Origin of the sequence: Pedobacter sp. HMWF019 (assembly GCF_003061025.1) — a bacterium.
GTDB lineage: Bacteria > Bacteroidota > Bacteroidia > Sphingobacteriales > Sphingobacteriaceae > Pedobacter.
Genome location: NZ_QAIL01000043.1, coordinates 1 through 46,801, shown reverse-complemented (window position 1 = coordinate 46,801; position 46,801 = coordinate 1). Strand labels below are relative to the sequence as shown.

Genomic DNA, 46,801 nt, shown 5'->3' with positions numbered 1-46,801 from the left:
GTATTAATAATTGTACCAGTTTATGAAAAAAAATTAAGGTATTATATTTGTTAAGCTACAGATAAAATATCAAGTTTAATTTAATGGACGTTCAATCATTCTTCATCAGGTACTTACTTTTTCCAATTATTTTTATTGTATCGACTGCGCTGCTCTCTATTGTCAATAAGAAGAATCAGTTTTTAAACAACAAAAAATTAATTGTTATTGTCCTGCTCACAGGCATTATACTAGCCTTACCCGGCCTGCTCGGCTTTCTAAGTTTCGACTTTATGCCATGGGGCTATATTATATGTCAAATCTATTATGTAGGTATAGGGTCTTTAGCGGTGTATCTGCTAACTAAATATTATCCTGAAGAATTACTGAGCAGAAAATTGTTCATTGTGATATCCATTCTGGTCAGCAGCTTACTCAGTTTTTACTTGTTCCAGCTTGCCTTCAACTGGCTGAGTGATATTAATTTTGGTGTGTGGGCCGCCACAAGCATTGCTACATTTATTGTTCCTTTGTTATTTTGGTGGGCATATGTAGCGCTCATCAGTATTCCAACAGAAATTTACAAGGTTTGGAAGTATCCGTCCAGTCCAATGAATATTGACATGGACCACCTGGACTTTGACCGCATGCTGGTGCTTGAACTTGAACTCTACAAAAACAGTAATGACCCGGAACCCCTTAAAGTTAAGGCCAAAGCACCGGAGAATATGGTTTTTGGTGCCTGGTTTTATAAATTCATTGAAGATTATAATATTAAATTCCCGAAAAATCCGGTGAGATATATCAGTGAAGACCATGAGGCCTATACCTGGATTTTCTTTATTAAAACTTCATTCTTCAAAAAGAACATATTCATAGACCCTGATCTCGACATTATTAAGAATGGTATTTCAGAGAAAATGACCATCTATGCTAAAAGGGTATCAGAAAATGCCTCCAGACCCGAAAAAATTGGAGACGAAGCCATTTTTATATAATTAAGAATCTATATATCTACTACTATGATTTCACCATTAAAATATAAACCGGTCAATTGGGTAGACGGCATGAAACTGTCCAGCAGTCATTTTGTAGCAACAGACCAGTTCAACCAGGATTTTGTAAGGGATGCTAACTCTGTATTTTTAACAGGTTTTAATTTTGGGCTGCTTGCACCATTTGTAGGACAGCAGAGTTCACATAACATTGAAATTCTGGAACGTGCTACCAATCATATTGAGGTGAAAGTACGGCATTGCAATGCCATTACGGCCGAAGGCTGCAGGATAGACATCTTTAACCAGCCAGAACTGGAAAAACAGCTCTCCTATAGTCATTATTTTAGTGCAGAAAATTCAGATTATTCAAAAACAGTACAGTACAATGTTTTATTGCTTGTCAACCCATTTGAGAGGGTTCCTTCAGGCAATCCAGATCCTCAGGACGCCCCTCCAAGGTACCCGGATATCGCAAAAGGATACAGTATTGTTATTTTGCCGGCATCAGAAATGGCGCCTAAAAACCTGGACAGCTACCATCTGACCATTGGACAACTTACACTCGAAAATGGACGGGTATCTATTAACACCAATTATATTCCCCCAAGCAGCAGTATGGTCAGTCACCCTACTCTGATTCGCTATTATGAACTGTTCAGCAGTCTGATTAATGAATTGCAATTGTCTGCTTTTAAAATTGTAGATAAAACAACAGGAAAGGAGGCCATTACCCCACTCGGTAAAAACATCCGTCTGTTGTCTGAAAAGCTCCTGGATTATATTGCCCAGATTTTCTTCAGCTACAGAAATCTTGGTTATCAGCAATCTCCAATCTATATTGCCGGCTATTTCTCCAATCTTGCTCATGCTTTCTTTACCGGGATCAAATTGATTGAATCTAAGGAAAGGGAAGAAATGCTGAAGTATTTCTATGAATGGAGAGATGTTACCCCAGGAAACTTTGAAGAATTACTGGCGCGCACGATTGAATTAGTGTATGATCATCAGAACATCTACTCCTCTATGTCTATGATTGAAGAGTTTTTAAAAGTTATGGTAGCTTTATGGAATAAACTGAGCATGCTGGAATACATTGGACAGCGCAAAGAAAATATCGTTGTTGCCGAGCAACAAGTAGTGCAGCAGGTGCAAACCAAGAGAAGCTGGACCTTACTAGATTAAATTCCGCTTCCTTCCCAAGCCAAATGTATTGCCGCGTGCTGAGCTTAATGTGGATATCACATTCAGTTCAGCACGCGGCAATACATTTTTGTATGCAAAATTTTTGATACCTTCCACACATTATTAAGTTTAATTGCACTTTTTTGAAATAACACTAAAAAATTAATAATTTATTAACACCAAAAGCTGCACTTTCGTCTCCCCGATTACTTACGATAAAACGGAAAAGACGATGATTAAAAAACTTCTACTACTAAGTACAGCAGCAATTCTATTTTCTGCCTGTTCTAAAAAAGCAATTGACGTGGCACCAACCGACCCGGTTGTTGAAGCCCCCAAACCTTATTCTATCTCAGAGGATTTTGAAAATGCCTCCAAAACAGCTTATGCCGCCGCCGATGTAAGCATGCCTACAGGAACCTGGAACTTAGATAATGCCCTTATTGGAACACTGGATGCAGACCTAAAAAATGGCAAAAAGAGTATCCGTATGAAAACAGGTAAGATTACTATGAAAGGTGATATCAGCGGACTAAAAATGCTTTATATCAGCCATGGGAAATATGGTAACGATCCCGTTTCTACCTGGAAGCTTTTTATTTCTGCTGATGGGGGGACTACTTTTACTCAGTTAGGAAACGATATGGTGGAAAACAACACGAAATTAGTTGTCGATTCCTTTAAGGTAACCCTGACCGGAAAAGTACGTTTCGAGATCAGAAATACAGGTTCCACAGATGCGGCACGTATTAACCTGGACGACATCACTTTCAAAGGCACAGGAGATCCTGGAATTGTTGCCGGTGGATCAGATACAGATCCTACAGAGCCATCAACTCCTGGAAACCCATCCGCAACAAGGGGTGTAACTGCTGGTGCTGACGCTCAACCTTCAACAGGTGACGATAGTAATATCTTGTTCGGAAACCCTTCCAATGCATCAGCAACTACTCCTGATAATTTCCTCCTTGACCAAAAATATTATACGGAATCTTACAGCAGTACCCGTTCAACACCAAATTGGGTAAGCTGGCATATTGATGCAAGCAGCATCACAGGCGTAGCCAAAAGACAAGATAACTTTGCTGGCTTTAATGGCCTTACTGCGGATATGTATGTTGTCCAAAGCAATAGCTATTCTGGCTCTGGGTTTGATCGTGGACACAACTGCCCTTCAGCAGACAGGACAAGTTCTACAGATGCCAACAGTGCGACCTTCTTGATGACCAATATGATTCCACAGGCTCCGCAAAACAATCAGCAAACCTGGGCTAACCTCGAAAATTATTTACGCACACAGGTAGTGAGTGGAAACGAGGTATACATCATCATGGGAAGTTATGGTACAGGTGGGGCTGGCAGCAATGGAAGCGCAAGTACCATCAACAATGGAAAAGTTACTGTCCCTTCAAATGTGTGGAAAGTGGCTGTAATTATTCCAGCAGGAAATGGAGATTTAAACCGTGTTTCTGGCAGTACAAGAGTTATCGCCGTAAACACACCAAATATCAACGCTATTGATAGCGATTGGAAAAAATATATTGTGACAGTTAGAGATATCGAAAAAGCAACGGGCTACAATCTGTTAAACAATCTTCCACAAAACATACAAGATGCCATAGAGACCAAAAAGGACTCCGGCAATTAATAGAATACGTCTCTTTTAAGGTAATTTTTTTGTACTGGCCTCCCCGAAAAGGAGGCCTTTTTTTTGTACCCCCCTTGTAAATATATTCCTTAAGTTTGCCTAATTCTAATCCATAGAACATTTGACAATGACTTATCAAGAAAAACTAACTGCAATACGTCAACAGATGAAGGCCGATGATGTTCAGGCCTATATTATTCCTTCGGCAGACCCTCATATGAGCGAATACTTGCCAAAACACTATAAATGTATTCCTTTTACCTCTGGCTTTCTAGGCTCTGCCGGCACATTAGTGATCACCGCTGATTTTGCCGGTTTGTGGACAGACGGGCGATATTTCGAACAAGCTGCTGAGCAATTGGAAGGCAGCGGTTTTGAACTGGTGAAACAAAAAGTACAACACGCACCAGAATATATTCAATGGCTTGGCGAAACTTTACCAAAAGGTGCCACTGTCGCATCAGATGAAAGGCTACTCTCTATCTTGTTAGGGGATCTTTTAAACCAAACACTTGCTATAAAAGGCATATCCATTGTTCATAAAGATTACCTGAATCCCATCTGGGAAGGTCGCCCTGACCTTCCGGCAGAACCTGCTTTTTTAATCGAAGAGCAACACATCGGCCAATCCGTAGCTTCAAAACTGACAGAGGTTAGATCTGCACTACAAAAGCAGCAAGCCGATTTCCACCTGATTTCTTCTTTGGATGATCTGGCCTGGTTATTCAATATCCGGGGAAAAGATGTAAGCTATAACCCAGTTGTGCTGAGCTTTGCGCTCATCAGTGAAAAAGAAGCTTTCTTGTTTATAGATCAGCATAAACTCAGTACTGCAGAAAAAGAACAATTACAGAGAAGTGGCGTTCAATTGCTGGCCTATACAGACATTGAAAAGCACTTATCCGATTTACCTGAAAACAGCAGTATCTTTATTGATCCAAAAAGAAATTGTTACGCCTTTACTAAGGTTATCCCTTCAAGTGTAAAGATCATTAAAGAGACCAATCCTTCCACTCTTCTTAAAGCCATTAAGAACGAAACAGAACTGGCCAATACCAGGACCGCTATGGTTAAAGATGGCGTAGCCATTACCCGTTTTCTGAAGTGGCTGACAGAGAATATCGGAAAAACAAAAATCACTGAACTTTCGGCAGCAGCAAAACTACGTGACTTCCGGGAAGAACAGGAAGGTTTTGTTGGCGATAGTTTTACCACCATCAGTGCTTACAGAGCGCACGGTGCTTTGCCTCACTATTCTGCAACTCCCGAAAGCGATGCAGAACTTAAACCCGAAAGTTTATATCTGGTAGATTCAGGTGGCCAGTACTTTTATGGAACGACCGACATTACCCGTACCATTTCTTTGGGAGAAAGCACCGAAGAAGAGAAAAAGGACTATACACTGGTCCTTAAGGGAATGATCGACGGCTGCAAATCGCGCTTTCCTAAGGGAACCTGTGGCTACCAGATCGATGCAATTACCCGTAAACCTATTTGGGAACATGGGATCAATTACGGCCATGGAACTGGTCATGGTGTGGGCTATTTCTTAAATGTACATGAAGGGCCTCAAGTCTTTAACCCAACGAATAACCCAGTAGCCATCGCGCCAGGCATGATTACGTCTATTGAACCAGGTATATACCGCCCTGGAAAACATGGCATTCGGATAGAAAATCTGGTGAACACCATTACTGATATAAGCAATGAATTTAATGAGTTTTACGCTTTTGAAGCCTTAACTATTGCCCCAATCAGCACAGCTATTGTTCAAAAAGATTTACTGGAGCAAACCCAGATCAACTGGCTGAATGAATACAATGCATTAGTATTCGAGAAAATAAGCCCTTTCTTAAACGAAGAAGAAAAAAGCTGGCTTGAAAAAGAAACCCGGAAGATCTAAGCAGGTAAGCTGATCTTACCCATTACCACTGAAGGCAGTCCAGGGCGGTTTCCAAAATCAAGCCGCCCTCCTGTTACACACTCGTTGGCCAAAAGACCAAATAAAACAGCCTCTTTTGCGTCCGGGTCTACTTCCAGCGCTTTGGTGTCCTTCAATTTTTTATTCAATTTCAGACTCAGTTTCTCTGCCAGCAAAGGATTGTGCATTCCACCCCCACTCAGGTAAATTTCGAAATCTTTTCTCCCTGCCATGGAATGCTCTATTGCGTCCACAATTCCTATAGCTGTAAATTCGCAAAGTGTTGCGAGAACATCTGTATTGGAAATGCCTTCCTGCCCGGATTGATGGATCGCATTTTTTAGATAATCCAGATTGAACAGTTCCGGACCGGTTGTTTTTGGAAAAGCCAATCCAAAGAAATCATTGTTCAGCAACTCCTTTAATAAAGCCTCATTCAATCTCCCTGCAGAAGCCAGAGCTGCATCTTCATCATATTGCTTACCCGGATAATGCACTTGTACGAACTGGTCCATCAGGGTATTTCCCGGGCCCACATCTGTAGAAAAAACAAGATCAGGCCGACGGCCTGAAGGCAGATAAGTAAAGTTGGCAATGCCTCCTATATTGAGCAGGATCCGATTCTCGTCTACACTTGAAAAGATCAGATAATCTCCATAAACAGCCAGCGGAGCACCTTCTCCCCCGGCGGCGATATGTTTTTGCCTGAAGTCACTCAAGGTAATGATTCCTGTTTTCACAGCAATATGATCTCCGTCGCCAATTTGTAGTGTTGCATTCGGATAATTTTCTTGCTGATGCTTAGAAAAAGGGGCATGATAAATGGTTTGTCCATGGCTGGCAATCAGATCTACTTCTGCAGCCGGAAAATTCCAGTCTCTGAGACAGTCTAAAATCAACTGAGCATGAAAGGTGCCGATATAGGCATTTAACAAGGTCACTTTTTCCAGATCTACCAGCGCCTTAAAAGAAATTGATTTCAGTTCCTCCTTAAAATCAGGAAGATAACTAATGGTTTTAAAATACAGAAGTTCTGTTTTGGTCGAAATGCCTGATCCTGTAAAACGACATAAAGCAACATCCAATCCGTCGAGAGAAGTCCCCGACATTAATCCAATGATTATTCTGGATGGTGCAGCAGAAAGTTCTGCCAATTTTTGTAGGTCTTTGTTCATAAGAATAATAGGTTATTCAACTCAAAATACAGCTTTATACAGCTTATCCGGATAGTCAAGTTTGGTACTTTTTCTATTTCCGTTGTACGTAATATGCATAATATTACTCTGATCATCAAAAAGATCATACATAAATGTATTCAGGATCTCCAGATCTTTTAACCCTTTAACAGGAACAGATTCAATATATAGAACAATTGCTTCATTATCTTTTTCAAATCCAAGATAATTCAACCCGATCAGCTTGCTACCGGTTTTCAACTGCAGGTGCTGGGTAGCATACTTTTTAACCAAACCATCCATTTCCACGTGTTTAGCCACAGAAGAAAGATCTGTATGAACCTTAAACACCTTGTTTAAAGCACTTTCCAAATCATCTGTAAACAATCTGCAGCTAATTTCGACGGTTGCTCCTTTAGTGGTATAATTCAACTCCATACTACTTAAATGCAAAGGATGTTTTTTTTCCAGTGGCTTTAAAGGCAAAAATCCCAGGATTAGGTAACAAATTAATAGCGTTTGGTTCAATATTATAGTCATAGGGCTTATCCTGTTTTCAGAATACAAAAAAACAGTTTAAATTTAAATTCGCATAAGTTTTACAAATGAAATCTACAAAAGCTTTATTCTCCATCTCCATGGCACTGGTTTGTTCTTCCGCCGTGTTCGCACAGAACATCAGGAATAATCCAGAAAGCAACCATGGCAATAAATTTGAACAATTAGGCACCATTTTGACCACACCGAATGAACAAAGAACGGCTAGCGGTGCCCCTGGCGTAAAATACTGGCAGCAAAAAGCAGATTATGACATCAAATGCAATCTTGATGAGAAAGAACTTAAGTTAAACGGCAGTGAAACCATCACCTATTCCAACAATTCGCCCGATGTATTGACCTATATCTGGCTGCAATTAGATGAGAATGAGCACAACAACCTCAATAACTCAGGATATCAAAACAGCAGCATGATGCCGCAAAGTACCACCACGCAGGCATTGGATAAATTTCAATACGATGGGAGCGACAATGGTTATGGAGTCAAGATCAGTAAGATTACGGATGCACAAGGAAAGGCTTTAAAATACACCATCAATAAGACCATGATGCGTGTAGAAATGCCAGCTCCTCTTGCTTCAGGTCAAAAATTTGTATTCAATGTAGACTGGAGTTATAAAATCGGTAACCGGATAGCCATGGGTGGCCGTGGTGGCTATGAGTACTTTCCTGAAGATGGAAATCATTTGTTTACCATGACCCAATGGTATCCCCGTTTATGCGTATACAGCGATTTTCAGGGCTGGCAAAATCACCAGTTTACCGGGCGAGGCGAATTTGCACTAACCTTTGGGAATTTTAAAGTACAAATTACGGCTCCTGCAGATCATATCCTTGGTGGTACCGGAGAATGCGTAAACTACGAAAAGGTATTATCACCGGCCCAGTTGTCTCGCTATAAACAATCTAAAACAGCTACTGAACCTATTGAGATCGTTACCCTTGAAGAAGCAAAACAAGCTGAAAAAAATAAAAGTACCCAAACCAAGACCTGGGTTTTTGAGGCAAAAGATGTGCGGGATTTTGCCTGGACTTCTTCCAGAAAATTCATCTGGGATGCCATGGCACAGCCTATAGAGGGAAAATCTGTGATGTGTATGAGTTTTTATGGCAAAGAAGCTTATGGTCTGTACCGCAAGTTTTCTACAAAAGCAGTAGCCCATACCATAAAAACTTATTCCCATTTTACCATCCCGTACCCATATCCGGTTGCTCAAAGCATAGAGGCAGCCAATGGTATGGAGTACCCAATGATCTGTTTCAATTATGGTCGTACTGAGAAGGACGGTACCTATACAGAAACGTCCAAAAATGGAATGCTGGGCGTTATCATACATGAGGTTGGCCATAATTTCTTTCCAATGATTGTGAATAGCGATGAACGTCAATGGACCTGGATGGACGAGGGTTTAAACTCCTTCGTGGAGTACCTTACAGAAGAACTTTGGGACAATAAGTTTCCAACCAAGAAAGGACCTGCTTACACGATTGTAGACTACATGAAATTACCAAAGAACGAACTGGAGCCGGTAATGACCAATTCCGAGAATATTGTTCGCTTCGGTCCCAATGCTTATTCAAAACCAGCAACGGCACTAAATATTCTAAGAGAAACGATCATGGGCAGAGAACTATTTGACTACGCTTTCAAAGAATACGCCAGACGATGGGCCTTTAAACACCCAACACCCGCAGACTTTTTCAGAACGATGGAAGATGCCAGCGGCGAGGACCTGGATTGGTTCTGGAGAGGCTGGTTCTATGGCACGGATGCTTGCGACATCTCCTTAGATTCCGTGAAATTTGCAAAAGCAGACGTCAATGCCACCATTCCCCCGCCAACCTCTTCTATGATCAAATTAGAACGGCCACTTGTCAATGCATTTGAAGATATTTCTAAAATCAGGAACAAGGAAGATAAATCCATCAGCTTCTCTACAGACAGGGATCTCAAAACAAGGGACTTTTACTGGAAATATGACAGAGGATTGGAGAAATATGACGATACGGAACGGAAACAGGTCAACACACCAGCCCTGGAACAATTAAACAATACAGACAAGTCTAAATATGCAGGAAAATTCTTCTATGAATTATCCTTTAGTAATAAAGGAGGTTTGGTGATGCCCGTTATTGTTGAATTCACCTACACCGATGGCACAAAAAGAATAGACAGAATTCCTGCACAGATTTGGCGCTTGAACGAAAACAATGCCTCCAAATTCTATGCGGAAGATAAAGAGGTTAAGGCCATAAAGCTCGATCCTATGCGGGAGACAGCAGACATTGACGAAAGTAACAATACCTGGGGCGGCCAGACGCAAGCCACTAAATTTCAACTGTTCAAACAAAAAGCGAATGCAGCGGCGGCCCGTGGGCAATCTACTGGGTTGAACCCGATGCAGGCCGCAGAAAAAAAATAAGGCGACCCTAGTTTCTACTCAGGCTCATCTCCATTTCGAGATGAGCCTTTTTAGTATCCTCTCTCTTCATCTTCACCGTCAAATGGGTAAAGAACTCCAGATAAGAATTCAGCAAAGGAAAAACATTATCTTTATGCAATTGGTTTATATTCGCCTCCGCAGAAAAGAAATAAGGTGTATTTCTTATCCCTTCCTTTAATTTGCTGTCTTTATTAGTGCTTAATTGCACTATCTGATCGTTGCTTTTATCGAATACCTGATACAAAGGGAACAATGATTTATTGAGCCTCTCCCCTTCAATAGCCTTTTGCTTTTTTAAGTAATTCAACAAACCATCTGTTTTTGCACTAAACGTCATCCGCATATCCGGGACCCTGATCTCCTTAAGTTCTTTTTGCTCCGTCTTTTCAAAATCGTCGTTATAGGCATAGGTAATCAGCGTATCTGTCTGTTTTATAGACTTATGCAGCACCAGATCTGCATATCCCTTATAATACTTCTTTAAACTGTCTGCCGAAAGTTCAATCCCACCAATCGTCCACAATTTATCCAGATGAAAATCCCCTGGTTTGGCATTCAACCATATTTTCACCAGTGCATCAGAATCAGTATCCAGGGCGGTACTCACATAAGGTTGTCCGGAAACATCAAGCCCCCCTAAAGGAACAGAACCTTCTAATGAAATGGCATTATCCTTCACTTTTCCGGATCCGGAAAATGCATCAAAAATATAAGCAAGGTGAGCTTTTATCTTCAGTAGGCTAACCAACCTCTGATCTCTTTCATCCAATAGATTTTTCTTATTTAATACATCCAGAAGAATAGATTTTGTCTGTTCCGCTTTTAAAGAATAGGAAAGAGTCATTTCCTGTTCATTATAAGCCACAGCTAATTTTCCATCTTCACTCGTACCGAAGACCTGTCCACCTGTTATATTTTCGAAAGCATGGATCTTTAGCGCCTTTTTAAGGTATAATTTAAGTGCTACAGTATCTGAGAGCTGTAATGAACAAAAAAAAGTTCCTGGAGCCTTAGAATGTACATTATAGATAAAAAGACGAGAAGGAATGGAAAATCCCTTCGGCAGGGTTGCCTCTTCCTTGTCCCAGGTAAGCACTTTTGGTGGGTTTCTCCAAAAATTTAAGGCATTACTCTCCAATATACCGTCCAGATCAATCTTTAAGATGAGCGCCGCCTGATTATGAATACGATTCTTAGAGGACTGGTACTTTCTATATTGCAAGAAGCCAAATATGATGATCAGCAGCAGCAAAACAACTGCTGCTAATCTGGTCCATATTTTTTTCATGAACTATTTTTTTGCTTCCTCTATTAAAGAGAAAAGATATTTCAAAGCATTCTGCTGACTGGACGGGATATCCATACTGATCTCTCCTGAAATTGCATTTCCTTCAATAGGGTCAGATTTCATATAAATATCTCCAATTGAAGTTAAGATTTTATTGGCCTTTTCTACTTTCGCTGTATTACCGAATTCTTCCGCAGGAATCTTCCCCGCAAGTTTCTTTGAACTGAAATAGGCAGCATAATTCGCATTGTTTAGCATCTTTTTATGTCGGGAGGATATTTTACCGACATAATGATCTCCTGCGATCTGTGCCATTTCATTTGCATTGGTTCCCAAAAAGATCATGTCATTTTTAAGCGTAAAAAAAAGTGCCAACGGACTCTTAGGGATAGACATTTCATAATAGCCCTGATCATTTTTTACAAAATTCTTTTTTACACCATAAGCGATCAGTTTATTGATCAGCCTATGGTCCTCCGAAGAGAACATCAGCAAGAAATCGGGCAAAGTCTCTTTCTTGGTTTTTGTCACCTCTTTAGTTTCAAAATTCTCCTCGTTATACTCATAAGACTTATAGGAAACTTCTTTTTGACTAAGACCGTTAAAAATAAACAGTCCGTCCCCCTTAACCACCTTACTCACCGCTTCTTCATCCAGCAAAAGAGAAAAAAGATCGCTGGCCATTTCGATCTCATCTCCATAGGTCGAGCCATAAAACCTAGAAATGATCTTTGGATAAGCCTCCAGATAAGCTTTAGTATCGGCTGCATAGGCCATATATCCAATAAGTTTATCTTCGTTTACATATTGGAGAAACTTTTTGTTCAGTTTTCTCTTATTCACCTTTTTAAAGACATCAGCCATGTCCTGATCAAAATGCATTGCAGTGCCGATCTTTATATTTTTTTCTTCCAGATAAAGTTTTGCCACAACACTTCCGTATCCCTTAAACATACTTTTACCATCAAAGTAACGGTTAGAGGGCATATACCCTCCAATTAATCTATCTAATCCGGCAATCCATACAGAGATTTCGGCATGCTGGTCTGTGCTGTTTACATAGTCCTTATTGTCCAGAATAGAGCCTGACTCTCCTTTAGTTATAAAATCATCTGCTTTTTGCTGCACACATCTAGCAATGACTGCTTTTTTTTTCGCTAACTGCTCGGAATAACTATTGTCTATTTCATAGGCCGGAGCTGCAGCCACGCTATCGGCCATTGCTACAGCTTCAGTAGGGTCTGTTTCCTCCTCTTTTATCTGAACCGGTTTTTTCCTTGCTGGTCTGGCTTTATGCTTTTTCGAATGTACTTTACCTTTTTTCTTTGCTCCAGATGTTTTTGTTTTGGTTGCTTTGGTTTTCCTCACTGCAGGTTCCTGTATTTCCCTGGTGTCATAAGCTGCTGCAACCGCAACCGTATCAACAATAGTGCTGTCAGCTGCCACCATAGCTGTATCAGTAATCCCTATGGAAGTTTGTGCGGCAGGGTAAAGATAAGTTGTCTTTCCCTCTCCTTTGACAAAATAGAGGATGTTTTCATTCCAGCGCGTTAGCTCTGTAGAATCCTGGTTATAATAGGTTCTCCAGCTTCCCGCAGTATTGAATTTTAATCCCGAACTGGTATAAAGTTCATCCAGCTTCCCGGCATTCTTTACCGGGGCCAGCAAGCAGTGGTAACTTACACTGTCATTGCCCTGATTGTAATAGTAAAAATCGGCCGATAAATTAAAACCAAGCTCTTCTACCTGGTTCACTTTATTTTTTGCAGATCTCGAAACTTTGTCCAGGATCTTTTTGCCAAGAAAGGTCTGATTAAATTCATTCGTAGACATTAACTCCAGCATATTCTTCCCTTTAAGGGTAGCTACCACGAGCGCATCTGAAGGTATTTTACGTTGCAGATCTTGTGCTTTGAGTCCGGTTACAAGAAAAATAACGCTGAGCGTCAACGTTAATTTAGTAAGAAAATTCATGATAATAAAGTTTTAAATAGGTAGGTGAGATTTATTTTGACAGCGTAATTTTATTGGAGATATTGGTTTTACCATTGATCAGCCCAAGCATTCCCGTTCGAACCATCACCGCCTTTTTACTTGCGGAGACTTTTGCCAGGGGGTTTGTACAAACAGAAACCGGCAACTCAAAACGATAGATACTCGTGTAGGTGGCCTCTTTAAATACATTTTTCACTTGAGGTTTTAGCTTATTATATTGAATAAGTGCTTCTTTATTGTGAGCATAATTTCGTTCAAAAACGTGAGTTACCGGGCTAAAACTATAAGAAGAACTGCTTATGGCGTTTACTTTTAGTTTTTTGAGTACATTCTGGCTGATGTTATTGATATTGGATATATTGTTAAAAGAGAAACTCACGCTCGCAACGAAATTCTCCAGGTCCAGTTTCCGGCTTACATTAGTAATTCCTTTTGAATTTTTCAGATAAGCAACCACTTCATCCATTTCTTTTTGGATCTTTTGTTTGGAAGGAACTTTGTAGCCATTCACACTATCCAAAAGCAGGATCGAAGCGACCTTGGTTTTACTCTGGCTGAGGTTTACAGTAAGGTTAACTGTACCCGTCCCATTATCAGACAGATTAATTTCTTCTACAATCTGGAAGCAAGAACTGCAACAGCAGGCCACAAGGATCAGAAACAGGTACAGATACCCCTTCATTTATCAGTTATTTGACCACTTTTAATAAATAAGCACCATAACCACTCTTCACTAATGGTTCTGCTACTTTGTTCAACTGCTCTTTATCGATAAAGCCCATACGGTAGGCTACTTCTTCAATACAACCAATCTTCAAGCCTTGGCGTTCTTCTATCACCTGTACAAATTGTCCGGCCTGCATTAAGGAAGCAAAGGTTCCTGTATCCAACCAGGCTGTTCCCCTGCTCAGTACACCTACTTTCAATTTACCTTGTTCCAGGTAAACCTTATTAACGTCTGTAATCTCGTACTCGCCACGGGGAGAAGGTTTAATGTTTCTGGCAATTTCAACCACGCTGTTGTCGTAGAAATACAATCCCGGAACAGCATAGTCAGATTTAGGAGCAACAGGTTTCTCTTCAATGGAAACTGCATTGTTTTGCTCGTCAAATTCTACTACCCCATAGCGTTCCGGATCGGCTACCCTATAGGCAAACACCACCCCTCCATCCGGATTTGCACTTCCCTGAAGCAGTTTAGCCATTCCGTCACCATAAAAGATATTGTCGCCAAGAACCAGGGCTACTTTATCCTGTCCGATAAAATCTGCACCAATGACAAATGCCTGGGCAAGGCCATTTGGTTCGGCCTGAACTGCGTAAGAAAACTTACAGCCTAAACGACTGCCATCCCCCAATAGTTTTTCGAAATTTGGAAGGTCATGTGGGGTAGAAATGATCAGGATCTCTCTGATCCCGGCCAGCATTAAAGTAGACAAAGGATAATAGATCATTGGCTTATCATAAACCGGCATCATTTGTTTACTCATTACTAAGGTTAAAGGGTGCAACCTTGTGCCACTTCCACCTGCTAAAATTATTCCTTTCAAAATTCGGAGTCCGTTAGTTTTATCTGATTTAATTATTTATCTGCAATTATAAGCTATTTTCCAATTCCGCATACCACTCCTCACCATATTTACGGATCAGCGGCCCTTTTAAAAACTGGTAAACCGGAACTTTCAATTCACGGCCGAAGGTACAGGCATCTTTACAAATACTCCACCTATCATAATTCAGTACGTCGAACTCTGGATAATGAGTAATTCGAATAGGGTACAAATGACACGAAATAGGCTTTTGCCAATCTACAATCCCTTGTTCATAGCCCTTCTCTATAGCACATTTGGTAATGCCATTTTCAAAAGTAACGTAAGCACATTCCTTGTTACCATCCACACATGGTGTAGTCAGGTCTCCATCCTGATCTACCACAGAGGTACCATATTCCTCTATTGCAGCAATTCCTTTGGGTGCCAGCAAATGTTTGATCTTCGGATAAATTTCTTCCAGGACTGCTTTTTCCGCTTGTTCAAGTGGTGCCCCTGAATCTCCTTCCACGCAACAAATCCCCTTACATTTATTCAGGTTACACACAAAGTTTTCGCTGATCACATCCTCATGGATAAGCGTATTTTGAACTTCTATCATCTTATTCATCAATTTTAGCCAACGGGTATTTTAGACCGGTAGCTGATTTTAATTCCATAGTCACCGCACCAACAAGTATCTCCACCTGAGCTTTTACCGGGACACGGTTCCCGTCATCAGTAATCCAGAGGTAAAGCCTGCTGTCTTTCCTGAAAATCCTCCCAGGTTGTATAGAAGGGCTGAATTTAAGACATCTGATCTTACCCAGTTTCGTCTTTATCACTTCCTTTCCTATATATTCAATTTTCAACTGGCTAATCCCATCCTGCAGAAAATAGTTCAACGCAAACTGGTCACCCGATTTTATATTAGCAATATCCAGACTTCTCGCAAAATAGTACGCAGAGACCAGATCGAAAGTCTGATTTGTAGGCCCGGTAAATGTACCCCGGTTAGAGACTACCTGCCTGTTTTGCTGCGTAAACCTTGCTTTATCTGCTCTTTTATAACCGCCTTCCCGGATATTTTCCTGATAAAAATAAGGGGTTAAAGTTTCCTTATCAATATAGGAATCATAATGATCCCTGATCTTATAAAAGATATCAAAGGTTCCTGAAGTTTCCCCGTCCACCGATAATTTATAAACAGACTTGTTGTCAAACTTCATGTCCGTATTCAAAACTTTAAGCGTCCCCTCGGCCGCTGTAATAAAGCCATATCTCAATTTGTACTGAAGTACCTCTCCAGCTTGGAAAACCGGCTCTTTTTTTAAAGGCAATTCCTGTGCATACACTTGTACTCTGACCAATAAACTTCCTATAAGGAATAAAAAGGCAAATCTCATACAGAATTTATGCAAGAATCCTTCCAAAATCCTTAATCCTTACGCTTATAGATCGGAACAGTGGAACACGGCTCTCCATACATAATGCTTTTCACAACGGGAAGCAGTAGATTGGTCAGCTCTACATATGCTGAAACCGGAACTTCAATATCCGCACAACCTTTAACAACAACCCGCTCTCCGGCTAAAGAATTCAGATCTATATTGGCCAGTGATTTCGCAAACAACACCGATTCCAGGACATCTAAGCTCCCAAATACCACTTCATTAGCGTAAGGCCTCATTTTACTGGCCAGCAGCATGTACGCCCATGTAGGCACAATAGCATCAGCCGAGCAAATAACCGCTATATTTTTATCCTGATATTGAGACCAGTCATGATTCTTTATGAACTCGCGAAAATCCTTTTCCCGCAGCATCAATCCATGAAAGAGATTCTCTTTAATATCATAGACTACACGCTCAGCCTTATTGTAATATTCTTCCAGGTTGATCGTAATTAACCCACTGGCACTAACTTTATTAACAAAATTCTCCTGAATATCCATGGTATCTAAAAATGAAAAAACCGGAAGCGATATACTTCCGGTTACAAAATTACGTAAAATAAGATTAATAGAATTTCACCCTATTGTCTTTTATCTTGCTTTTATCCTGTAGTGCCTGGAATGCTGCACCTAATGCACGCTGTCCAACACCCAGTAACATAGTTTCTTTTTGTTTATACGTATTAGCCAATGGGGCAGGATTACTAAATGCACTTACTGTAAAGGCATAAACACCATGATCTCCTGCAACAGGGCTGGAAATTTTATTTACAGCAGAACCGAATACAGTACCAATCAGTTTATTTTCCTGGCCTACGCCCGGAAGTACTGGATTACCGAAAACAATATTCTCAACCGGTACCACTGGTTTAGCCACCTTTTGTGCAACCTGATCTAAACTGCCCGCACCTTTCAATGCATTGTTCAATTTTTCAGTTAACATTTTACCTTTTACAGCGGTACGTACCAGAGGCTCGATATCTTTTTTAACATCTTCCAAAGACAACTGACCTTTAGGTTTGATAGCTGTTAAACGGGCTACAACAAATGCATTCTCCATTTGGTAAACCTGTCCAAGAACGTCTCCTTTTTTAGCTGCATATGCATCTTTAATTAAAGGACGTGGGTTATCTAAACCCGGAGCATATCCCTGGCTAGCCGTTACTTTGTCTGCAACACCAACAGTATAACCTTTTTTCTGAGCAAGGGATGCAAAGTCATCACCTTTCACTTCATTCAGGAAGCCTGTTGCTTTTTTATAAGCCGCATCTTTAGTTTTACTGCTTGAAGTTAGATTTTTCTCAATATAAGCCAGTTTAGCCACTTTAGAAGAACCAACTTGTTTCTCTATTCTGATCAGGTGAACACCAAACTGTGAACGAACTACTTTAAGATCGCCCGGTTTACCATTGAAAGCTGCGTTCTCAAATTCAGGAACCATTTGTCCGCGGGCAAATGTACCCAGCTCTCCACCTTTATCTTTAGAACCATCTATGCTGTACTGCGCAGCTAATGCGGCAAAATTACCACCTTTTTCAACTACTGCTTTTAAAGAGTCGGCCAATTTGATCGCTTTATCTACCCCACCAGCTTTAGCAGCATCGATTAAGATGTGGCTTGCTTTAACTGAATCTGGTGAAAAACGGGTATCAATTACCTTAACCAACTTATAGGAGTTACCTGAAAGTTTTGGTCCGTAGAAGCTTCCAGCAGGTAATGCAAATACTGCTGAATCTACAGCAGGATCCAATTTACCTTTAGTGATGTATGTATATGGAACTTTCACATCAGAGTTAATTGCAGAAAAAAGAGAATCATTTTTAGCGGTTTTAAAGTCGCCGGCTAATTTCTCGATCTGAGTTCTAACTGCAGCAGAATCTTCTTTAGTGGGATTCACGCTAAATGATACATATTCGAATGACCTTGTTTCAGCAGGGTTATCGAAACGCGCTTTATTCTCATTGTAGAAATCTGAATAATCAGACTCAGACAATTTTAAAGAGGCATCAGCAATAGAAGCATAATCTAAGCTTACATAGTTAAATTTAGCCAGTTTATTTCTGTTGATGTACTCATCATTTGCTTCCAGTGAAGTTACGTACACTGAATTTTTAATCAGGTTTCCGTATTTCTGCTGTAAAGCCTGTTTTTCAACTTCAGCTTGTAAAAGATCCCATTGCTCTTTAAGCTGAGGATTCTTAGACTGTTGCTTCAAGCTGTTCAAAACCGCAGCTCGGTCTACCTGGCCAGTTTTAGGATTACCAAAATATTGTACGATTAAAGGACTTGGGTTTTTGCCCTGCAAAAGATCAAAAAGTTCATCGCCTGAAACATTCAAGCCCAAACGGCTATACTCTTTTGACAGCAGGATATTAGCCACTTCGCCATTCCAAACGTTTTCAACAGCCATAGCCTGCATCTGGGGATTGGAACTTCCTCCATATTGCTGTTTGAACTGTGCTTCGCTCTGTTCTACTTTTTTACCAAACTCTTCGATGCTGATTTCTTCTCCGTCAACTGATCCCACTACTCTTTGCGAATCAGCCCAGAAAGGCTTGCCTACCTTTATTGCATCGCCCAATAAAAATGCAACAATTGCAAAACCGATGAAGCCAATAAGTATAAAGCCTGCACGATTACGCAAAAATGTCATTAAACCCATAATAATTCTTATTTATAATTTTTTTTAAGAGGGCGCAAGATACAACTTTTGCCAAAAAAAGAAAATATTAAAATGTATTTGAATAAGTATTTAAAAATTAAGGAAATAAGGGCCTGCAAATTTGGTTCCTTACTGGCTCAGATCCCCTTTAAAATAAGTAACACCAGAACCCTGTTCGAAGGTGGTTTGACTGAAATCCTGTGTAGCGGTAAAGTTTTGTGCATCTACAAATGAACCATCCGGTTTCAGGACTATTCCTTTTGGTGAATAGAACATCTTCTTATTCTGGTCCCAGGTCAGTTCTTCGGTCTTAAAAGTCATGTTGTCTGTGACCACCACCACATTTTTTTTGAAAATAGTCAGTTGTTCTGTCTCCTTCATAATGGCATAATCCGAAGTGATACTTCCGGTTTTGGTCTGCAAATCGCCATAAAAATCAATTTTTACCCCTTTAGGCATTTCCTGGTACTGGTTTCCGGTTTTAGGACTTACCTTATCCAAAATGGGGGCAAAACCCTTAGCCTTTACCTTTGCTGAATCACTGTATATAACCTCCACCTTTAAAGAGCGGTCTTTCGTCAGCGCCACTTTTCCGGCTGAAATCGACGCTGCCTTTTTCAAATCGTCATCTGTACACGATAGCAGTAAGACCTGAATTAAGCCAAGTACAAGCAGTCCGTATCGAATACCAGAGCAATTCATTAATCAAATTTAAACTTCCTGAACCATTTTTCGTTCAGGGTAAAGCCTAAGTGGAAATTAACGTAATTCTCCTGAAGCAAGCCATTGCTGGTTGTTCCTCTTCTACCCAGTTCTGTGGTAAAATTGATCTTGTAGATCGCCAGCGTAGTTGCTGCACGGGCCATTGGAAATCCAAAGCCAAAAGTAACAGCCATTTGTTTGATATCCTGATTGTTCAGCTGAATATACGTTTTATCATACTGAAAACCTACCCGGTAATCCACCCGGTTGAAATAACTTCCGATAGAGTTGATGTCCGGGGTAATCTGCGAACCTACAGAGAATCCGTAGGTATCCTGTAAGCCCTGATTTACACCATCTATACTGAACTTAGACCATTTTCCCATACGGTAATCTGCCCCAACCATCCATTTGTTCTTTTTTTGGATAGAAAAGCCAAAATTATGGATTAAAGGCATTTTAAGATTGGTTTTACCATTTTCAGTAGAGATCAATGAGTCGATTGCAGTATTCTCATCTCCGGTGGAAGTTTTTGTATATTGGGTAACAATGTAAGATTTCGTAGAATTAACTGTAGAGGCCGATGAGCCTGAATAACCTAAAATAATAGAGGTTTTGCTATTTAAAGGAATATCGTACTGCATACCATAAGAGAAACTAATTCCGCCCACACTATTTTTATTCTGCATACGTGAATTAATAGAATTGTCTACCTCATCTGTAGGCGTAACCAATTCTGTTGATCTGGACTGCAGTAAGTTTCCAAACAGATATTCCGCATTAACACCAAGGTTCAAATGCCCAAATCTGTAACCATAACCGATATAGGCTTTCGTTAATCCACCTTCTCCGGAATAGATATAATTCACATTCTGGCTCGAAGGATTTGCCCCAGTTCCTGTCAGCGTAGCTGTATTGGTAAACTGATAGCCCAATTCTGAATAAGGCACCACACCAAAACTCATCGCAGAGTGTTTATTAACCGGTATACCAAGAACCAAGTGGCTTAAAGTAGAGTTGAAACTGCTTTCAGAAGTGCTTCCGCTTTTTAAATTCGTCAGGCCAAAGCTCATACCCACATCTACAGTTGTGAGATCAATACCTGGATAAGATGCAGGATTCTGCATATTGACATTGCTGTAGTAATCGCTTGGTTTATATACACCGGTTGAGATTCCACCCATTGCCCTGAACTGCGGCAGCAACATTCCCTTAATATTTCCAACACCAAACTTTGAATAGGGTGATTGCGTGGTAACCTGCGCTTTAACTGTCATGCCGGTCAGCACAACCATAACCGCGGCGATATAACTAATTTTTTTGTACATATTCAAATGCAATGACTTCATTTAATCCTTTTAATACTAAATAAGGCTCGTGTATTATCCTGGAGGCAAAATCACAATTTTTCAACTGTTCCATCAAAAATGATGCATCCCCTCCCGTTATCACTATCCTTACACTATTGTTCTTGTTATACTGATCGCTTATAAAACCCCTCACTTCATTGACCACCCCCTGCAATACACCGTTCAATATAGCATTATTGGTATCTGATCCCAAAGGGATCTCCTTCTGCTCTTTTTCCCATTTCACCAGCGGCAACCTGCCGGTATAATGGTGTAACGCCTGGAACCTCATTTTAAAACCCAAACTAATACTGCCGCCAAAATATTCCGACTGGCTGTTCAGCAGATCATAAGTGATACAAGTCCCTGCGTCTATCATAAAGCAATCCTCTCCCGGATAGAACCGATGTGCAGCAATAACCTTTGCCCATCTGTCCAGACCTAAAGTAGAAATGCTCTTATAATGGTTATTTACCCCTGTATTGATGCGGGTAGAAAACGCGGTATAATTCGTATTCTCTTTCAGAAATGCAACGACTTCAGCATGCGCTTCACCAACACTGGACATGGCCGAATGACTAATTTCAAATTCTTCTGTAATCTCCGCTATCCTGCGCCGATCAAGCTGCTGAACTGATTCAAAGTGGATCAGCTCTCTTTGTTTAAAGACAGCTATTTTACTGTTGGTGTTGCCAATATCTATTACCAGATTATGCATTTATAATTCCAGGAGTTCCCGGTCATACCCTCCAAACTTCATGGCACAAAGCTATTAATCTTTACCAAGTTTCAAGGGATCAATTTGTTAAAAAAAGTTAAACGAACAAAAAGTACTGAATTGTAAGCACAAAAACCAGGAACAGACTTTCATAAAACCAACGCTTAGTGGCATTTGAGAAATAATAAGCCAGTAAGACTGCTCCCGGGGGCACGCACAATAAAAAATGATATAACCTGAAGTCCGGTTTAATGTAAAAACTCAGCGCAGCCAGGATAAACATAAAAAATAACATCTGAAAAGCCTTTCTTGTACTGATAAAACTCCTAAAAAAGTTCTCTCTCAACTGGATCATAGCCAGGATCATCATGATCACAACAGGAACCAGGACCAGATAATCGTTATAATGAATTTTAAAAACAGATGGAAATTTATTGGTTAACGGAAGCCATATTTTATAGAATAACGCAATATCGTCATGCCAGTAATAAAAGACCCCGACAAAAAAGAATATGGTCAAAAAACCCACCAGACCAGAAACCCATTCTCTCCAGTTGAAAGATCTGTACAACAACAGGCTCAGCCACAGCATCAGCAACATTACAATAAACGGAAAATAGATCAACGCACCCACCGCAATGATCATCCCGATATCAAACATGATCATAATTGCATTAGGCGTTTTTCCAATCTTGAGGAATTTATCCATGATCCAGATCAGCAAAAAATTACAGATCAAAGTTGGGCTCAGGACCAGAAAGGGCATAAACAAACTCGCGCTGGTGATGTACAACAAAGCAGGCAGATATCCTGGTTTATTAAGCAATCCATGATTATTGACAATCCGGTTAAACAGAATGGCCTGTACAAAAATCAGAATGGCTGCAAAGAAAATATTTGCTCCGGGTGAGAAGCTGTTTTCGATCGGAATCTGGATGAAAAATTTGGCAAAAGGCTCCAGAAATTCAAAGTTAAGCCTTGGAGGCAAATCTATGAATATCGCCATCCGCATAAAAAAGGTATATGCGAATAAGATAAGCAGGTTTATAGGGTTTAGTGTTCTGAACTGATTAATCATGCCTGTATACTAAGGGCAAAGTAAAGGAAATTATCTGGCAAACTCCTTTACAACTTTATCAATTACTGCAGCCGTTTCATCCGGGAAATAAAATTTATGCTTTTGAGGTTGTTCTACCCAGTCCCTGATCACTGGTAACCAGTTTTTATTACTTCCCCAGATCACTGGCAAACCAAATTGCTTTAAGGCAAATGCATTGCATTGTTGTTCATATTGAAATTTCATAGGTACAACCAACAATTTTTTACCCAAAAACAACGCTTCTGCCGGCCCCTCAAATCCACCTCCGGTAAATAATCCGGAACTACCTGCCAGACTTGTATTGAATTCCTCGTTGTTGACCGGTGCAACCTGAACATTTCCGTCTGTGTATTTAACTTTTGAGTGCTTGGAAAAAACCTGCCAGCATACGCCTGGAATCTGTTTCAGCAGCGGTACAAGAAATTTATCGTCTATCGCCGGAAGATACACCGTATAATGCCCAAGATCCCTGACCACTAAATTCCTGATCTCCGAACGGATCACCGGTGTATATATAAAATCATCATAGCGGTCAAAATGAAAACCCACATAATGTGTGGCCGGCGCATAATATTTCATGACCAGCTGGGCCCAGTCAATACTCTTTGGCTTAGGCACCCTGGGAGACTGAAAAGAAGCCTGGTGGCTTAAACCAACGCTTTCTATTCCCTTAAGCCTGCATGCCCATGCGGTTACCGGTTCAAAGTCATTAATAATTAAGCTATAATCCTTCAAAGGAAGAGACCTCATGTCTTTTACAAAGCGCGGAAGGTTCATGGTCTTCCAGGTCTCAAAGTGGTCAACACCACCCTTTTTACCAAAAATAAAGCTAAAACCATGGAGCTGATATTTAACAGGCTGGCTCAACCTGACATCTGCCTGCGTTCCGCTGATCAGAAGCTCCACATCGCCATGCTGTTGTAACAATGGAACAATCTCTCTGGCACGGCTGATGTGCCCGTTTCCCGTTCCCTGAATCGCATATAATATCTTCATCCGCACCGAATATCTGTAAATTTTAGGCTTTAGACAATTTCTAATTTGATCTTTTGCAATAATACATTGATATCCAGTTTACTATGTAAATCTTCGCTGTCAGAAAGAATTCCTTCTTCCTCTATATCTGTTTCATAATCTTTGGCCTCATATTTAAATATTTTCCAGGCCTTATTGTTGTATTCCAGAGCAGTCAGGTTTTCAATCCAGTCTCCGCTGTTCAAATAAGTTACGCTACCATTTTCAGTTTCAATACCACGCATTTCCGGCTGATGAATATGACCACAAACCACATATTCATAGCCTTTTTCAACAGCCAGCTCCGCTGCTGTCTGTTCAAAACTATTGATAAACTTTACAGCATCTTTAAAGCTTTCTTTAACCTTTTTTGAGAAACTCATTTTCTCTCGCCCGAAAATCTTCAGGCCCCAGTTTACAAAACTATTGATCAGAATCAGGGTGTCATATCCTACGGCACCAAGTTTCGCCAGCCATTTGGAATGCTGCATGGTCACATCAAAAATATCTCCATGAAAGAACCAGGCTTTTTTACCATCTATTTCCAAAACCAGTTTATTTTGCAAATGGAAAGCTCCTAAGTGCATATCTGCAAATTTACGTAAGAGTTCATCATGGTTACCCGTCAGGTAATATACTGGCACCCCTTCCACCACAAATTTCATCAGTTTACGAACCACCTTCATATGTGTTTCCGGCCAGTACCTTTTGCTAAATTGCCAGATATCAATAATGTCGCCATTAAGAATCAACATTTTAGGTTTAATGCTTTTCAGATATTTTAAAAGCTCTTTGGCGTGGCAGCCGTAGGTACCCAGGTGTACGTCCGAAATGACTGCAATTTCTACTTCTCTTTTAGACGTCATCGTCATCCATTTTCAGATCATAAGGACTAAAAAAGAAGGCAACCAGAGCAATAACACATCCTATCACGATCATTTCCTCCATAGATCTTTAGTTTATGAACACAAATATGCAATACGCAGGTTAACAAGTCATTAACAGAATATTATTAAAAAAACAAAAGGTTATTGCCTTACGACAATAACCTTGAATACAAATATCTAAAAAAGCGTTTAAGCGGCTTTCTTTTTTCTGTCTCCGTAAAATGCAAACCCCAGTGCGGCCAGCAATAAAACAGATCCTGCCAGAGAAATCTTTTCCCCTGCATAATAAGAAACAGGCTCAAATTTAAACTCTACTTTATGATTACCCGCAGGAAGTTGTGCTGCACGTAATACGTAATCAGCCCTGAAATAAGGCTTTTTCTCATTATCTATGTACATATTCCAGCCTTTGTCATAGTAAATTTCAGAAAAAACGGCAATCACATCTGAAGGCGCACTGTAGGAATAAACCAAATGGTCCGGATGATAACTATCTAATGTAATCATAGCTGTTGCACCACCACCTGTTACCTTTTTCTCATCGATAAGGCCTTTATATCTGATGTCTACAATCGCTTCCTTTTTTGGATCAAAGCTACCAATGGCCTTCATTTCTTCATCCGCATCTTTGGCAAATTGTACATTTTGTACAATCCATGCATTTCCCGCAGCAGTTTGATTTCTTTGCATTTTATAAGAACCATTTTGCTGATCCTGTGTAATAATATATTTAGTATTCAACATGTCCAGCACATCCTGGTTTACACTTTTTGAAAACTGATTGTCAATCAACTCCTGGAAACGCTTCAATTTAGCTGCATGGTAACCACCAACGGTCTTATGAAACTGAGAGGCACTCGCATCTGAAAAAGTGGAGGTTGTCAGATCCATTACCCTGAAATCCGGATCTTTATCCGCCATAATAAACGTATCCACGTCTCTTGGTTGAAAATGATTGGCCAGGTCTGATTTACTAGCGAAATTATTGTTGTTTAAATAACGACGGTCTACCTGCCACATATCGATCAAAACGGCAAAACCAAGCAGGATCAATGCCAGCTGAAGGTTCATCTTTTTAGTGATGAAGGCCCAGATCAATGCATAAGCAATCGCTATAAAAAGCACCGATCTCAAAGCATCCGCACGGGCAATACCAACACGATCCGCCACCAGAGCATTAGCAACTTTTAGTGCTTCTCCCCTGTTGTTCTGCAGAATCTGCGTAAGGGCTTCCAGCATACGTTGATGATTCTCACTGGTGAAACTGAAAAATACGGTTGGCATAATGGCAACCAACAAAGAAAATCCCCCGGTAATTGCCGCAGCAATCGTTAATTTTTTAAGCAGTGTTTTTTGTTCCAGCTTACTTTCTGTAGCCTCTTTAACAGCAAGAACGGCCAAAATCGGAACCATCAGGCCTACCACAGCCAAAATAGATTCTACAGCTCTGAATTTATTGTATAAAGGAAAATAGTCAAAGAATAAATCGGATATCAATGGAAAATTACTTCCAAAAGAAAGCAGCATAAACAAAATCGTTGTACCCAGGGCCCACCATTTAAAGCGACTTCTTACAACAAGCAGTCCAAAAACAAACAGGAAGCAGATAATTGCCCCGAAATAATACGGACCTGAAGTACCTGGCTTACCGCCCCAATACTGCTGATAACCAATCTGTCCGGCCAGCTGTTGAATGGCCTGCGTTGGATCGCCTCCAGTCAATGACTGTAAAGATTTATAAGCATTGCTTTCCGGTTTTACCAAGGCATCAATACTGGTAGCACCACCGTAAAGATTTGGAATCAAAAATGTAAAACTCTCCCCAACACCCTGGCTCCAGCCGTAGGCATATTCTTTAGAAAGGCCACTCTTTTCCTCTGCCTTATCTGTGGTTAAATTAGATTTCCCCCTGTTGGATTCTTTTCCATATTCATAGGTCGTCCATAAGACACTTGTATTCACCATCAGCGCCAATACAGCACCAATAGCCAAAAAGCTTAAGCCCCGTCCAAATGCAGATAGCTTCTTTTCTTTCCAGGCATGATACAATTCAATAGCCAGGTAAATCACCAATGCAAGCGAGATATAATAGGTCATTTGGATGTGATTGGCCCTGATCTCCAAAGCGAGGAACAGCGCAAACAAGCTTCCACCCACCCAATGCTTTCCACGGAGGGTTAAGAGCACCGAAGCCAGAATCGGTGCAAAGAAAGCAATGGCCAGGGCCTTGTTACTATGCCCTGCAGCGATAATGATAAAATTATAAGAGGTAAAAGCGAAAGCTATTGCCCCTAGTGCCGCAAGATACGGGTTGATCTTTAATACACAAAACAGCAAATACGCCCCCAACAGATACAATAAAACCACATCCACGGGATCTGGCAATATGGTTTTAATCGCAGAAATGACATAAGTTGCACCATTCATTGGGTATTGAACCCAAATCTGATAAGCTGGCATACCACCAAACATCTGGTTGGTCCAAAGAGGTCCTTTACCATCTTTAGCCTTGTAGTCCATAATTTCTTTCTGCATCGCTTTTGCCTGCAGGACATCACTTTGAGCCGGTCCCTTGCCTTGCAAAACAGGGCTGAAATAGGCGAAACAGATAATTACGAAAAATGCAGCGATGGCAACGTGGATGCCATTTCTTTTAAACCAAGTATTCATTAGGGCTATTTAATATTTAAACTAACCCCAAAAATATAAAAATGAAGGAAATAAGCGCTTAAATTAATATTATAATTATTTAACCTCTTCGTAGTCTACAAAATCACCCAGCTTATCTACATTTCCAGGCTTAGGCTTCGGCGGCATATAATCTATGGATATAGAGCCCTCAGGTCTTCTTGGGGCTTGTTGTGCACCATTAGCCTGTTGTTGCATATTGTTAAAAATATTTCTAAGCACCAGTGGGAAAACCAGCTTCAAAAGCATTCTGATTACCCACATCACCAATATCGTTATAAAAAGAAATTTCACTATTCCCATGTTAATTCGTCTTAATGTTTACAAATATGACGGAATTCATTGTTGATTATTACAGTTTCAGCCAGATTATTGCACTTACATTACAATTAATCTTCCTCCACAATATGTGCCACCCGACCTACCTGTCCGTCCTCCAGCCTCACTTTAATGCCCCTGGAATGAAAAGGGGAAGAAGTTAATAAATTTGCAACAATCCCCCTGGTCAAGGCACCACTTCTCTGATCTTTCTTTAAAATAATATCCACCTCTAAACCCGGGTAAATGTCTTTTCTGTTCTTTCCGTCCATTACTTAATCTTTACTATACTCAATTTACTTGCCAAAACGTTCCTCAAATACTTTTTCCATGGCAAACATCTCATCCCTTAATCGGGCGGCCAGCAGGAAGTCCATATCTTTAGCTGCCTTACTCATCTCTTTACGCGTTTTATCTATTGACTTCTGCATTTCTGCTTTGGTCATATACTGAACCACCGGATCTGCCGCAATACTCACTTCATCTACCTCCACATAGGCCTTAGCTCTTGTGGCATTCTCAGAAAAATCAAGCATTGAAGTTTGTTCCATAATGGCTTCTCTACTCTTGCCAACGGTTTTAGGCGTAATTCCATGTTCCAGGTTGTAGGCGATTTGCTTTTCCCTTCTCCGGTTGGTTTCGTCAATCGTCCTTTCCATGGATTCGGTCATATTGTCCGCATACATAATTACCCTTCCTCTATCATTCCGCGCTGCCCGTCCAATGGTCTGTATCAAGGCCCGGTCAGAACGTAAAAAACCTTCTTTATCCGCATCCAATATGGCTACAAAAGACACCTCAGGAAGATCAAGTCCTTCCCTCAGCAGGTTGATCCCGATCAGCACATCGAATTCCCCTAAGCGTAAACCTCTAAGGATCTCTACCCGCTCAAGTGTTTTCACCTCAGAGTGAATATAGCGAACCTTAATGTTCAGCCGATCCATGTATTTGGTCAGCTCTTCTGCCATACGTTTGGTTAAAGTAGTCACCAAAATCCGATCACCCATCTTAATGGTTTTCTCTATTTCTTCCAGCAGATCATCCACCTGATTTACTGCCGGCCGAACTTCAATCAGAGGATCGAGCAAACCCGTAGGCCGGATCACCTGCTCCACATATATACCATCTGACTTCTGCAGTTCATAATCTGCAGGTGTGGCACTCACGTAAACCGTTTGCGGTGCCAGACGCTCAAATTCCTCAAAATTCAAAGGCCGGTTGTCCAAAGCGGAGGGTAAACGAAAACCATATTCCACCAGCGACATTTTCCTTGATCTGTCACCGCCATACATCGCCCTGATCTGAGGTACAGTGACATGACTTTCATCAATCACCATTAAATAATCATCAGGAAAGTAATCCAGCAAACAGAAAGGGCGCATCCCTGGTGAACGACCATCAAAGAAACGTGAATAATTTTCAATACCAGAACAATAGCCCAGCTCTTTCATCATCTCTATATCAAAATTCACCCTTTCTTCCAGTCTTTTTGCTTCCAAAAGCTGCCGGTCTTCGATCAGCTGGTTCTTGCGGATCTCCAGTTCTTCCTGAATGCCCCATATAGATGAATTAAACCTGTCTTTAGGCGTCACAAATAAATTGGCTGGATATATGGCCATATCTTCCAGTTTTTCCAGGGTCTTGCCCGTAACCGGATCGATCACACTCAGCTCTTCAATATCATCCCCGAAAAAAGAAATCCGGTAGGCATTATCCAGATAGGCAGGAAAAATATCCACGGTATCACCCTTTACCCGAAAAGTACCTCGTTTAAAATCATTAATCGTCCTGGCGTACAAAATCTCGACCAGGCTGTGCAGAAAAGAATTACGGGAAATCCTTGTTCCCACGGAGAAACGAAATACAGACCTGGAGAAATCTTCGGGATTTCCCATACCATAAATACAGGAAATAGAGGAAACGACAATCACATCCCTTCTCCCCGACATTAAGGCAGAGGTCGTCCTTAACCTGAGCTTTTCAATCTCTTCGTTGATACTCAGATCTTTCTCTATATAAGTATTGCTACTGGGCATATACGCCTCAGGTTGATAGTAATCATAATAAGAAACAAAATAATTCACCGCATTCTCTGGAAAGAATTGCTTAAACTCTCCATACAACTGTGCGGCCAGTGTCTTGTTATGACTCAGGATCAAGGTTGGTTTCTGCGTCTGCTCAATAAGGTTCGCAACAGTAAAGGTTTTCCCAGAACCTGTTACACCAAGCAGCGTCTGATAGTGCTCCTGATTGTTTACCCCTTCTACCAATTGCCTGATGGCATTGGGCTGATCTCCTGTAGGTTTATAATCTGATACGAGTTTGAATTTCATCAAATCAAAGATAAGAAATTATTTACGAAGGAAATATCCGGGGGGCTTGCTTGCTTTTAAATAAAAATCTTATTTTTATGGTCATCATGAAGCTACTGGCCTATGTACCGATACTAACGCCCCGGATAAGATATATTTTTAATTTTATCTTTAACGATGTCCTGAAAACCCAGGTTGGCTTCAGCTCAAATCTGGCAGAGTTCAAAGCATCCACACTCCCAAAGATCAGTTATGCCGATCAGCCGGTAGGTAACGAACTGTTTTTTAAAAACACAGACCTGCTGCTTGCCCATGCCATTATAAAAACCAGTTTTAAAACCACTGCATTTGGAGACACAATCGTTCCCTTTGCAGTAACCGGCAGTACACTGCCCTTTGATGTGTTTGCTGCCTCATTTTATTTTATCAGCCGTTATGAAGAATATTTACCTTTTCACCCGGACACAGAAGGGCATTATCCACCGGAATACAGTCTTCAAAGTAAGTTAAAACTACTGCAGATCCCGGTGATAGATGCCTGGGCGCTGATCCTGAAGAATATCTTGCTGAAAAAGTACCCTAATCTGTTTTTCGAAAAAAAGACCTACGACTTTATACCTTTAATTTGCATGTATCCTGGTACATCCGGCTCAGACGGATTGTTTAAAACCACGATTAACCTATTTCGAAAGGTGACTGCAGTTTTAAGAAAAGACAAAACTGAAGACAGAAAGGCCAAAGACATCCAGGCCTTTGTAAACACCGTACACGAACCATACAGAATTAAGGCACGCTTCTTTTTCAAACCCAGCCAGGATGAAGATCATGAATGCGACGGACAGATCAATCTCCCGCAAAGCTACCTCCAGCTCCTGAAAGCAGGAACAGTGAATGATTATCGCATGGGCTATAAACATACAACCGGCTTTAGAGCAGGGACCTGTACACCTTTTCCATGGTATGATCTTCAGCTGGAAAAAACCACGCACCTCATTGTACATCCGGTCGCTATTAATGACGGAAGCCTGTCTAACGACAAACACATCAGAATTGCCCCTACCCTCGCTCAATGGAAAAACATTGTAGATACCGTTAAATTACTGGAAGGTAAATTGTACATGACCTGGCACCAGGATACCCTGGTTAATAGTGGAAAAGGCAGAACGGCAAGAAAGCTTTACATAGAAATGTTAAGCAATTTTTTATCTTTGCCTAATGATATTCGACCTCAGTAAAACCAATTCTATAGCAAATGTTTTTATTGCTCAACTTCGGGATGAAAACATACAGAAAGATGCAATGCGCTTTAGAAAGAACCTGGAGAGACTGGGGGAATTCTTTGCTTTTGAAATCAGCAAGACCCTTAGCTACGAGGAAACAAAGACACAAACCCCGCTTGGAATTGCAGAAAGCAAGCAGCTTGTGCAGCAACCAGTGCTGGCCACCATCCTTCGCGCAGGGCTACCCATGCATAAGGGATTACTGAATATCTTCGATATGGCTGACTCGGCCTTTATTACCGCATTCAGGAAAACCCATAAAAGTGGTGATTTTGAGATCCAGATGGAATATATTTCTTCACCAGACCTCACAGACAGAACCGTAATCGTTGCAGACCCAATGCTTGCCACCGGTTTAAGTATGGTTATCTGCTGCAAAGAACTGCTCAACCGATTCAGTATCAAAGAACTTCACATCGTAACTGCCATTGCCAGTGCTGAAGGCATTCGCCATGTCAGAGCCAATCTTCCCCATGCCAAATTATGGGTAGGCGCAATAGACGAAGAGATGACTACAAAAGCATATATCGTTCCCGGACTTGGAGATGCCGGTGACCTGGCCTATGGCCCAAAACTTTAATCATGATCAAACATATCTTTTTTGACCTGGATCATACCATCTGGGATTTCGATAAAAATGCAGAAGAAACACTGAAGGAACTATACCAGACTTACCAGCTTCAGACACTCGGTTTAAATTCTACAGAAGAATTCATCCAGACCTACACGGAAAATAACCACCGGCTCTGGGCGGCTTATCATGTGGGTAAAATCAGCAAGGAAACCCTTAGGTCCGAAAGATTTAGCACTACCTTTATCCAGTTGGGTATACACCCTGACCATATACCGCAGCAATTTGAGGACGATTATGTCCGGATCACTCCAACAAAAACAAATTTATTTGAGGGCTCAGAAAAAGTGCTCTCCTATCTGCAGAAAAAATACAGTCTTCATATCATTTCCAATGGTTTCAAAGAAAGTACTTTAACCAAAATGGAAGTTTCAGCTCTAAATCCTTATTTCAAAAATGTGATTATTTCTGAGGATGTAGGCGTTAACAAGCCAGACAAGGCGATTTTTGAACATGCTTTACAAAGAGCAGAAGCGCTAAAAGAAGAGAGTATTATGATTGGCGACAGTCTCGAAGCCGACATTACCGGCGCCCAAAACTTTGGAATGAAGGCCATTTTCTTTAACCCACAGAAGAAAGAAGCACCAGAGTACGTGGACTGGCAAATCCATCACCTGGAAGAATTACTCCTGCACTTCTAAAATTTTGTTATCGTGGTATGAGATTCGTAATATGGTTTCTACACACAAATGAAACCAAATGAAAAAGATCATCTTATTGTTTGCTGTATTGCTGCAAACCACCGCAATTTTTGCCCAGCAAAGGGCCCAGACCGCAGAACTGTTTCTTGAAATCTCTGACAGGGGAAAATTTACCGTTTACCTCAACGAAGAATATGCCGGCTCTTCCCAAGGCAGGTTCCGCTTCTTTGAAGTCTCAGACCCAAACCCTGTACTCACTATCCTCCAGGAAAACCGGCCCATCTTTAAACAACGCATCCGTTTGCAAACCAATAAAAGAATCATAGCGTCTTATTCTCAAAGACGCGGATTTCAGATCAGCTCAGCACTTGCAGTACTTAACCGTGGCCAATATCTTCTTGACGACTGGGACGGCAATCTGAATGGAACCCCGGGCTACCCAGACGGGGGCTATGCCATGAACCCCGAAGATTTTAAACAATTTATGAATGCTGTGCGGGCAGAACACTTTGACAAAGACAGGATCAGGGTCATAGACCTGGCCCTGAAGAACAATTATTTCAGCACCAAACAAGTTGGAGAGATCATTCGTTCACTGGACTTTGAAGATCAGGGGCTGGACGTCGCAAAAAGAGCCTACCATGTCACTGTAGATAAGAACAACTATTATACTTTAAAAAACAGCTTTAAATTCCTCCATGGACAGGATGGCTTGATGGACTTTTTAAAGAATGCACCCTCAACCCGTTAACATGAATACAGACACCATTTTCTCTTCCCTGCAAAGGATTTCAGATGCTTACAGCGACAAACTGCAAAGCCTCAGTGATGCCCAGTTCCGGACCACGCCTCCCATCGGTGGCTGGTCTTACAGTGAAGTATACGCGCACATTTTTGATGCAAGCTGCTTGTCACTGCAGGCCATGGAAGATTGTCTGAATGGAAAAGGAAAGGATAAGCCTACTGCATTTACCGTAAAGCTTATTCTTTTCTTTGGCGCTTTGCCTCCGGGACGGTTTAAAATCCCTAAACAACTGGAAGGCCGGGTAAAAGTCATCACCAAAGAAGAAGCACAAGACCTGGTCAGTCAATTTGGAAAACAACTGGAAGCAGATTACAAACAAATCCCAAGGGCCAGGGACAATGTTAAGTCCAAACATCCCAGACTAGGTTACCTGAATGCAAAGCAATGGCTCCGGTTTACAGAGATCCATTTGAAGCACCATTTGAAACAATTGCACAGGATCGAGAAAAGCTTCGCCCAATAACTGCAATTTTCACATCTTTGCAAGAATGAAGATTCCCGGACTTAAAGGTTTTGATGAAGCCGCATTTAGCAAATATTTTAAAAACACCAGCTGGCTGATGTTTGGCAAAATACTCAGCATGCTGGTCAGCTTTCTGATTGTACGTTATTTAGGCCCCGTATCCTTTGGAGACCTGAGTTTTGCTGATGCTTTAACCGCAATTGTAGCCGCTGTGGGCACCCTGGGTCTTGACTCCTTTATCATTAGGGAGATCCTGAACGAACCTGAAAAAAGAGATGAGATCCTGGGTACTTCCCTTGGGTTACGTATAGGGGTCAATGTTGTCCTTATTCCACTCAGCATTGGTCTTTACCTGGTTTTCCATCATTTTTCCGCACAACCAGGCAAGCCCTTAACCGCCATTGTGGCCCTGCTATCACTGGCCTCTTTTTTCAAATCGTTTAATGTCATAGATTCTTACTTCCAATCCCAGGTTCAGTCCAAGTATGTGGTGCATGTCCAAAATATTTGCGTGGTCCTTTCTGCACTGGTCAAAATCCTGTTGGTTTGGATCAACGCCCCTCTGATCTGGTTTGCAGCTGCACTGACATTTGACGGGTTCATCCTGGCTGCCGGTTTGGTTCTGATCTACCACCAGCGGGGTTTAAAAATAACAACATGGAATTTCCGTTCCGAGCGCGCATTATCTTTGTTAAAACAATCTTTTCCATTGATTCTCTCTGCGGTTATGGTTTCAATCTATATGAAGATTGACCAGGTCATGCTCAAAAGTGAAGGGAGTGCCGAAGTTGGGATTTACAGCGCCGCTGCAAAAATAAGTGAAGCCTGGTATTTTATCCCTATGGCTATTGTCACCTCTGTTTTTCCCGCCCTGATCAATGCCAGAAAAACAGATCCGGAAAGATACCATAAACGCCTCAATAATCTGTATGACCTCCTGGTCTTCATTAGCCTTCCGGTGGCTATTCTAATCAGTTTTCTTGGAACAGACATCATCCATCTGCTCTACGGGAACCGCTTCACCGGAGCAGGCACCATGTTAAGCATACATATCTGGTCTGGCATATTCGTGTTTTTTGGGATTGCCAGTTCCCAATACCTCATCAATGAAGGGTTTACACTCATCTCCTTTCAGAGAACAGCCGCAGGCGCCATCATCAATATCGCGCTGAACTTTTGGCTGATTCCACGTTACGGGGGGATTGGCGCTTCCATCGCTACACTTATCGCCTGTATCTTTTCTGCTTTTTATATTTTATTTATCCCTAAAACCCGACAGCAGGGCATTATGATGTTAAAATCATTATTTTTGATCTCTGCAATTCAAAAAATAACAAAACATTGAGCAAATTTAAAGCACTAGCTACCCTACTTTCCAAACCCAAACGCCTCTCTGCACTTTTATCCTATGGTCATAAAGGTTACTTGTCCAGTATTGGATGGTTTAAGGCATTTGACTCGAAACAGGCTATAGATGCCCGCGGAGAAGCCATTCCATGGGTAACTTATTCTTTTATAGACTTTATAAAAGGGAGACTGAATAAGGATCAAAAAGTATTTGAATATGGATCAGGAAGTTCAACGCTGTTTTATGCAAAACATACAGGCCGGGTCGTTTCCGTAGAGCATGACGAGAGCTGGTATCATAAAATTGCAGGCACTAAACCCCAAAATGCCGAAATGATCTTTACCAAGCTGGAAAGAGGAGGAGAATACAGTAAAAAAGCCAGACTCCTGGACACAAAGTTCGACATTATTATTGTAGACGGACGCGACAGGGTAAACTGCTGCATAGAAAGTATACAAGCCCTTAGCCCTTCGGGAGTAATTGTCCTGGACGACTCTGAACGTCCGGAATACGAACAAGCCCGGAGCTTTCTGAAAGAGAATCAGTTCAAAGAACTTTCTTTTTCAGGTATCTCGCCAGGACTGTTCTACCTGAAAGCGACCTCTGTTTTTTACCGTACCGAAAACTGTCTGGATATCTAGGAAATGCAACATCTCGCCCCCATAGCCCTGTTTGTTTACAACCGGCCAAAGCATACAGAACGTACACTGAAGTTTTTACAGCAGAATGAGCTTGCTTCAGAAAGCCGTCTGTTTATTTTCTCTGACGGGCCCAAAACTGCTGCTGATCAGGATAAAGTTCAGGAAGTAAGGGATTTTCTCAAAACAGTTGATGGTTTTCGCACTGTGGAGATCATTGAACGTAAAGAAAACATGGGACTGGCCAATTCAGTTATTGCGGGTGTAAGTCGTCTGGTTAAAGACTATGGCCAGATCATCGTCTTTGAAGATGACCTGATCAGCTCCCCCCATACCCTTACCTATTTTAATGAAGCCCTAAACCGTTACCGTACTGAAAACAAGATCATGCATATCGGCGCCTATATGTTTCATCTAAAGGGAGAAGATTTACCGCAGACTTTTTTTTACAGGGCGGCAACAAGCTGGGGCTGGGCAACCTGGGAAAGGGCATGGCAGCATTTTGAACCAAACATAGACACGTTAATGAGTAAGTTTGACCATGCGGCTAAAAATGCATTTTCTATTGAACGGACCATGAATTTCTGGAAACAGATGGAAGATTTCAAAAAAGGAAAAAACAACTCATGGGCAATCAGATGGTATGCTTCTATATTTTTAAGAGGCGGGTTAACACTTAACCCCTCCCAGTCTTTAGTAAATAACATTGGACACGATGGTACTGGGGTGCATTCGGGTATTAACGACATTTACAATGTCATCATCAACCCCAAACCCATCACTTATTTCCCGGAAAAAATAGCGGAAAACCCCGAAGCCTATACTGCCATAAAAAGCTTTTTGACCACCCGAAAAGGATCGTTGTGGACACGGCTGAAACGCTATATCATTCAGCGTTTTAACAGCCTTCCACTAATACCCTGAGCTTAAAGCTTTCTGGCTTCTAAAATAATATAAGGAGAAAGCTGTCTGGAGTTGAAAGGGAATACCTTGGTTAGTATTTTACCGCTCAGCCATAAAGATTTTTTGAACAGCCTTAACATCAAGGGCTTCTGCTCCTCTTCATGCAGCCATAAACTAAAATGTCCAAAAAAACGAGATTGAACCACCTGAAGGCCGGCCTGCTCACAAATCCCCGCCAGTAATTTCGGATCCATGCAATCAATATTGTGCTTATCGTAATTGTCAGGATCAAACCGTTTTTGGAACCATCCATTCAAAGCCCTGAAATTAGGCAGGGTAATAAACAAGGTACCCCCTGGTTTTACAAAATTAATGTGCCGGTTAATGATATCTGCCGTATCGTTAAAATGTTCGATCAAACCAAAAGAAAGCACCAGGTCATACTGCTGCCCGGGCGTATAATTGAACAAGTCCGTTTCTATAATACGGATATCCTTTTCTTCCAGCCCATTCGTTTGCAGCAGCTTATTGGTTATTGGCTGATGTACAAAATAATCAAGCAAGGTGACGTCCAGGGCAAAGTACTTCTTTAAAAAGACCGCGTAATAACCTGGAAAGCCCCCCAGTTCAATCGCTGTTTTCACCCGCTGCGTTTTGATGATCTTTGCCAGCTGCTCATGGAACATGTAATTTGCAGGGATGTTAACAGACAAGTCTGGTTTCTGCTCCCAATAATTTACCCAAAATGCTCTATCTGTTAAAAGGTTTTCCATATCTGGCTTCAAAGAAAAGAAAAATCTGTTAAATCTGGGCTGCTTCGTTTTTCTTTTCCAGTATTCTGGCTGGATTACCCACCACAATACAATTGGCAGGAATGCTCTTGACCACCACAGCTCCTGCCCCAATGACCACGTGATCACCAATCTCCACATCGCCAATAATGCAAACATTCGCTCCGATATCTACGTGGTTCCCTATACGCGGGCATCTGCTGAAACTACCATCTGCCAGCTTTTTATGTCCTATTGTTACTGAGTTCCGCAATGTACAGCCTTCGCCAATTACCACCCCCTGATTCACCACCAGGGCCTGCCCGTGATACAGCATCAGACCTTTACCCACAGTCAGTTTGCGAGGCAATTCAATGCCCAAAACCCATTCTACATAATAATGATAAAAAGCCAGGTATAAGATAAAAATGATCTTCAATGCAGTATGGCGGCTGATCACCTGCACCAGCCTGAACAGCAACAGCACAAAACGCCCTTTAAAATTCTTTGGGTTCGCAGCCCAGTCCTGGAATAAGTAACTAAATAAATTCATCCGGCGTAAATTAAAGTATTTTTCACTAGAATATAATTGTTTTTTATCGAGTTGTTTATTGTTTTTCGGTTCTCAAGAACTTACTAAAGCTCGGTTTATCGGTAATGAAGCGATCATGAGTTTGTATTTTTCACACATGTCTATTGATTCTTGTGTTCAAGGGATCACAGGCTCGGTTCATTGTGTTTGTGAATATAAACTCCTAATCGTTTCCTAAGTATATCTATTTCGCAATCCATTTATGGGCATTAATTTAGTATTTTTGTTCCTGTCGCGCCAATACGAATTCTATTCATGAAAGTAACTTTAATCAATACATCCGATGCAGGCGGAGGAGCACCTGTAGCCAGTATGCGCCTGTTAAAAGCATTGGCATCAGAAAATATCGAGGTAAATTTCCTGGCGGGACAAAAAAAAACAAGTGAAACCCGCGTTCAAAGTGTTGAAAACAATTGGTTAAGCAGGTTAAAAGCCCGCTTCAACTTCCTGTACGAACGCCTGCCCTTTATCTTTTTTCAGGAAAAGGATAAATCTGTACGCTTCGCTTTTTCAACTGCCAGTGCCGGCACCAGCATCTCCAATCAGCCACTGGTTAAAGACGCAGATATTTTACACCTGCACTGGACCAATTCCGGCTTCCTCTCCATCAAGGATTTAAAAGAACTGATCCAGCTTGGTAAACCGATTGTATGGACCCTTCACGACATGTGGACCTTCACCGGAGGCTGCCATTATGCCGGAACATGCGACCATTTTACCGGGCAATGCGGGGACTGCTATTTTTTAAGAAACCCTAATCAGGATGACATTTCCCATACTGGCTGGCTCCGCAAGCAAAATCTGTATGCCAAGGCACAGAACATCAGTTTTGTAACCTGCAGCAACTGGCTGGCTTCAGTTGCCAGTCAAAGCTCCCTGTTAAAAAAATTCCCAATACAGGCCATCCCAAATCCAATTGATATAGAAGTATATTCCCCTCAGGATAAGATGGCCGCACGTGCCAAATGGAAGATCAGCCCAAACAGCAAGGTTATTTTATTTGGCGCCGCCAACATAGGCGACAGGCGTAAGGGAATTACCTATCTGGTACAGGCCCTCAAACACCTGAAACAAGATTACGAACAGCCTGTCCCTGTTGAGGTACTCATTTTCGGTAAAAACAAACACTTTGATGTCAGCCAGCTGCCTTTTCCGGTACATGCGCTGAACACCATCCGTTCACAACAGGACCTGACTGAATTGTACAGCCTGGCCGATGTATTTGTGATGCCTTCCATAGAAGACAACCTGCCCAATACCGTAATGGAATCCATGGCCTGCGGAACTCCCGTAGTGGCCTTTAACATAGGTGGCCTCCCCGAAATGATCGAGCATCAGCAAAACGGCTACCTCGCCGAGTTCAAATCGGCCACTGATCTTGCGAAAGGGATTCACGAAATGCTATTTACGGATCATGCCATGGAGATCGCTACACAAGCCCGGAACAAGGTGCTGCAGAATTTCACCCACCAAAACATCGCCCGGAAATATATTAAAGTTTACCAATCCTTACTCAGCAAATGACAGCAGTCAAACCGACATTATCCATAATTACAATAGTTTATAATAATGTAAAAGACATTGAGCGCACTATGCTTTCTGTACTCTGTCAATCCTATCCCAACCTGGAATACATTGTGATAGACGGGGCATCTACAGATGGCACCTTACAACTGATCAACAAATACCGGCCCCGCCTTTCCAAAGTCATCTCAGAAAAAGACAAAGGCATTTATGATGCCATGAACAAAGGCCTGGCACTCGCAAGCGGCGATTATGTTCTATTCATGAATTCTGGCGATGAAATCTACGACAAAGATACCGTAGCTGCCGTATTCAACACAGCAGAACATGCTGATATCTATTATGGTGAGACAGAAATGTATAACGAAAATTGGGAAAGTCTGGGAAGAAGACGGCATCAGGTTCCTGAAAATTTCAACTGGAAAAGTTTCAGATACGGAATGAACATCAGCCACCAGGCCATTTATATTAAAAAGAGCCTAACCGAACCTTATGACCTTCAATATAAATACAGCTCCGATATAGACTGGATCCTTAAAGCCGCGAAAAAAGCAAAGCTTACGGTAAATACGCATCGCTATGTAGCGAAATATCTGGTTGGCGGTGTTTCCAAGAAAAAACACATGGACAGTCTGAAGGAACGTTTCAGGATCTTCAGTAAATATTATGGTCTGATCCCTAATCTTTTCCATCATTTTTTAATCGCACTGAACCTGACAGGTTACTTTATCAAACACCGCAGAACCAATGACTAGTCCTGCGGCGATATAAATTCTAAGGATTTGTAGACCAGAGACCTGCCTCTTTAACAAACACCCTTCGGTTCAGCTTCAATTGAGCAACCATCAGTTCGGCAAAATCTTCCGGCTGCATCACACGATCTGGATTACCATCCGTCAGTTTCAAGTCCTTTGCCATATCTGTAGCAATGGTACTTGGTGTTAAAGTTGTTACCCGAATATTGTGTTTTCTTACTTCCTGCATTAAAGACTCAGACATTCCAATCAATGCAAATTTAGAGGCGCTGTAGGCACTGGTCACTGCTGCACCATTTTTACCTGCTGTAGATGATATATTTACAATGTCGCCTGTTTTTCTTTCGATCATATCCGGCAATACTGCACGTGTTACATAATAAGGACCGAATAAGTTCACTTTTACAATCTGCTCCCAGCGTTCCGGCTCAAGTTCCATAAAAGACCCAAAGCTACTAATGCCTGCATTGTTTACTAAGATATCTATTGTTCCTAATCCAGATTTTATTTCAGTAACCGCAGCATTAACCCCGGCCATATCTGCAACGTCTGCTATCGCTGTCACTACTTTCACCGGCCAGGCGCTTAACTCCTGTGCCACATTATCCAAATCTGCCTTTGTACGGCCCACCAGACCAAGATTTACACCTTCCTTAGCCAGTTCAATAGCCAAAGACCTACCTATTCCTTTACCCGCTCCAGTAATCAGAGCATTTCTTCCTTGTAATGATTCCATAGCATTCAATATTTAAACTCAAAGCTAAAAAGATAATATTTGATATCTAAATTACAAGCTAAGCTTGACAATTGTTTAACTCATTATTCACATAGGCTCAATACTTTTACATGAAAAGATATTTTAATGCCACCCCCACTTTTCAAAAAACTCTGGAGCCTCCCTTATTATTTTCTACTGGCACTGGCCTTTGCACTGGCCTCTTCCCTTTTCATCGTCCTTCACACCAAAGAAGAGAGCTTTACACTTCTAAATCCATTCCATCCCAGTTGGCTGGACGTTTTCTTTATGATCTATACCAATCTGGGAGATGGACTTACCTGCCTTGCGGTTATTATACTGTTGCTGATCCGCAACAAGAGAAAAAAGGCCATTACCTTATTTATGGCTTTCCTGAGTTCTGGATTGATGGCTTCTTTGCTGAAAATCATTTTTCATCAACCCAGACCGAAGCTTTATTTTCAAACAGAAGCCCTGAGCAGTCCAGCTTTTATGAACAATATGAGTCTGCATGGCTCCAACTCTTTTCCCTCAGGCCATACCACAACGGCCTTTGCCCTGGCCACCGTACTTGTGCTTATTTATAAAAAGAACAGAATCTCCATCCCTTGTCTGCTCGGCGCCATACTGGTCGGTTATTCCAGGATTTACCTGGCGCAACACTTTCCGTTCGACGTACTGGCAGGTATGTGTATTGGGATCTTCTTTGGCATGCTGAGCTACCATATCGTTTATCATTTCAAGATCCTGAAAGCGGTCAAAAAATGGCGCAAAAGCCAATCCAAAGCAAGTCATTCCGCCTTAAAGAACAGCATTTTCTAAAATCGGCATCATCAGGCAAAAAAAAACCTGATGGCTATGCCATCAGGTTTTTTTTATTTAAATCCGTCTTAGAAATTAAGACTGGAATTTTTTAGCATTGATCTTACGCTCATTCTCTGTCAGATAGATCTTACGTAAACGCATACTTACTGGAGTAATTTCGATATACTCATCAGCCTGGATATACTCCATAGCCTCTTCCAATGAAAACTTAATTGCTGGTGCAATACGTGTGTTATCATCAGTACCAGAAGCACGCATATTGGTTAGGGCTTTACCTTTAACAATATTTACAACTAAATCGTTATCACGGATGTGCTCACCCAGGATCTGACCTTCGTAAATGTCTACTCCCGGATCAACGAAGAAACGACCACGGTCCTGCAATTTATCAATAGAATAAGCAGTAGTTGTACCTTTATCCATGGAAACCAATACACCATTTAACCTTCCGGGAATTACACCTTTCCAAGGCTCATAAGATTTAAAACGGTGCGCCATAATTGCTTCTCCTGCTGTTGCAGTCAACACATTATTTCTTAGTCCAATGATTCCGCGTGAAGGAATTTCGAATTCCAAATGCTGTAAATCACCTTTTGGCTCCATGATCAACAATTCACCTTTACGTTGTGTAACCAGTTCAATTACCTTTCCGGCAACCTCACCCGGTACATCAACAATCAGGGTTTCAACCGGCTCACATTTTTTACCGTCAATTTCTTTAACGATTACTTGTGGCTGACCTACCTGAATCTCATATCCTTCGCGACGCATGGTCTCGATCAATACAGATAAATGCAGAATACCCCTTCCATAAACCAGATAAGAATCAGGAGACTCAGTTTCTACAACCTTTAAGGCAAGGTTTTTCTCCATCTCTTTGTACAAACGTTCTTTAATACGCTGAGAAGTAACAAATTTACCTTCTTTACCGAAGAAAGGAGAGTTATTGATGGTGAACAACATGTTCATTGTTGGCTCATCAATTTTAATTACAGGTAATTGTTCCGGTGCATCAAAATCAGCAATAGTATCACCAATTTCGAAACCATCAATACCTACAACAGCACAAATATCTCCTGAACTCACTTCCTGTGCACGGATTTTTCCAAGACCTTCAAAAACGTATAATTCTTTTACTCTTGATTTTACCATCTTGCCATCACGTTTAATCAAAGTAACCGGCTGGTTTTCTCTGATTATACCGCGGTGAACACGACCAATTGCAATACGACCTACGAAAGAAGAATAATCTAAAGAGGTGATTTGCATTTGTAAAGTACCTTCATTGATCGGTGCTGCAGGGATGTGTTCTACTACCGCGTCTAAAAGAGGGAAAATATCAGTAGTTGGCTTGGTATAGTCTGTGCTCATCCATCCTTGTTTAGATGAACCATAGATCACAGGGAAATCAAGCTGCTCTTCTGTAGCCTCCAGGTTAAAGAACAATTCAAATATCTGCTCATAAACCTCTTCCGGACGACAGTTTTCTTTATCTACTTTATTTACAACTACAATTGGTTTTAATCCCAATGCTAGTGCTTTCTGAGTAACGAAACGGGTTTGAGGCATTGCACCTTCAAAAGCATCGCATAATAAAAGAACACCATCAGCCATTTTCAATACACGTTCTACCTCACCGCCAAAATCCGCGTGACCAGGAGTATCAATAATATTGATTTTATAGTCTTTGTATCTTACTGAAACGTTTTTGGAAACAATAGTAATTCCCCGTTCACGTTCAAGATCGTTGTTATCAAGTATTAAATCACCTGTTTGTTCGTTGTCACGAAAAATAGAACAAGTGTGTAAAATCTTATCAACCAGCGTAGTTTTACCGTGGTCAACGTGTGCTATGATAGCTATATTTCTTATTTTTTGCATATAATGCGCCCTAAATTTGGCGCAAAGATATGATTTTTAATCGATATATCAGCCTATTAACTAGGTATATAATAAAGGAATTGCTGATAAAAAATAATATACTCTTCGAGGACTGGACTCCTTGCCCCGCTTCGCTCTTGTGACAAGGCGCCCTGAGGTCCTCTCTGCGTAATATTATTTTTTTGGGCGCATAACCGGGCGGGGTGTCCGGAAAGGGAGTCCATAGCATAGGCCAAAATTGGAAACGAGACGGCACAATGCTTCAATTTATAGTCATAATTTTTTCTAAGAACACCTACGTCTTCTGTAATTAATATATCCGTAGCAGCCAAAAGATCGAACGGCAATCTTATCTCGTTCTGATATATCTTAACAATGGATTTGTCTGTGTTTTATTTTACATGACTTTACATATCCTGAGTTCTATAAACAAAAGACAAGAACAAATTGCATAACCTTTTCTGCGCCATACCCGGACTCCCCCCAATTAAGCGCCATATAAAATCAATATTACTCAGAGGAGACCTCAGCTTTCGAAGCATGTCGCGCAGCGACGCGCAGAAAGCGTAGTCTCCGAAGAGTAATATTGATTTTTCAACCAGCTTTTATCTTCAAAACTCTTATATTGTCTAGCTAATTACATTTAACAGTTATGAATGCAAAAAAATCCTTTTTCAGTGCTGCGCTCCTTATTGCTGGTTGTGTGTCCATGGCAACCGCACAGGAAGCCAAACACGAAGACACAGAGTTTTACACCCCGGTACCTAATGTTGTAACACCAGGAAAAACCAACTCAGACGCACCATCCGATGCGATTGTTCTTTTTGATGGTAAAAACCTGGATCAATGGGTGATGACAGACGACCGGTCCCAGCCAGCCAAATGGAAAGTTTCAGGAGGTATTTTAACAGTAGACAAGAAAACAGGAAATATTGAAACCAAACAATCCTTTAGCAATTACCAGCTACACCTGGAATGGAAAGTTCCTGCGAACATCACAGGAGAAGGCCAGTTAAGAGGCAATAGCGGACTATTCCTCGCCTCGATAGGCAAAGGAGATTTAGGCTACGAACTGCAAATCCTGGATTCCTACAACAATAAAACCTATACCAATGGAATGGCGGGCAGTATCTACAAACAAAACACGCCAATGTTCAATGCAGCAAAGAAACCTGGTGAATGGCAGACCTATGATGTAATCTGGACAGCACCTGTTTTTAATGCAGACAGTTCACTGAAATCACCAGCAAAGGTTACCGTACTGTTTAACGGAATCATTGTACAAAATAATTTCGAATTGAAAGGTCCAACCCAATACGTTGGCTTACCTGCATACCGAAAAGCACACGGTCCATCTCCCATCAAATTACAGGCACATGGAGATAAAAGCGAACCCATCAGTTTCCGCAACATCTGGGTAAGGGAACTTTAATTGTTTTCCCGGGAGAAGGAAACTTCTCCCGATCTATATTGTTATTCAAAACATGGGCAAAAAAGCAATCCTCTTAGGCGCAAGCGGGCTAATTGGCACACATCTTCTTTCACTGCTGCTCAACAGCAGCACATATGATCAGGTATTGATCCTGGTCCGTAAAGAATTGGATATACAGCATCCAAAACTCCGGCAGTTAACCGTAGACTTTGAACTTTTAAATCAATATGCGCATGAAATTAAAGGCGATGCGGTGTTCTGCTGCTTAGGTACCACCAAAAGTAAAACCCCAGACCCCGCACAATACAGGAAGATCGACCTTCAATACCCGCTAGACATAGCCTGGATAGCACAATCCAACGGCGCAGAACAATATCACCTGGTATCAGCCCTGGGTGCCAACAGGAATTCTTCCATTTTCTATTCTAAACTAAAAGGAGAAGCAGAGCACGAAATCAAAGCCGTTCCATTCAAAGCCATTCACATCTATCAGCCCTCCTTATTGGACGGAAACAGAAAAGAAAGCCGTTTTGGAGAACTTTCCATGATCAGGATCATGCGTGTCCTTAATCCCCTGCTTATTGGTCCTCTAAAAAAATACAGGAGCATTCAAGTTAAGAAAGTCGCCATGGCTATGTTTCGAAAGTCAACAGAAGAACACAAAGGCATCTATACCTATACCTCTGAACAGATTGAAGCTATAGGTTCGTAAACCTCGGTTTCCTTGGAAATGCCCAAGTCAGAAATGCAGGCAATGCTTTTGCCCAGGTGGCTACTTCATGTTTTCCGCCGACCATCTCATAATAAAAGATATCTTCAGGCCGCTTATAGCCTTTGGCCATCAATTCTTTAATCACATCAACGGTGTCGTCAATAGAATCTATAATAAAATTCCTGTTCCGGTCAGCTGTTTCATCGTCCGTTCCAGTCATCAACCAGAACTTAACTTCAGGCTTTCCTGTTGTTGTTCTGATCATTTCATGCAAAATTCTATCCTGCTCATCCCGGTAACCATCCTTCAGGTCTTTTTTCCGCCACCAGAAAGAACCAGAAAACACGCCAGCTATATCAAATAAGTTATCATTGTTCCAAACAATGTCAAATGCAGACAAACCTCCCAGGGAGAATCCGGCAAAAGCTCTTTTACCATTTACAGGAACAGACACTTCAGCCTGCACAAAGGGAAGCAATTCTCCGGTAATAAAAGCTGTATACTTGTCTGCTTTCGCCCCTCTTCCAAGGAAATCGGGAACACCGGCAACACCATATTCCTGGACACGATCTTCGGAAGCCTTAATGGCAACAACAATCAGTGGTTCAATTTTACCAGAAGTATACAACAAAGAAAGTACTTCCTGAATATGCATCGCCTCCGATTCCTGACCATCATTCAACAACAACAAACTCACCTCTTCGTTTCCCATCAGCTCATCCGGACTGTACATCTCCAGTTCCACTGTTCTGTTTAAATGAAGAGATTTAATTCGATGCGTTGATTTGATAATTTCAGATGATAACATGGTTGTATACATAATTCAGCAATTCCCTTTCACAAAAATTTTTCGCAAAGATATTAATCTGGATAAATTTTGAGATAACACTTCTGTTTTTTTACTTAAAACACAGATTTATAGCAAGAAAACACCTTTAAATACTTG

The 46,801-nt window shown here is 41.2% G+C and carries 43 protein-coding genes; 18 read left to right on the top strand and 25 right to left on the bottom strand.

Going from position 1 to position 46,801, the window contains the following annotated elements; all coding sequences use genetic code 11:
• The first annotated feature begins 83 nt into the window (after nucleotides 1–83).
• The 4 genes from DBR11_RS03310 (at nucleotide 84) to DBR11_RS03295 (ending at nucleotide 5,710) form a co-directional block, all read left to right on the top strand.
• Nucleotides 84–977, top strand: a complete 894-nt coding sequence (locus DBR11_RS03310; protein WP_108550196.1) for a TssN family type VI secretion system protein — start codon at nucleotides 84–86, stop codon at nucleotides 975–977.
• 24 nt (nucleotides 978–1,001) lie between these two features.
• Nucleotides 1,002–2,159, top strand: a complete 1,158-nt coding sequence (locus DBR11_RS03305; RefSeq protein WP_108550195.1) for a hypothetical protein — start codon at nucleotides 1,002–1,004, stop codon at nucleotides 2,157–2,159.
• A 232-nt stretch (nucleotides 2,160–2,391) separates the two neighbouring features.
• Nucleotides 2,392–3,807, top strand: coding sequence for a DNA/RNA non-specific endonuclease (locus tag DBR11_RS03300; protein ID WP_108550194.1), 1,416 nt, complete (start codon nucleotides 2,392–2,394; stop codon nucleotides 3,805–3,807).
• A 127-nt stretch (nucleotides 3,808–3,934) separates the two neighbouring features.
• On the top strand, nucleotides 3,935–5,710 hold the full coding sequence (locus DBR11_RS03295; RefSeq protein ID WP_108550193.1) for an aminopeptidase P family protein: 1,776 nt from the start codon (nucleotides 3,935–3,937) through the stop codon (nucleotides 5,708–5,710).
• Here DBR11_RS03295 and DBR11_RS03290 read toward each other — a convergent pair.
• The gene (locus DBR11_RS03290) at nucleotides 5,707–6,903 is read right to left on the bottom strand and encodes an anhydro-N-acetylmuramic acid kinase (protein WP_108550192.1); all 1,197 of its coding nucleotides are present in this window, start codon (nucleotides 6,901–6,903) and stop codon (nucleotides 5,707–5,709) included. The two genes, DBR11_RS03295 and DBR11_RS03290, sit on opposite strands and share 4 nt — an antisense overlap.
• A 21-nt stretch (nucleotides 6,904–6,924) precedes the next feature.
• Nucleotides 6,925–7,443, bottom strand: a complete 519-nt coding sequence (locus DBR11_RS03285; RefSeq protein ID WP_108550191.1) for a DUF6702 family protein — start codon at nucleotides 7,441–7,443, stop codon at nucleotides 6,925–6,927.
• Nucleotides 7,444–7,508: 65 nt separating this feature from the next.
• Between DBR11_RS03285 and DBR11_RS03280 the strand changes: the two genes are divergently transcribed.
• Nucleotides 7,509–9,884, top strand: a complete 2,376-nt coding sequence (locus DBR11_RS03280; protein ID WP_108550190.1) for a M1 family metallopeptidase — start codon at nucleotides 7,509–7,511, stop codon at nucleotides 9,882–9,884.
• A 7-nt stretch (nucleotides 9,885–9,891) separates the two neighbouring features.
• On the opposite strand, the gene DBR11_RS03275 is transcribed toward DBR11_RS03280, so the two are convergent.
• From DBR11_RS03275 to uvrB, 18 genes are all read right to left on the bottom strand, one after another.
• On the bottom strand, nucleotides 9,892–11,193 hold the full coding sequence (locus tag DBR11_RS03275; protein WP_108550189.1) for a hypothetical protein: 1,302 nt from the start codon (nucleotides 11,191–11,193) through the stop codon (nucleotides 9,892–9,894).
• A 3-nt stretch (nucleotides 11,194–11,196) separates the two neighbouring features.
• Nucleotides 11,197–13,167 (bottom strand): hypothetical protein, encoded by a 1,971-nt coding sequence (locus DBR11_RS03270; RefSeq protein ID WP_108550188.1) that lies wholly within the window; start codon nucleotides 13,165–13,167, stop codon nucleotides 11,197–11,199.
• Nucleotides 13,168–13,198: 31 nt separating this feature from the next.
• Nucleotides 13,199–13,870, bottom strand: a complete 672-nt coding sequence (locus DBR11_RS03265; RefSeq protein ID WP_108550187.1) for a hypothetical protein — start codon at nucleotides 13,868–13,870, stop codon at nucleotides 13,199–13,201.
• Between the two features lie 7 nt (nucleotides 13,871–13,877).
• Nucleotides 13,878–14,738, bottom strand: a complete 861-nt coding sequence (gene rfbA / locus DBR11_RS03260; protein ID WP_108550186.1) for a glucose-1-phosphate thymidylyltransferase RfbA — start codon at nucleotides 14,736–14,738, stop codon at nucleotides 13,878–13,880.
• A 46-nt stretch (nucleotides 14,739–14,784) separates the two neighbouring features.
• The gene (locus DBR11_RS03255) at nucleotides 14,785–15,339 is read right to left on the bottom strand and encodes a DUF3109 family protein (RefSeq protein ID WP_108550197.1); all 555 of its coding nucleotides are present in this window, start codon (nucleotides 15,337–15,339) and stop codon (nucleotides 14,785–14,787) included.
• Nucleotide 15,340: 1 nt separating this feature from the next.
• Nucleotides 15,341–16,123 (bottom strand): DUF3108 domain-containing protein, encoded by a 783-nt coding sequence (locus DBR11_RS03250; protein WP_108550185.1) that lies wholly within the window; start codon nucleotides 16,121–16,123, stop codon nucleotides 15,341–15,343.
• Between the two features lie 32 nt (nucleotides 16,124–16,155).
• The gene (locus tag DBR11_RS03245; RefSeq protein WP_108550184.1) at nucleotides 16,156–16,671 is read right to left on the bottom strand and encodes a DUF2480 family protein; all 516 of its coding nucleotides are present in this window, start codon (nucleotides 16,669–16,671) and stop codon (nucleotides 16,156–16,158) included.
• A 64-nt stretch (nucleotides 16,672–16,735) separates the two neighbouring features.
• A complete protein-coding gene (locus DBR11_RS03240) occupies nucleotides 16,736–18,832 on the bottom strand; it encodes a peptidylprolyl isomerase (protein WP_108550183.1) in 2,097 nt (698 codons plus the stop codon).
• Nucleotides 18,833–18,961: 129 nt separating this feature from the next.
• On the bottom strand, nucleotides 18,962–19,534 hold the full coding sequence (lptC, locus tag DBR11_RS03235) for an LPS export ABC transporter periplasmic protein LptC (protein ID WP_108550182.1): 573 nt from the start codon (nucleotides 19,532–19,534) through the stop codon (nucleotides 18,962–18,964).
• Nucleotides 19,534–20,883, bottom strand: a complete 1,350-nt coding sequence (locus DBR11_RS03230) for a hypothetical protein (protein ID WP_233260627.1) — start codon at nucleotides 20,881–20,883, stop codon at nucleotides 19,534–19,536. Before DBR11_RS03230 ends, lptC begins: the two co-directional genes overlap by 1 nt.
• Nucleotides 20,846–21,601: a type III pantothenate kinase gene (locus DBR11_RS03225; RefSeq protein WP_108550180.1), complete on the bottom strand. Its 756-nt coding sequence runs from the start codon at nucleotides 21,599–21,601 to the stop codon at nucleotides 20,846–20,848. The genes DBR11_RS03230 and DBR11_RS03225 overlap by 38 nt, the downstream gene beginning before the upstream one ends.
• Before the next feature lie 97 nt (nucleotides 21,602–21,698).
• A complete protein-coding gene (locus DBR11_RS03220; RefSeq protein ID WP_233260626.1) occupies nucleotides 21,699–22,607 on the bottom strand; it encodes a DUF6427 family protein in 909 nt (302 codons plus the stop codon).
• A 102-nt stretch (nucleotides 22,608–22,709) separates the two neighbouring features.
• Complete coding sequence (locus DBR11_RS03215; RefSeq protein WP_108550178.1) at nucleotides 22,710–23,696, bottom strand: glycosyltransferase family protein; 987 nt, start codon at nucleotides 23,694–23,696, stop codon at nucleotides 22,710–22,712.
• Between the two features lie 29 nt (nucleotides 23,697–23,725).
• A complete protein-coding gene (locus DBR11_RS03210) occupies nucleotides 23,726–24,580 on the bottom strand; it encodes a UDP-2,3-diacylglucosamine diphosphatase (protein ID WP_108550177.1) in 855 nt (284 codons plus the stop codon).
• A gap of 210 nt (nucleotides 24,581–24,790) precedes the next feature.
• A complete protein-coding gene (locus DBR11_RS03205; protein WP_108550176.1) occupies nucleotides 24,791–27,271 on the bottom strand; it encodes a hypothetical protein in 2,481 nt (826 codons plus the stop codon).
• A 75-nt stretch (nucleotides 27,272–27,346) separates the two neighbouring features.
• Nucleotides 27,347–27,592 (bottom strand): DUF4834 domain-containing protein, encoded by a 246-nt coding sequence (locus tag DBR11_RS03200; protein ID WP_108550175.1) that lies wholly within the window; start codon nucleotides 27,590–27,592, stop codon nucleotides 27,347–27,349.
• Between the two features lie 86 nt (nucleotides 27,593–27,678).
• The gene (locus tag DBR11_RS03195) at nucleotides 27,679–27,879 is read right to left on the bottom strand and encodes a YwbE family protein (RefSeq protein ID WP_108550174.1); all 201 of its coding nucleotides are present in this window, start codon (nucleotides 27,877–27,879) and stop codon (nucleotides 27,679–27,681) included.
• A gap of 24 nt (nucleotides 27,880–27,903) precedes the next feature.
• Nucleotides 27,904–29,940 (bottom strand): excinuclease ABC subunit UvrB, encoded by a 2,037-nt coding sequence (gene uvrB / locus DBR11_RS03190; RefSeq protein ID WP_108550173.1) that lies wholly within the window; start codon nucleotides 29,938–29,940, stop codon nucleotides 27,904–27,906.
• A gap of 77 nt (nucleotides 29,941–30,017) precedes the next feature.
• On the opposite strand from uvrB, the gene DBR11_RS03185 reads away from it, so the two are divergent.
• The 8 genes from DBR11_RS03185 to DBR11_RS03150 are packed head-to-tail and all read left to right on the top strand — an operon-like array spanning nucleotide 30,018 to nucleotide 36,649.
• Nucleotides 30,018–31,154: a hypothetical protein gene (locus DBR11_RS03185; protein WP_146186443.1), complete on the top strand. Its 1,137-nt coding sequence runs from the start codon at nucleotides 30,018–30,020 to the stop codon at nucleotides 31,152–31,154.
• Entirely contained in the window at nucleotides 31,135–31,779 is a 645-nt protein-coding gene (gene upp / locus DBR11_RS03180) for a uracil phosphoribosyltransferase (protein WP_108550171.1), read from the top strand. The genes DBR11_RS03185 and upp overlap by 20 nt, the downstream gene beginning before the upstream one ends.
• Before the next feature lie 2 nt (nucleotides 31,780–31,781).
• Entirely contained in the window at nucleotides 31,782–32,471 is a 690-nt protein-coding gene (locus DBR11_RS03175) for a YjjG family noncanonical pyrimidine nucleotidase (protein WP_108550170.1), read from the top strand.
• 58 nt (nucleotides 32,472–32,529) lie between these two features.
• Nucleotides 32,530–33,222: a DUF4476 domain-containing protein gene (locus DBR11_RS03170; RefSeq protein ID WP_108550169.1), complete on the top strand. Its 693-nt coding sequence runs from the start codon at nucleotides 32,530–32,532 to the stop codon at nucleotides 33,220–33,222.
• Nucleotide 33,223: 1 nt separating this feature from the next.
• Nucleotides 33,224–33,739: a DinB family protein gene (locus tag DBR11_RS03165; protein ID WP_158275192.1), complete on the top strand. Its 516-nt coding sequence runs from the start codon at nucleotides 33,224–33,226 to the stop codon at nucleotides 33,737–33,739.
• A 25-nt stretch (nucleotides 33,740–33,764) separates the two neighbouring features.
• Nucleotides 33,765–35,084 (top strand): flippase, encoded by a 1,320-nt coding sequence (locus DBR11_RS03160; protein WP_108550167.1) that lies wholly within the window; start codon nucleotides 33,765–33,767, stop codon nucleotides 35,082–35,084.
• A complete protein-coding gene (locus tag DBR11_RS03155) occupies nucleotides 35,081–35,728 on the top strand; it encodes an FkbM family methyltransferase (RefSeq protein ID WP_108550166.1) in 648 nt (215 codons plus the stop codon). The genes DBR11_RS03160 and DBR11_RS03155 overlap by 4 nt, the downstream gene beginning before the upstream one ends.
• Nucleotides 35,729–35,731: 3 nt before the next feature.
• Complete coding sequence (locus tag DBR11_RS03150; protein WP_108550165.1) at nucleotides 35,732–36,649, top strand: glycosyltransferase; 918 nt, start codon at nucleotides 35,732–35,734, stop codon at nucleotides 36,647–36,649.
• A gap of 2 nt (nucleotides 36,650–36,651) precedes the next feature.
• Here DBR11_RS03150 and DBR11_RS03145 read toward each other — a convergent pair whose 3' ends face one another.
• Nucleotides 36,652–37,401 carry a bifunctional 2-polyprenyl-6-hydroxyphenol methylase/3-demethylubiquinol 3-O-methyltransferase UbiG gene (locus tag DBR11_RS03145; protein WP_108550164.1) on the bottom strand — a complete coding sequence of 250 codons (750 nt, stop codon included), beginning with the start codon at nucleotides 37,399–37,401 and terminating at the stop codon, nucleotides 36,652–36,654.
• A 28-nt stretch (nucleotides 37,402–37,429) separates the two neighbouring features.
• Nucleotides 37,430–37,951 carry a serine acetyltransferase gene (locus DBR11_RS03140; RefSeq protein WP_108550163.1) on the bottom strand — a complete coding sequence of 174 codons (522 nt, stop codon included), beginning with the start codon at nucleotides 37,949–37,951 and terminating at the stop codon, nucleotides 37,430–37,432.
• Between the two features lie 294 nt (nucleotides 37,952–38,245).
• Here DBR11_RS03140 and DBR11_RS03135 point away from each other — a divergent pair, with 294 nt between their 5' ends.
• Nucleotides 38,246–39,514: a glycosyltransferase family 4 protein gene (locus tag DBR11_RS03135; RefSeq protein ID WP_108550162.1), complete on the top strand. Its 1,269-nt coding sequence runs from the start codon at nucleotides 38,246–38,248 to the stop codon at nucleotides 39,512–39,514.
• The gene (locus tag DBR11_RS03130; protein ID WP_108550161.1) at nucleotides 39,511–40,269 is read left to right on the top strand and encodes a glycosyltransferase family 2 protein; all 759 of its coding nucleotides are present in this window, start codon (nucleotides 39,511–39,513) and stop codon (nucleotides 40,267–40,269) included. The genes DBR11_RS03135 and DBR11_RS03130 overlap by 4 nt, the downstream gene beginning before the upstream one ends.
• Before the next feature lie 19 nt (nucleotides 40,270–40,288).
• Here the strand turns inward: DBR11_RS03130 and DBR11_RS03125 are convergent, their stop codons facing one another.
• On the bottom strand, nucleotides 40,289–41,005 hold the full coding sequence (locus DBR11_RS03125) for a 3-ketoacyl-ACP reductase (protein ID WP_108550160.1): 717 nt from the start codon (nucleotides 41,003–41,005) through the stop codon (nucleotides 40,289–40,291).
• Nucleotides 41,006–41,131: 126 nt separating this feature from the next.
• On the opposite strand from DBR11_RS03125, the gene DBR11_RS03120 reads away from it, so the two are divergent.
• On the top strand, nucleotides 41,132–41,827 hold the full coding sequence (locus tag DBR11_RS03120; protein ID WP_108550159.1) for a phosphatase PAP2 family protein: 696 nt from the start codon (nucleotides 41,132–41,134) through the stop codon (nucleotides 41,825–41,827).
• A 75-nt stretch (nucleotides 41,828–41,902) separates the two neighbouring features.
• Here the strand turns inward: DBR11_RS03120 and typA are convergent, their stop codons facing one another.
• Nucleotides 41,903–43,711 (bottom strand): translational GTPase TypA, encoded by a 1,809-nt coding sequence (gene typA / locus DBR11_RS03115; RefSeq protein WP_108550158.1) that lies wholly within the window; start codon nucleotides 43,709–43,711, stop codon nucleotides 41,903–41,905.
• 652 nt (nucleotides 43,712–44,363) lie between these two features.
• On the opposite strand from typA, the gene DBR11_RS03105 reads away from it, so the two are divergent.
• The gene (locus DBR11_RS03105; protein WP_108550156.1) at nucleotides 44,364–45,143 is read left to right on the top strand and encodes a DUF1080 domain-containing protein; all 780 of its coding nucleotides are present in this window, start codon (nucleotides 44,364–44,366) and stop codon (nucleotides 45,141–45,143) included.
• Nucleotides 45,144–45,195: 52 nt separating this feature from the next.
• Nucleotides 45,196–45,855, top strand: a complete 660-nt coding sequence (locus tag DBR11_RS03100; protein WP_108550155.1) for an NAD(P)H-binding protein — start codon at nucleotides 45,196–45,198, stop codon at nucleotides 45,853–45,855.
• Here DBR11_RS03100 and DBR11_RS03095 read toward each other — a convergent pair.
• Nucleotides 45,842–46,663: an esterase family protein gene (locus tag DBR11_RS03095; protein ID WP_233260625.1), complete on the bottom strand. Its 822-nt coding sequence runs from the start codon at nucleotides 46,661–46,663 to the stop codon at nucleotides 45,842–45,844. The two genes, DBR11_RS03100 and DBR11_RS03095, sit on opposite strands and share 14 nt — an antisense overlap.
• Between the last annotated feature and the right edge of the window lie 138 nt (nucleotides 46,664–46,801).

Excerpts from the sequence above, each read along its gene's own strand:
- DBR11_RS03160 (WP_108550167.1), top strand. The coding sequence starts at position 33,765 with ATGAAGATTCCCGGACTTAAAGGTTTTGATGAAGCCGCATTTAGCAAA.
- DBR11_RS03310 (WP_108550196.1), top strand. The coding sequence starts at position 84 with ATGGACGTTCAATCATTCTTCATCAGGTACTTACTTTTTCCAATTATT.
- DBR11_RS03280 (WP_108550190.1), top strand. The coding sequence starts at position 7,509 with ATGAAATCTACAAAAGCTTTATTCTCCATCTCCATGGCACTGGTTTGT.
- DBR11_RS03100 (WP_108550155.1), top strand. The coding sequence starts at position 45,196 with ATGGGCAAAAAAGCAATCCTCTTAGGCGCAAGCGGGCTAATTGGCACA.
- uvrB (WP_108550173.1), bottom strand. The coding sequence starts at position 29,940 with ATGAAATTCAAACTCGTATCAGATTATAAACCTACAGGAGATCAGCCC.
- DBR11_RS03195 (WP_108550174.1), bottom strand. The coding sequence starts at position 27,879 with ATGGACGGAAAGAACAGAAAAGACATTTACCCGGGTTTAGAGGTGGAT.
- DBR11_RS03250 (WP_108550185.1), bottom strand. The coding sequence starts at position 16,123 with ATGAGATTTGCCTTTTTATTCCTTATAGGAAGTTTATTGGTCAGAGTA.
- DBR11_RS03245 (WP_108550184.1), bottom strand. The coding sequence starts at position 16,671 with ATGGATATTCAGGAGAATTTTGTTAATAAAGTTAGTGCCAGTGGGTTA.
- DBR11_RS03255 (WP_108550197.1), bottom strand. The coding sequence starts at position 15,339 with ATGATAGAAGTTCAAAATACGCTTATCCATGAGGATGTGATCAGCGAA.
- DBR11_RS03175 (WP_108550170.1), top strand. The coding sequence starts at position 31,782 with ATGATCAAACATATCTTTTTTGACCTGGATCATACCATCTGGGATTTC.
- DBR11_RS03205 (WP_108550176.1), bottom strand. The coding sequence starts at position 27,271 with ATGAATACTTGGTTTAAAAGAAATGGCATCCACGTTGCCATCGCTGCA.
- DBR11_RS03230 (WP_233260627.1), bottom strand. The coding sequence starts at position 20,883 with ATGAAGTCATTGCATTTGAATATGTACAAAAAAATTAGTTATATCGCC.
- DBR11_RS03200 (WP_108550175.1), bottom strand. The coding sequence starts at position 27,592 with ATGGGAATAGTGAAATTTCTTTTTATAACGATATTGGTGATGTGGGTA.
- DBR11_RS03130 (WP_108550161.1), top strand. The coding sequence starts at position 39,511 with ATGACAGCAGTCAAACCGACATTATCCATAATTACAATAGTTTATAAT.
- DBR11_RS03270 (WP_108550188.1), bottom strand. The coding sequence starts at position 13,167 with ATGAATTTTCTTACTAAATTAACGTTGACGCTCAGCGTTATTTTTCTT.
- upp (WP_108550171.1), top strand. The coding sequence starts at position 31,135 with ATGATATTCGACCTCAGTAAAACCAATTCTATAGCAAATGTTTTTATT.
- DBR11_RS03170 (WP_108550169.1), top strand. The coding sequence starts at position 32,530 with ATGAAAAAGATCATCTTATTGTTTGCTGTATTGCTGCAAACCACCGCA.
- DBR11_RS03140 (WP_108550163.1), bottom strand. The coding sequence starts at position 37,951 with ATGAATTTATTTAGTTACTTATTCCAGGACTGGGCTGCGAACCCAAAG.
- DBR11_RS03290 (WP_108550192.1), bottom strand. The coding sequence starts at position 6,903 with ATGAACAAAGACCTACAAAAATTGGCAGAACTTTCTGCTGCACCATCC.
- DBR11_RS03215 (WP_108550178.1), bottom strand. The coding sequence starts at position 23,696 with ATGAAGATATTATATGCGATTCAGGGAACGGGAAACGGGCACATCAGC.
- DBR11_RS03150 (WP_108550165.1), top strand. The coding sequence starts at position 35,732 with ATGCAACATCTCGCCCCCATAGCCCTGTTTGTTTACAACCGGCCAAAG.
- DBR11_RS03165 (WP_158275192.1), top strand. The coding sequence starts at position 33,224 with ATGAATACAGACACCATTTTCTCTTCCCTGCAAAGGATTTCAGATGCT.
- DBR11_RS03240 (WP_108550183.1), bottom strand. The coding sequence starts at position 18,832 with ATGGGTTTAATGACATTTTTGCGTAATCGTGCAGGCTTTATACTTATT.
- DBR11_RS03265 (WP_108550187.1), bottom strand. The coding sequence starts at position 13,870 with ATGAAGGGGTATCTGTACCTGTTTCTGATCCTTGTGGCCTGCTGTTGC.
- DBR11_RS03220 (WP_233260626.1), bottom strand. The coding sequence starts at position 22,607 with ATGGCGATATTCATAGATTTGCCTCCAAGGCTTAACTTTGAATTTCTG.
- DBR11_RS03125 (WP_108550160.1), bottom strand. The coding sequence starts at position 41,005 with ATGGAATCATTACAAGGAAGAAATGCTCTGATTACTGGAGCGGGTAAA.
- DBR11_RS03145 (WP_108550164.1), bottom strand. The coding sequence starts at position 37,401 with ATGGAAAACCTTTTAACAGATAGAGCATTTTGGGTAAATTATTGGGAG.
- DBR11_RS03185 (WP_146186443.1), top strand. The coding sequence starts at position 30,018 with ATGGTCATCATGAAGCTACTGGCCTATGTACCGATACTAACGCCCCGG.
- DBR11_RS03305 (WP_108550195.1), top strand. The coding sequence starts at position 1,002 with ATGATTTCACCATTAAAATATAAACCGGTCAATTGGGTAGACGGCATG.
- DBR11_RS03135 (WP_108550162.1), top strand. The coding sequence starts at position 38,246 with ATGAAAGTAACTTTAATCAATACATCCGATGCAGGCGGAGGAGCACCT.
- DBR11_RS03095 (WP_233260625.1), bottom strand. The coding sequence starts at position 46,663 with ATGTTATCATCTGAAATTATCAAATCAACGCATCGAATTAAATCTCTT.
- lptC (WP_108550182.1), bottom strand. The coding sequence starts at position 19,534 with ATGAATTGCTCTGGTATTCGATACGGACTGCTTGTACTTGGCTTAATT.
- DBR11_RS03285 (WP_108550191.1), bottom strand. The coding sequence starts at position 7,443 with ATGACTATAATATTGAACCAAACGCTATTAATTTGTTACCTAATCCTG.
- DBR11_RS03120 (WP_108550159.1), top strand. The coding sequence starts at position 41,132 with ATGCCACCCCCACTTTTCAAAAAACTCTGGAGCCTCCCTTATTATTTT.
- DBR11_RS03225 (WP_108550180.1), bottom strand. The coding sequence starts at position 21,601 with ATGCATAATCTGGTAATAGATATTGGCAACACCAACAGTAAAATAGCT.
- DBR11_RS03300 (WP_108550194.1), top strand. The coding sequence starts at position 2,392 with ATGATTAAAAAACTTCTACTACTAAGTACAGCAGCAATTCTATTTTCT.
- DBR11_RS03295 (WP_108550193.1), top strand. The coding sequence starts at position 3,935 with ATGACTTATCAAGAAAAACTAACTGCAATACGTCAACAGATGAAGGCC.
- DBR11_RS03275 (WP_108550189.1), bottom strand. The coding sequence starts at position 11,193 with ATGAAAAAAATATGGACCAGATTAGCAGCAGTTGTTTTGCTGCTGCTG.
- typA (WP_108550158.1), bottom strand. The coding sequence starts at position 43,711 with ATGCAAAAAATAAGAAATATAGCTATCATAGCACACGTTGACCACGGT.
- DBR11_RS03210 (WP_108550177.1), bottom strand. The coding sequence starts at position 24,580 with ATGACGTCTAAAAGAGAAGTAGAAATTGCAGTCATTTCGGACGTACAC.
- DBR11_RS03105 (WP_108550156.1), top strand. The coding sequence starts at position 44,364 with ATGAATGCAAAAAAATCCTTTTTCAGTGCTGCGCTCCTTATTGCTGGT.